This is a genomic window from Pilosibacter fragilis, assembly GCF_032490495.1.
Lineage (GTDB): Bacteria > Bacillota > Clostridia > Lachnospirales > Lachnospiraceae > Pilosibacter > Pilosibacter fragilis.
In genome coordinates this window covers 1-57,671 of sequence record NZ_JAVYJB010000015.1, presented here as the reverse complement: position 1 = coordinate 57,671, position 57,671 = coordinate 1, and the positions used below count along the sequence as shown (strand labels likewise).

The 57,671-nt window shown below is 48.5% G+C and carries 57 protein-coding genes, 2 tRNA genes, 1 rRNA gene and 1 riboswitch (1 of these 61 running past the window's edge); of the genes, 41 read left to right on the top strand and 19 right to left on the bottom strand.

The window, feature by feature from the left end; translation table 11 throughout:
• The 22 genes from ABCW45_RS13290 to ABCW45_RS13190 form a co-directional block, all read left to right on the top strand.
• Positions 1–113, top strand: the final stretch of a protein-coding gene (locus ABCW45_RS13290; protein ID WP_117484456.1) for a DUF4241 domain-containing protein. 619 nt of this gene lie to the left of the window's left edge; only the last 113 of its 732 coding nucleotides appear in the window; the start codon falls outside the window, past its left edge; its stop codon occupies positions 111–113.
• Positions 114–140: 27 nt separating this feature from the next.
• Positions 141–584, top strand: a complete 444-nt coding sequence (locus tag ABCW45_RS13285) for an Imm51 family immunity protein (protein WP_117484457.1) — start codon at positions 141–143, stop codon at positions 582–584.
• Positions 574–903: a hypothetical protein gene (locus ABCW45_RS13280; RefSeq protein ID WP_117484458.1), complete on the top strand. Its 330-nt coding sequence runs from the start codon at positions 574–576 to the stop codon at positions 901–903. The genes ABCW45_RS13285 and ABCW45_RS13280 overlap by 11 nt, the downstream gene beginning before the upstream one ends.
• 18 nt (positions 904–921) lie before the next feature.
• Positions 922–1,221, top strand: a complete 300-nt coding sequence (locus ABCW45_RS13275; RefSeq protein WP_117484459.1) for a DUF6881 domain-containing protein — start codon at positions 922–924, stop codon at positions 1,219–1,221.
• A 15-nt stretch (positions 1,222–1,236) separates the two neighbouring features.
• Positions 1,237–2,187 (top strand): hypothetical protein, encoded by a 951-nt coding sequence (locus ABCW45_RS13270; protein WP_020225635.1) that lies wholly within the window; start codon positions 1,237–1,239, stop codon positions 2,185–2,187.
• Positions 2,184–2,594 (top strand): DUF6966 domain-containing protein, encoded by a 411-nt coding sequence (locus ABCW45_RS13265; protein WP_002588992.1) that lies wholly within the window; start codon positions 2,184–2,186, stop codon positions 2,592–2,594. Before ABCW45_RS13270 ends, ABCW45_RS13265 begins: the two co-directional genes overlap by 4 nt.
• An 11-nt stretch (positions 2,595–2,605) precedes the next feature.
• Positions 2,606–3,583, top strand: coding sequence for a hypothetical protein (locus ABCW45_RS13260; RefSeq protein WP_343221008.1), 978 nt, complete (start codon positions 2,606–2,608; stop codon positions 3,581–3,583).
• A gap of 42 nt (positions 3,584–3,625) precedes the next feature.
• Entirely contained in the window at positions 3,626–8,047 is a 4,422-nt protein-coding gene (locus ABCW45_RS13255) for an immunity protein Imm33 domain-containing protein (protein ID WP_425518608.1), read from the top strand.
• Positions 8,048–8,119: 72 nt separating this feature from the next.
• Positions 8,120–10,318 (top strand): suppressor of fused domain protein, encoded by a 2,199-nt coding sequence (locus ABCW45_RS17950; protein ID WP_425518607.1) that lies wholly within the window; start codon positions 8,120–8,122, stop codon positions 10,316–10,318.
• 15 nt (positions 10,319–10,333) lie between these two features.
• Complete coding sequence (locus tag ABCW45_RS13250; protein ID WP_343221007.1) at positions 10,334–11,197, top strand: CbrC family protein; 864 nt, start codon at positions 10,334–10,336, stop codon at positions 11,195–11,197.
• Between the two features lie 15 nt (positions 11,198–11,212).
• Positions 11,213–11,992, top strand: a complete 780-nt coding sequence (locus tag ABCW45_RS13245) for a hypothetical protein (RefSeq protein ID WP_002576912.1) — start codon at positions 11,213–11,215, stop codon at positions 11,990–11,992.
• 12 nt (positions 11,993–12,004) lie between these two features.
• The gene (locus ABCW45_RS13240; protein ID WP_343221006.1) at positions 12,005–12,883 is read left to right on the top strand and encodes a DUF4261 domain-containing protein; all 879 of its coding nucleotides are present in this window, start codon (positions 12,005–12,007) and stop codon (positions 12,881–12,883) included.
• Positions 12,884–13,024, top strand: coding sequence for a hypothetical protein (locus ABCW45_RS13235; RefSeq protein WP_343221005.1), 141 nt, complete (start codon positions 12,884–12,886; stop codon positions 13,022–13,024).
• A 28-nt stretch (positions 13,025–13,052) separates the two neighbouring features.
• Positions 13,053–14,015 (top strand): helix-turn-helix transcriptional regulator, encoded by a 963-nt coding sequence (locus ABCW45_RS13230; protein WP_343221004.1) that lies wholly within the window; start codon positions 13,053–13,055, stop codon positions 14,013–14,015.
• Between the two features lie 131 nt (positions 14,016–14,146).
• Complete coding sequence (locus ABCW45_RS13225) at positions 14,147–14,515, top strand: helix-turn-helix domain-containing protein (protein ID WP_002569119.1); 369 nt, start codon at positions 14,147–14,149, stop codon at positions 14,513–14,515.
• 68 nt (positions 14,516–14,583) lie between these two features.
• On the top strand, positions 14,584–15,141 hold the full coding sequence (locus tag ABCW45_RS13220) for an ImmA/IrrE family metallo-endopeptidase (RefSeq protein WP_425518609.1): 558 nt from the start codon (positions 14,584–14,586) through the stop codon (positions 15,139–15,141).
• A 104-nt stretch (positions 15,142–15,245) separates the two neighbouring features.
• Positions 15,246–15,782 (top strand): hypothetical protein, encoded by a 537-nt coding sequence (locus ABCW45_RS13215; RefSeq protein WP_002569117.1) that lies wholly within the window; start codon positions 15,246–15,248, stop codon positions 15,780–15,782.
• Between the two features lie 300 nt (positions 15,783–16,082).
• Complete coding sequence (locus tag ABCW45_RS13210) at positions 16,083–16,631, top strand: sigma-70 family RNA polymerase sigma factor (protein WP_003524839.1); 549 nt, start codon at positions 16,083–16,085, stop codon at positions 16,629–16,631.
• 488 nt (positions 16,632–17,119) lie between these two features.
• Positions 17,120–17,500 (top strand): type II toxin-antitoxin system PemK/MazF family toxin, encoded by a 381-nt coding sequence (locus ABCW45_RS13205; protein WP_002569115.1) that lies wholly within the window; start codon positions 17,120–17,122, stop codon positions 17,498–17,500.
• Between the two features lie 30 nt (positions 17,501–17,530).
• The gene (locus tag ABCW45_RS13200) at positions 17,531–17,758 is read left to right on the top strand and encodes a helix-turn-helix domain-containing protein (protein WP_002589006.1); all 228 of its coding nucleotides are present in this window, start codon (positions 17,531–17,533) and stop codon (positions 17,756–17,758) included.
• A gap of 104 nt (positions 17,759–17,862) precedes the next feature.
• On the top strand, positions 17,863–18,300 hold the full coding sequence (locus ABCW45_RS13195) for a helix-turn-helix domain-containing protein (RefSeq protein WP_002569113.1): 438 nt from the start codon (positions 17,863–17,865) through the stop codon (positions 18,298–18,300).
• Positions 18,278–19,669: a tyrosine-type recombinase/integrase gene (locus tag ABCW45_RS13190; RefSeq protein ID WP_343221003.1), complete on the top strand. Its 1,392-nt coding sequence runs from the start codon at positions 18,278–18,280 to the stop codon at positions 19,667–19,669. Before ABCW45_RS13195 ends, ABCW45_RS13190 begins: the two co-directional genes overlap by 23 nt.
• A gap of 348 nt (positions 19,670–20,017) precedes the next feature.
• Here ABCW45_RS13190 and ABCW45_RS13185 read toward each other — a convergent pair.
• The 4 genes from ABCW45_RS13185 to ABCW45_RS13170 form a co-directional block, all read right to left on the bottom strand.
• A tRNA-Arg gene (locus ABCW45_RS13185) sits at positions 20,018–20,094 on the bottom strand.
• 618 nt (positions 20,095–20,712) lie between these two features.
• On the bottom strand, positions 20,713–21,198 hold the full coding sequence (locus tag ABCW45_RS13180; protein ID WP_343221002.1) for a CAP domain-containing protein: 486 nt from the start codon (positions 21,196–21,198) through the stop codon (positions 20,713–20,715).
• Positions 21,195–21,572: a CAP domain-containing protein gene (locus ABCW45_RS13175; protein ID WP_343221001.1), complete on the bottom strand. Its 378-nt coding sequence runs from the start codon at positions 21,570–21,572 to the stop codon at positions 21,195–21,197. Before ABCW45_RS13175 ends, ABCW45_RS13180 begins: the two co-directional genes overlap by 4 nt.
• Before the next feature lie 87 nt (positions 21,573–21,659).
• A riboswitch (cyclic di-GMP riboswitch) is annotated at positions 21,660–21,735 on the bottom strand.
• 278 nt (positions 21,736–22,013) lie between these two features.
• Entirely contained in the window at positions 22,014–22,838 is an 825-nt protein-coding gene (locus tag ABCW45_RS13170) for a Spy0128 family protein (RefSeq protein ID WP_343221000.1), read from the bottom strand.
• 58 nt (positions 22,839–22,896) lie between these two features.
• Between ABCW45_RS13170 and ABCW45_RS13165 the strand changes: the two genes are divergently transcribed.
• From ABCW45_RS13165 to ABCW45_RS13130, 8 genes are all read left to right on the top strand, one after another.
• The gene (locus ABCW45_RS13165) at positions 22,897–23,493 is read left to right on the top strand and encodes a sensor histidine kinase (protein WP_165859924.1); all 597 of its coding nucleotides are present in this window, start codon (positions 22,897–22,899) and stop codon (positions 23,491–23,493) included.
• 280 nt (positions 23,494–23,773) lie between these two features.
• Positions 23,774–24,325, top strand: coding sequence for a hypothetical protein (locus ABCW45_RS13160; RefSeq protein ID WP_343220999.1), 552 nt, complete (start codon positions 23,774–23,776; stop codon positions 24,323–24,325).
• A complete protein-coding gene (locus tag ABCW45_RS13155; RefSeq protein WP_343220998.1) occupies positions 24,270–25,061 on the top strand; it encodes an ISAs1 family transposase in 792 nt (263 codons plus the stop codon). Before ABCW45_RS13160 ends, ABCW45_RS13155 begins: the two co-directional genes overlap by 56 nt.
• A gap of 566 nt (positions 25,062–25,627) precedes the next feature.
• Positions 25,628–25,987 (top strand): Hpt domain-containing protein, encoded by a 360-nt coding sequence (locus tag ABCW45_RS13150; RefSeq protein ID WP_117484465.1) that lies wholly within the window; start codon positions 25,628–25,630, stop codon positions 25,985–25,987.
• A gap of 54 nt (positions 25,988–26,041) precedes the next feature.
• Positions 26,042–26,185 carry a hypothetical protein gene (locus ABCW45_RS13145; RefSeq protein WP_181968543.1) on the top strand — a complete coding sequence of 48 codons (144 nt, stop codon included), beginning with the start codon at positions 26,042–26,044 and terminating at the stop codon, positions 26,183–26,185.
• Positions 26,186–26,277: 92 nt separating this feature from the next.
• Complete coding sequence (locus ABCW45_RS13140) at positions 26,278–26,970, top strand: sensor histidine kinase (RefSeq protein WP_343220997.1); 693 nt, start codon at positions 26,278–26,280, stop codon at positions 26,968–26,970.
• A gap of 201 nt (positions 26,971–27,171) precedes the next feature.
• Positions 27,172–27,678 (top strand): transglutaminase-like domain-containing protein, encoded by a 507-nt coding sequence (locus ABCW45_RS13135; RefSeq protein WP_343221011.1) that lies wholly within the window; start codon positions 27,172–27,174, stop codon positions 27,676–27,678.
• Positions 27,671–27,820 carry a hypothetical protein gene (locus ABCW45_RS13130; RefSeq protein ID WP_343220996.1) on the top strand — a complete coding sequence of 50 codons (150 nt, stop codon included), beginning with the start codon at positions 27,671–27,673 and terminating at the stop codon, positions 27,818–27,820. The genes ABCW45_RS13135 and ABCW45_RS13130 overlap by 8 nt, the downstream gene beginning before the upstream one ends.
• Positions 27,821–27,873: 53 nt before the next feature.
• Here ABCW45_RS13130 and ABCW45_RS13125 read toward each other — a convergent pair whose 3' ends face one another.
• From ABCW45_RS13125 to ABCW45_RS13100, 6 genes are all read right to left on the bottom strand, one after another.
• Positions 27,874–29,175: a GGDEF domain-containing protein gene (locus tag ABCW45_RS13125; RefSeq protein ID WP_117471091.1), complete on the bottom strand. Its 1,302-nt coding sequence runs from the start codon at positions 29,173–29,175 to the stop codon at positions 27,874–27,876.
• Between the two features lie 106 nt (positions 29,176–29,281).
• Positions 29,282–31,339: a diguanylate cyclase domain-containing protein gene (locus ABCW45_RS13120; protein ID WP_343220995.1), complete on the bottom strand. Its 2,058-nt coding sequence runs from the start codon at positions 31,337–31,339 to the stop codon at positions 29,282–29,284.
• Positions 31,340–31,528: 189 nt separating this feature from the next.
• Positions 31,529–32,440 carry a DUF3881 family protein gene (locus ABCW45_RS13115; protein WP_343220994.1) on the bottom strand — a complete coding sequence of 304 codons (912 nt, stop codon included), beginning with the start codon at positions 32,438–32,440 and terminating at the stop codon, positions 31,529–31,531.
• A gap of 5 nt (positions 32,441–32,445) precedes the next feature.
• Positions 32,446–33,249: a DUF4446 family protein gene (locus ABCW45_RS13110; protein WP_117472393.1), complete on the bottom strand. Its 804-nt coding sequence runs from the start codon at positions 33,247–33,249 to the stop codon at positions 32,446–32,448.
• A gap of 264 nt (positions 33,250–33,513) precedes the next feature.
• Complete coding sequence (locus ABCW45_RS13105) at positions 33,514–34,707, bottom strand: ParB/RepB/Spo0J family partition protein (RefSeq protein ID WP_343220993.1); 1,194 nt, start codon at positions 34,705–34,707, stop codon at positions 33,514–33,516.
• Entirely contained in the window at positions 34,707–35,477 is a 771-nt protein-coding gene (locus tag ABCW45_RS13100; protein ID WP_117471086.1) for a ParA family protein, read from the bottom strand. Before ABCW45_RS13100 ends, ABCW45_RS13105 begins: the two co-directional genes overlap by 1 nt.
• A gap of 736 nt (positions 35,478–36,213) precedes the next feature.
• Between ABCW45_RS13100 and ABCW45_RS13095 the strand changes: the two genes are divergently transcribed.
• Positions 36,214–37,164 carry an alpha/beta fold hydrolase gene (locus tag ABCW45_RS13095; RefSeq protein ID WP_343220992.1) on the top strand — a complete coding sequence of 317 codons (951 nt, stop codon included), beginning with the start codon at positions 36,214–36,216 and terminating at the stop codon, positions 37,162–37,164.
• Positions 37,165–37,441: 277 nt separating this feature from the next.
• Here ABCW45_RS13095 and rsmG read toward each other — a convergent pair whose 3' ends face one another.
• The 9 genes from rsmG to ABCW45_RS13050 form a co-directional block, all read right to left on the bottom strand.
• Positions 37,442–38,188 (bottom strand): 16S rRNA (guanine(527)-N(7))-methyltransferase RsmG, encoded by a 747-nt coding sequence (gene rsmG, locus ABCW45_RS13090; protein WP_343220991.1) that lies wholly within the window; start codon positions 38,186–38,188, stop codon positions 37,442–37,444.
• A gap of 4 nt (positions 38,189–38,192) precedes the next feature.
• Positions 38,193–40,142: a tRNA uridine-5-carboxymethylaminomethyl(34) synthesis enzyme MnmG gene (mnmG, locus tag ABCW45_RS13085; RefSeq protein WP_120041597.1), complete on the bottom strand. Its 1,950-nt coding sequence runs from the start codon at positions 40,140–40,142 to the stop codon at positions 38,193–38,195.
• A 104-nt stretch (positions 40,143–40,246) separates the two neighbouring features.
• Positions 40,247–41,623 (bottom strand): tRNA uridine-5-carboxymethylaminomethyl(34) synthesis GTPase MnmE, encoded by a 1,377-nt coding sequence (mnmE, locus tag ABCW45_RS13080; RefSeq protein ID WP_117505292.1) that lies wholly within the window; start codon positions 41,621–41,623, stop codon positions 40,247–40,249.
• 259 nt (positions 41,624–41,882) lie between these two features.
• Positions 41,883–42,599, bottom strand: a complete 717-nt coding sequence (jag, locus tag ABCW45_RS13075) for an RNA-binding cell elongation regulator Jag/EloR (protein WP_117484476.1) — start codon at positions 42,597–42,599, stop codon at positions 41,883–41,885.
• A gap of 15 nt (positions 42,600–42,614) precedes the next feature.
• Positions 42,615–43,865, bottom strand: a complete 1,251-nt coding sequence (locus ABCW45_RS13070) for a YidC/Oxa1 family membrane protein insertase (protein ID WP_117484477.1) — start codon at positions 43,863–43,865, stop codon at positions 42,615–42,617.
• 19 nt (positions 43,866–43,884) lie between these two features.
• The gene (gene yidD / locus ABCW45_RS13065; RefSeq protein ID WP_117471080.1) at positions 43,885–44,094 is read right to left on the bottom strand and encodes a membrane protein insertion efficiency factor YidD; all 210 of its coding nucleotides are present in this window, start codon (positions 44,092–44,094) and stop codon (positions 43,885–43,887) included.
• 7 nt (positions 44,095–44,101) lie between these two features.
• Positions 44,102–44,446, bottom strand: coding sequence for a ribonuclease P protein component (rnpA, locus tag ABCW45_RS13060; RefSeq protein WP_021904730.1), 345 nt, complete (start codon positions 44,444–44,446; stop codon positions 44,102–44,104).
• Positions 44,447–44,549: 103 nt separating this feature from the next.
• Entirely contained in the window at positions 44,550–44,684 is a 135-nt protein-coding gene (gene rpmH / locus ABCW45_RS13055) for a 50S ribosomal protein L34 (RefSeq protein ID WP_015552758.1), read from the bottom strand.
• 643 nt (positions 44,685–45,327) lie between these two features.
• Positions 45,328–45,966, bottom strand: coding sequence for an ECF transporter S component (locus ABCW45_RS13050; protein WP_015552757.1), 639 nt, complete (start codon positions 45,964–45,966; stop codon positions 45,328–45,330).
• A 589-nt stretch (positions 45,967–46,555) separates the two neighbouring features.
• On the opposite strand from ABCW45_RS13050, the gene dnaA reads away from it, so the two are divergent.
• The 10 genes from dnaA to ABCW45_RS13000 form a co-directional block, all read left to right on the top strand.
• The gene (gene dnaA / locus ABCW45_RS13045) at positions 46,556–47,920 is read left to right on the top strand and encodes a chromosomal replication initiator protein DnaA (RefSeq protein ID WP_117471078.1); all 1,365 of its coding nucleotides are present in this window, start codon (positions 46,556–46,558) and stop codon (positions 47,918–47,920) included.
• Between the two features lie 270 nt (positions 47,921–48,190).
• Entirely contained in the window at positions 48,191–49,309 is a 1,119-nt protein-coding gene (dnaN, locus tag ABCW45_RS13040; RefSeq protein WP_117471077.1) for a DNA polymerase III subunit beta, read from the top strand.
• Between the two features lie 86 nt (positions 49,310–49,395).
• Positions 49,396–49,605, top strand: a complete 210-nt coding sequence (locus tag ABCW45_RS13035) for an RNA-binding S4 domain-containing protein (protein ID WP_015552753.1) — start codon at positions 49,396–49,398, stop codon at positions 49,603–49,605.
• Positions 49,606–49,616: 11 nt separating this feature from the next.
• Positions 49,617–50,702, top strand: coding sequence for a DNA replication/repair protein RecF (recF, locus tag ABCW45_RS13030; protein WP_015552752.1), 1,086 nt, complete (start codon positions 49,617–49,619; stop codon positions 50,700–50,702).
• 12 nt (positions 50,703–50,714) lie between these two features.
• On the top strand, positions 50,715–52,625 hold the full coding sequence (gene gyrB / locus ABCW45_RS13025; RefSeq protein WP_021903924.1) for a DNA topoisomerase (ATP-hydrolyzing) subunit B: 1,911 nt from the start codon (positions 50,715–50,717) through the stop codon (positions 52,623–52,625).
• Between the two features lie 102 nt (positions 52,626–52,727).
• A complete protein-coding gene (gene gyrA, locus ABCW45_RS13020; RefSeq protein ID WP_117484480.1) occupies positions 52,728–55,250 on the top strand; it encodes a DNA gyrase subunit A in 2,523 nt (840 codons plus the stop codon).
• 198 nt (positions 55,251–55,448) lie between these two features.
• Positions 55,449–56,291 (top strand): fumarate hydratase, encoded by an 843-nt coding sequence (locus ABCW45_RS13015; RefSeq protein ID WP_015552749.1) that lies wholly within the window; start codon positions 55,449–55,451, stop codon positions 56,289–56,291.
• Positions 56,292–56,312: 21 nt separating this feature from the next.
• The gene (locus tag ABCW45_RS13010) at positions 56,313–56,861 is read left to right on the top strand and encodes a Fe-S-containing hydro-lyase (RefSeq protein WP_117515744.1); all 549 of its coding nucleotides are present in this window, start codon (positions 56,313–56,315) and stop codon (positions 56,859–56,861) included.
• 214 nt (positions 56,862–57,075) lie between these two features.
• A tRNA-Ser gene (locus ABCW45_RS13005) sits at positions 57,076–57,163 on the top strand.
• Between the two features lie 284 nt (positions 57,164–57,447).
• Positions 57,448–57,671: ribosomal RNA gene (locus ABCW45_RS13000) — 16S ribosomal RNA — on the top strand; the annotation flags it as partial.

Genomic DNA, 57,671 nt, shown 5'->3' with positions numbered 1-57,671 from the left:
GCTGGGGGGATGGTTACTATCCTGTCTACTTCGGGTATGACGCCAAGGGCAAAATCTGCGCCGTGTATGTGCGGTTCATTGACATTGAAGCCAGTTATCGAGAGCAGGATTAAAAATGTGACAGAACAAAGGAGAACACTATGAAAGACCTTTGCCAATACGGAAACCGGCCGAAGGACGAATGGGAAATCTTGCCCTGGATACCTGACCCGCGTCCGCCCTTCAAAATCTGGGTGAAGCCGGAGCAGATTGCGCCATTCTTTCTCATTCCCCACCACCCCTATGCGCTCTCCCTTCTGCTGAAAATCAACAATGGATTCCGGACGGAAGTATTCCGTCGGCTGGGACTGATTGGCAACAGCGAGGACTGGGAGCGGCTTGCCCGGGGCGTGATCCAGGAGTTCGAGGAAAATAACAGCGGCGTGGATCTGTTTCACTTCGACTCCGACGAAGATGTGTTCTGCGTATACTCCCAATACATCGATGACCTGATGCTGTTGTCCAAAATGATCCGAGCGGCCTGTGACAATGAAAAAACGATGCGGACTTATCTGGGCAAAGGAGAGGTGGAACATGAGAAATAAGGAGCAGGAGTTCGTATGGCAAAAAGTAATAGAAGCCTGCATGGAGAATGTGAAACACCACTTCGATGACATCCAGCAGGCCATTGAGTTTGGCTGCTACATCCAGCCGGACAACTACTTTGTGTCCTACATCTTTGCCACCGATGCGCAATTAGAGACGGCGCGGCGGAGCGGACTGACGGAACAGATCAATTCCTATCACAGAGGGCAGCTGATAAAGCATCATTACCCCATTGAGGGAATCAAGGACTGCACCTTTGCCTCCCAGGAGGAATGTGACCGGGAATTTGGCGGGAATTGGTATTATTATTTCAAATGATACGATGAGGGAATCGAGATGATCGAGTACATCAAACTTTTTTGGGAGGGCGCACCGGAGGGAGAACCATTGGTGATCCTCTATGAAGTGGATACCGGAAATGAGCGGCTGGCCCTCCGCTCCATTGACATCTTTAGGGACGGCCGCACCCGCAACATACCCGACCTTTACGATGGAGCTATTGAAATCACGCCCGTCCCCACTGTGGAGGAACTGAACGCCCATGTCTGGGGCGAGGAATTCCACGCCTGCGTCATAGAGAAAGCGGAATTTGAGGCCATCTGGGAAAGCCACACCTATGATGGAGCGTTAAAGTAGCCAGGAGGAGACACTATGAACAAACCTATAAAAGCCAAAAATCTGCCGTTGTTCTCCATCATTGACCTGAACCAGCTGCGCCGGGAAAACCATCTGGAGGGCACAGAAGTGACAGACTTTTTCACGGCAAGGGATGGAAAAGTCTATCTTCTCATGGAACAGCCGTCCGAAACACAGGGTAAGGACTGGCTCAGCACTCCTTCCACCTATACCGCAGTGGAAATCCAGCTGGATTGGGCGGAACAGCGGGTGCTGGAAACGACGCTGTTTCCTCTTGGCCTCTTGAAGTTCCAGTTTCATTATTTGCGGCCCGCAGGTGATCACTTCCTCCTGCTGGGGGCAAGATGCGCCTATCGGGAAAACGGCCCCGACCAGAACGCCTGGATCGTCAGCCGGGACGGAGCTGTGCTGTCCCGTTTCTGCCTGGGGGATGGCATTCAAGACTGTGTGGTAAAAAAAGATGGCACCATCATTACCAGCTACTTTGACGAAGGTGTATTTGGTAATTACGGTTGGGATGAACCTCTGGGTGCTTGCGGCCTGATTGCATGGACATCGGAGGGAACTCCTCTCTGGAAGAATGAGAACTATTCCATCTATGACTGCTACGCCATCAGCCTGGACGAAGAAGAAAACCTGTGGTTTTATTATTACGATGAATTCCGGCTGGTGCGGACGAACTTCAAAGAGGACTTTGTATTTGAACTGCCAATCGAAGGAAGCGGAGCTTTTTCTGTTGCCCCGTCCGGCAATACCTTCCTGTTTCAAGGCGGATACCAGCAACGGGATAAATTCTACTTCCTTACCGCTCATGGTGATCACCTTGGGAAAAAACAGGAGGCTATTCCCACCTGTGACGGAAACAAGGTCGCTGTGGAGCAGTGCAGCCTGCTTCGCAGCCGGATGTTGTTCCTTGGAAAAGATGGTGTGCTCTATGGAGGTATTTGGGGGAGCGATGGCCAATGAAACAGTCTGATATTTATACCGAGGCTCTGACCTGTCTGCGCTCCATCCTTCTGGCAGACCATCCAGAGTTCCAAAACTGGATCGACTGGTTGGAGCGGGACATTCAGGACTGGAACCAGCGGCGGGAGGTTGCCCACCATCTTCGGGCATACGGAGGTATGGGCTCGTTCAACGACCTGCCCAGTATGCGTGGAAATCACGACTATATTTTCGACTTTCTCAAGTCCGTGTGCTATGCCTTCGGCCATCTTTATGGCAAACGGGAAGGCATTTCTCCGGAGGCATTGATGGAGGAGTGCCTGCACGATGTAGAGCAGGCAGCCTATCACCCCCATAAGGCACTGAACCAAGCCATTGCCCAGCACTTGATGCAGGGCGATTTACAGGAAAACCTGGATAGGCTGTAGGAGGACTTGTTATGAACAAAAGACTATTCCGCACCCAATTCAATCAAATGGAAAACATCGAGAAGCAGGTGCTGATGGAGAGCCTGGCTGCTCGTTATGATATGACCTTTCTCGGTCTACATACCTTTGACCGCTGGGGCCAGAACTGCACCACCGGCATCTTCAAGAAAGATGGTCGGGAGTTCGTCTTTGTCCCCGGCGATACCGTCACCCTGGGCTGGGAGCAGTTTGCCGAGGGACTGAATCAGGAGAGCCGGGAGGAATTGGAGTATCTGTTCCGGGAATGGGAAATAGAACCGCAGAACCCGGAGGAGATGATTCGGGAAAGCATGGCTCCTGTCCGGCAAGTGGCCATTGGCCCCATGCTGGTGGGCCGGGAGCTGGAGGAACTCTGCTGGGAGCCAGTCAAGATGGACGATCCCAGGCTGACCGCCCACCCTGACTGGCTGAAGGAGTTCCGTGATTTTGCCTGGAGTGACAGCAGCAGTCTTACCTTGCATCAGTCGGCCCGCATTGAGCGGACGGAAAAGGACTTTCAGATCTGTATCTATAACCGCACAGACTACGATGCGCTTCTTGCCATGCTGGAAAACAGGGGCTTCTCCCTGCCCACGGCGGACGAGTGGGCCTACCTGTGTGGCGGCGGGTGTCGGACCCTGTTTCCATGGGGAGATGGGTTAGACTACTCCATGCGTCTGCACTGGTTTGAGGACATGGATGAGGATGAGAACCGGCCCTATGACATGGAGGAACCCAACTTCTTCGGCCTGTCCATCGCCTACGATCCCTATATGCGGGAAGTGGTGCAGGCTGATAGGCTTACCACCTGCGGCGGCGATGGCGGATGTAATATCTGCGGTGGGCTGGGCCCATTTCTCGGTTTCCTGCCCTGTTCGCCCCACTGTAAGCCGGAAGTGCAGGAGGACAATGAACTAAACGGAGATTATGACTTTTATCGGCCTATCATTCGGCTGGAGAACTATGATTGACAATAGAAGCTTGATACAAAATAAAGAAAGAGAGGTGCCGACATGGGAGCATGGGGCATAAAAGCATTAGAGCGTGACGAAGGGCTGGATGTACTGGACATCCTTAAAAATGAATATGTACCGGAGCATCCGGTAATGGATCTGGGCGAGATGATCGAACTGATGAAAGAGGAGGTCATGCTGGGATCTGACTTCTCACAAATCGACTTCCTCTTTGACAATACTGCGATGGCTCTGGCGGAGCTGTATTTCCAATGGAAGGATAACGGCAAGCTGGACTACGATCATGAAGAAGCTATATGGGATAAAGTTACCGGTTTCACAGCATCCAAAGAAGCCCTTGCCTTCCTGCTGTGTCAGCTCACCGACATCAAAAACGAAGTGCCGGACGAGGACGGCATCCGTGAGATTGTGGATCTTTGGAAGAACGAGGACAGCGGTGAGATCGCTCCTGCATGGTTGGAACACTTGAATCAGCTCATTGAGCGACTGGCTTCAGAACAGGAGGCACGACAAATGTATATCAAAAAATACTGGGGCAACTTTATTGGCGGTTCCGATGACAGTCTGAACCTTGTGGCATTTTTAGAGGATCAGAAAAAGGAGGAGATCCCCCTCAGCGAGATTTTCGCCAAGATCGGTCTGGACAAGCAGAACTGGGACTTCCGCCAGACTGTGGAGTATCTGGAGTTCACCCACTCCAATGGCGTGGAGATGGACTTCCACTTCGCCATTGATGTGGTCACCGACCTGGCCGCCATCCTGCTGGAGTGCAGCGTCAGCGGCAGTGTGAACCTCCACGATCTGGACGAGTGCAACACCCCCGCCCGCCGTATCCGCATCACCGCCACGTTGGAGGAACACGAGGCCATGGACAAGGTCCTGGCGGACTTTGTCCAAGATCCTCTGTCCTATGACATCAGTGAGATGATGGGCGAGGATGAGATCACGGATATGGCTTATCAGGTGGAGATGCTGCGGAAAGAGCTGTACGAAGCCTCCGGCCGTAATCGGAACTACCATGTAAAGGCGGAAGATGTGAAACATCTGCTTCCCGACTGGGAGGGCGCCGATGGCTGTATCGCCACCAACCGCATCACAGTAGAGGGTCGCAAGGTGGGCTACTGCTACCGGGAGAAACCGGACGGCGGCTGGGACAGCGGCTGGCGCTTCACTGCTGGTGATGAGAGCGAGGCGTACATGGACGATCCCAACAATGCCGGGATCTACAAGCTGAACACGATCTGCAACGACGATCCCGACATCATCCCTCTGCTGAACACCCCCGCTCCCTGCGCCTTTGAGCGGGATGAAAATGGCGTGTTCCAGCAGATCAAAGACTGGAAACCAGATGAGGACGAGGAGGACCCGGATATGGATATTTTGAAGCAGTGCCAGAAGTGGCATGAGGAGGACAAACACCAGAAAATCGTTGACGCACTGGAGACAATCTCTGCCGAGGAGCGTACCCCGGAAATGGATATGGAGCTGGCCCGCGCCTACAACAATCTGGCGGACTCCAGCGAGCCGGAGGGAAGGAAGCTACTTCACCAGGCACTGGAACTGATGCAGTCCCATGAGGAGGAACTGGGAGATACTTATTCCTGGAATTTCCGTATGGGCTATTCATATTTCTATCTGGATCAGGAGGGCCGCGCTCTGCGGTATTTTGAAAAAGCTCTGGAACTGCATCCCGGTGATGATCCAAAACTCAACACCCAACAAGACATTGAGGATTTGATCGACTGGTGCAAGAAAGGCATTTCTCTGCCGCAGTTCTGGGAGTGCTTCCGGGAGCGGACAGAGAACTGGTGGGAAACCTTTGCCGAGATGGAAGCAGAGCTGCGCCAGATGATGGACGAGGACAAAGATCACACCCGCGGTGCGGAGATCGTGGCCCAAATGGAGGAAACCCTGAATTTGGTTTTTGACGAGATTTCCTTCGAGATTGGCTTCAACGGCGAAAAGCATGAGCTGATCCTCACCCCGGAGGGGGATAAGGTCAAACTGTTTGAGCTGGTCTACTTCCAGAAGCACGCCCCCAAGGAGGTGCTGGAGCACTGGAATATCCTTGTGGGCCGTCAGCCTCTCCAGAACATCGGCCTGCGTACTGAGGATGTCTGGGACATCTCCGGGGAGGATGTGCAGATCTGGCTGGAGGAGCAGGGTGAAAACAGCTTCGCCATCTCCGCCTACTGCGAAAAGCTGCTGCCTATGCTCCGGGAGGAAGAAGGCCGGGCCTGGTGGATGCTCACTACCTTCACCGACCAAGTGCTGGGCGAGATCTCCCACATGAGATACATAGACAGCTTTGATGTGCTGGAGGAACCCAAGGCAGAGCCGTCCTTCCTCCTGTCCCAGCTGCCCGACAAACTGCGGGAGCAGGGCCTGGAGCTCTCCACCGACCCGGAAGCCTATCTGGAGAGCTACCTTGGTTACAAAATGGAACCCAAACAGGACCCGGACGCCGATTGGCGGCTGGATGTAATGGCCGGTTCCACCTGCTGTGTGCCGCTCATCAACGGCTATCTGAATGCCGACAATGATTTTATGGACGATCTCCATGCCGACGGCGCGGTGGCGGGCTTCTTCTGCTATCCCCTGGATACCCTGCGGGAGGAGGAAGGCAGTCAGAAAATTTTCGACTTCCGGGACAAACTGGAGGAAGTGCTCACCGGCGGGGATGGTTCGGAAGTGCTCACTCTCACCGGCGGGGCTACCGGCCTCTACTGTGGCTATGTGGACTTCATCGCCTGGGACATCCAAGAGGCGCTGAACATGGCGAAAGAGTTCTTTGAAGGCACGGACATCCCATGGGCCATCTTCCACACCTTCCGCCGTGAAGCCGGTTCTGTATCCCTAAAGCAACAAAATGATGGGACAGAAACTGAGAATCAGGATGACGAGTTGGACGAAACGCTGACGGGCATGGACTATATTCCTTACACCCAACAGAACGCCGAAGCATTCTTCGCTCAGCTGGAGCAGTGGAACGACGAAGACGAGTACACCCGCTGTATCCAGGCACTGAATGCCATCCCGGAGAACTGGAGGAACTACCGCACCGCCTACGCCCTGGCCCGTGCACTGGAGAACTACGCCATCATCGGGGACCATGACGAAGGTACTTTGAAATCCAAGGGAGACAAAGCCCTTCTGAGGGCCATTGAGGTGCTGGAGTCCGTCCGGGAGGAAGGCCAGGACAAGGCGGAGTGGAATATGCGGATGGCCTATGGCTATCAGTATCTCTACGGCCAGGAGGAAAAGGCCATTCCCTACGCTCAGCGGTGGGCGGAGCTGGACCCGGAGGATGAAAATGCCCCGGCAGTAATTCGGGAGTGTAAGGCGGAGATTCGGAAACGCCAGCGCAGCCGGAAGAAGAAGGCCAAATTCGTGCCCGGTGATACTCCATTTGAGGGCTTCGACCTCACCAACTTCTGGGATGATAATTGGTATGCACTGAAAGAATATGTCAGTGATCCGCCTTCCGATGAGCTGATTGCCAGCGTGGAGGAGGAACTGGGCTACAATCTGCCCGCTGCCTACATCTGGCTGATGAAGCAGCACAACGGCGGTATTCCGGTGAACACCTGCTATCCCTGCGATGAGCCTACCTGTTGGTCAGATGATCATGTGGCCATCACCGGCATTTTCGGCATCGGACGAGAAAAGAGCTGCTCCCTCTGTGGAGAGCTGGGCAGCCAGTTTATGATCGATGAGTGGGAGTATCCTGCCATCGGCGTGGCCATCTGCGACTGTCCAAGCGCCGGACACGATATGATTTTCCTGGACTACCGGGCTTGCGGTCCCCAGGGAGAGCCTGCGGTAGTCCATGTGGATCAGGAAAATGACTATAAAATTACCCATCTGGCAGATAGCTTTGAGGAATTTATCCGCGGACTGGAGCATGAATCCCTCTATGATCCGGATGAAGATGTAGAGGGTCTTGAGGATGATGCCGACGAGGAGGAAACCGACCATAAGGGTTCCTTTGCCGGATCTGTGCTCCTCTCCAAAGCAGAGTGGGACAAGGAGCAGTTGATTCGAGATCTGCGGGAAGAATGGGGCATCGTGGACGATGAGCCGGCTGAGGGCGACGAAGATGATGAGAACAGCGATGACGCTGTGGTAATGCGGGTCGGCGGCATGATGCTGATCGTGACACTCTTCCACGGTCACATCCCGGACAATGAAGCGGAGATCAACGCCGAAAACAACTATATGTGGCCAGAGGCCGTAGAGGTGGCCAAAGCGCACAAGGCCCATATCATGGTGGCTGTATTGGGCGAGGAGGAAAAACTGCTGGAACGGGGCAAGCTGTTCACCAAGGCGATGGCAGTGTGCTGCAAGCAGAAATACGCCACCGGTGTCTACACCAGCGGCGTGGTATTTGAGCCTCGTTTCTATGAGGGCCTTGCCGATATGCTCAAAGAGGACGAACTGCCCATCTTCAACTGGGTTTGATTCGGCCTGTACCGGAGCGAGGGGGGCCTAAACGGCTACACCTACGGCATGGATGTGTTTGGCAAGGAGGAAATGGAGGTGTTGAACACCGACGCTGAGCCGGAGGAACTGCGGGACTTTTTGGCCAGCCTTGCCTCCTATGTGCTGGCGTGTGATGTGACACTGCAAGACGGCGAGACCATCGGTTTTTCTGCGGACGATAAGCACACCATCACCCGCAGCCCCGGCGTCTCCCTGCCGGAGGAACAGATGACCCTGAAGATCGGTTACGAGCCTATAAAGGGAGATCCGGAGGATGACAGCTGCGACCACTCAGACAATGATGACACGCAGGATGAGGAAGAATTCAGTAATCCCGAAGTCTACACCGAGGAGGAGATGGAAGCCGTCGAGGGGCACATTGAGCAGTATTTCGGCAAGTTCGAGAATGTGTTCCATGAGCTGGTTTCTCCCGACATCCATGTGGACATCTGCGTGGTGCCGCCCTCTGAGGAGTGGGACTACTGCACCCTGGTCACCATGGGCATGGGCGCTCACCGGATGAATGTGCCGGAGGAACTGGCGGAATATAGGCTGGAGCGGGCGGAGCTGGCCATTGCCCTGCCTGCGGACTGGAAGCTGGATCAGGAGTCCATGAAAGACGAAAAGTGGTACTGGCCCATCCGCCTGCTGAAATCCTTGGCCCGCCTTCCCATTGCCAGCGATACCTGGCTGGGCTTTGGACATACCATGGATAACAAGGAGAACTTTGCGGAAAATACGAAGCTGTGTGCCGCCATTCTCACCGGCCCCCAAAGTACAGAGGAGGGCGGCGAGGTCTGCACCCTGCCGGGCGGCGAGGAGGTCAACTTCTATCAGGTCATTCCGCTTTATGAAGACGAGTTGGACTATAAACTGGAACATGATGTAGACGCCCTGCTGAACAAGATGAGGGGGATCAGTTTTGTCGTAAACCCCACTCGCCAGAATGCTATCACCCGTGGCACCCTTTCCAATGATAATTTTGACGGTGAGATGGACGACGCTTCCTATCACCTTGAGAGCATTGAGGAAAAGGAACTGCCTATTGATCCTATCAATGCCTACAACCACATGGCCATCTACCTGCGCTGGTGCATGGAGCACGAACTGATGGGCGAGGACTTCCTGAAAGAACACGGCGAAGTGGTCAAACAGGTCAAAGCTGATCCTGCCAGTGTGGATCTGCGGGAGTTTATCCGGGATGAGCTGGACGGCTGTCTGTTCTCTGTGCTATTCAATCAGCAAGGCCGTGCCTTTGCAGGCTATTACTACGGAGAGGGCGACAGCCCCTACTATCCTGCCGATGTTGACGACAACGCCCTCCACTTCTTCGGCCCGGAGCGGTATCACTCTGATGAGTTCCAGGATGAAGCCTACCTGTTCATCCCCTTTGACGAGGACTACTATCAGGCTATGGCAGAGGTGATCGAAGAACGCTTTGAAAACTGGCAGGGACAGGACTTCGACGAGGACACGCTGGAGCCTTCCGAGGTTGCTCAGGCCATCATGGAGTATCTGGACTGCGAGTGTACCTATTTCCCATCCATGGCAGATGATGACCCCATCATGTCGGCATACAGCTACGCCCAGCGGCTGGGGGTACGGGAGGGCTTTGTTCCCGTGCTCATCAAGGCGGATGATGAAACGCTGTTGGAGTGTCTGGTGATGAACGCCGATCCGGAGCATGATGCGGACTTCTACGAATTTGACCTCAAAACAGTAGAGGAGTATCGAAAGAAGATGCTCTCCGCTCCCATCAAGGACGGAAAGGCGGTTCTGGAGGAATTGACCGGCCAGCGCAAGGAAGAAGCCGAGGACGATGACATGGACTGGGAGGCGGAAGTCCTGGGCGAGATGGAGGGCGGCTATGACAATGACCGATTCTCCTGCTATTGGGATTCGGATAGCCACATGACCTATCCGCTCATTCTGGCCAAAATTCCGGTCAAGAACCCCTGGGAGATCTTCGCCTATCTGCCCTTTGGAAATTGGAATGAGTGCCCCGACACGCCGGACCTGATGGCAGTGGCGAAATACTGGTTCGAGCAGCATGGTGCCATCCCTGCCGCCATGAGCCACGATGAATTGGAGTTTGAACTTCCGACTCCGATCTCCAAGGAAAGAGCTATGGAAGTGGCTGTGGAGCAATATGGCTTCTGCCCAGATCTGAATCAGAATGAGGATGGAAGCATTGGCTCCTTGGCAGATGTCCTGTGGCAGTCCACTGTCTGGTATTTCTGGTGGGATTGATGGGAGGTGCGACCAATGACAGAATATCAGAAAACCTATATCGAACTAAAAAAACAGTTTGTTGCGACCAATGAAGGTCCGGACAGTGTCCGCGCTCTATATACCTTCAAGGAAGAACTTGAGCAGAGTGAGGATCAGCAGGCCAAGGAAGTGCTGGTGGATGTATATGACCTGCTGGACTTTAAGAAGGACGCCTACGAACTGCTCTGCCAAATCGGAAATCGTTCCGATAAAAAGACCCTCAAGCGGCTGGGCACGCTGAAGGACTATGCGGAAAACTGGGGCAATCATTATGCTCTCCCCAAGCCCAAAACGCCGGAGGAAAAGCAGAAAGAAAAGGAACGGCAGGCCCAGCTGGGCCTGCCCGCCTTCCGGTATCACCCAAACCCTCTGGAAACTGGGGCTTTTGAGGAATCCGCAGACGGCGTTGTCTGCGACTGCTGCGGCAAGACGACCCATATTTTCTATACAGGCCCCTTTTACGCTGTGGAGGATATTGAGTATCTGTGCCCGGAGTGTATCTCCAGTGGCGAAGCAGCCCGGAAATATGACGGCTGCTTCCAGGACGATTGCTCTCTGGATAATAGTGTAGACGATCCGAAGAAGCTGGACGAGCTCATCCACCGAACTCCCGGCTACTCCGGTTGGCAGCAGGAATACTGGCGCGCCCACTGTGGCGACTACTGCGCCTACCTGGGCCATGTGGGTGCCAGAGAACTGCGGGCCCTGGGTGTGCTGGAGGAGGTACTGGACGATCCGATGTGGGACGATGAGCAAAAAGAAATGATCCGGGAATCTGTCAATGGCGGGCATCTGCAATGCTATCTGTTCCAGTGCCTCCACTGCGGAAAACACCTGGTCTGGATGGATTTTGATTGAAAAGGAGACATTACTATGGGACTTGACATCTACGCCGGGACGCTGACCCGGTACTATTCTCACAACTGGAAAACTGTTGTGCAGCAGTGGGCGGAGGAAAACGGATACTCTTTCAACCGCATCACCCCGGACGGGGAACCTGCTGATAACGAGGAAGAAATGTCCCCGGCTGAGGTCCAGGCGGCGGTGGAGAACTGGCGGGATCAGATCTTGAGCGCCATTTCTCAGCCGGGCCAGCCCCCCTACGCTCCCTGGCTTGAAGATAATGAGAAACCTTATTACACCGACAAGCCGGATTGGGATGCCTTCGGCGCTATGCTGCTGGTGGCCGCCTGTCGTACATACGAGGAACCGGTGCCTTCCACCGTGGAGAAGGACTGGATCTTCGGGGAGCATCCTCTGGTCGCCCGCCTTGCATCAGATGAGGAGCGGGTGTGGTCCTTGTTTCGTGGGGCTACCTGGTGGCTCCCTCTTTCTGACAGCTTTCTGTTCCAAGGGTCCTTGCCTACCGATGACACCGCCGCTATCGCCACCTTGGGCGGACTGCGGAAGGAGCTGGAAAAGCTGAACCAGCTGGCATGGCAGGCCGATGAGGACACCATCCTTGGCTGGGCAGACACGGAGGGATACCCGGTAGATGGAACCGTAGACTCAGATGGACAGTACAGCAAGGCAGACATCCCGGAACACACCCAGTATGACACCCAATCCCTGGCCAAGTTCGCCTTCTCCATGTTCTGGCGGGCCATGCGGTTTGCCGAGGAACAGCAGGTGCCTATCCTGCTTGATTATTAAGGAGGAAACCAAATGAGCAATAAAGCTTTCCAGCAAAATCTGGACGACAAAAAAGGCCCCCAGCCCGGAGGCCCCTATCTCATTCAGATGCTGTTCAAAGAACCGGTAGAAATGCCGGATAAAGAAAAAATGACTGCCATAATGGAGAAGCACATCGGATCAACAGAGTGCTTCTGTTATGATAAGAAAATGGCCGGCTTTGCCGCACAGGAGCATATTGCAGAGTTCAAGGACGGAAAATGCCCGGTGCAGCTGATGGTGATGAAATGCGACAAGTTCAAGGGCAAAGGCTTCGATGCCTTTTTGATGAGCCAGATGTGGGACTGCCAGGAGGACCGGGAGCGGATCTTCCGGGAGTGCAAATATCAGGTGGTAGCTACCGATATGCTGACGGCGGCGCTTCCGGCACTGGAGCGTGCCAATCTGGATGCCGACTTTCTGGATGCCCTGGCGGAGCTGTACCCCACCTGTGAGGCGTTCTATTTCCAGAACTGCGGCAAGCTGTTTCTGGCGGAGGATGTGCGCTCCCATCAGATCGAGGGGTCGGATCGGTTCATCCGCTTTGGCGTCAATGTCCGTTTCTTCAACATTGAGGGCACCGAAGATATGCTCATCGACACGGTGGGCATGAGCACCCTGTTTTTGCCGGATCTCCAGTACCACTTCCGCGGTATGGACCCCAACTGGGTGGTAAACCACGCCTACAATGCGGCGTCCTATATTCTGGAGCATGATAACCCCATTCAGGATGGGGAAACCATAGACGGCGTGGCGGATGGCCAGATGTGCCGAGAGATTCAGTGGAAGTGTCAGTATGAGGACGCTCTGATCCAGCCGCCCAGAGGGGTGCTGGACATCAACATGGGAAACTATGCTTCGGGAGGACGCTGAATGAATGGCGTTGTGCTCCTGGTGGGCGGACTGCTGCTTGTGGCGGTAATCAAGCTGATCGTAGACCGGAATTGGATGGGCCTGCTTCTCTGTGTGGTTGCCCTGTTCCTGGTCTTTGGGGCCGGACACCATACAAAATAGACCATTTTAAGAATCGAGGAGGTGAAGTATGCAGAATTCAACAAATATGCGGATACTGGAATTACTCCGGTTTCTCTATGACCGGACCGATGAAAACCATCCCGCCACAGTATCTGACATCATTGCCCATCTGAATGGAAAAGGAATTCAGGCAGTGCGGCAGACTGTTTACGCGGATACCAATGCGCTGATCGATGCAGGGATTGATATTGTGGTGGTCAAGAGCACCCAAAACCAATATTTTATGGGAAGTCGCCTGTTTGAGTATCCAGAACTGAAAATGCTGACAGATGCAGTAGCATCCTCGAAGATCATTTCTGCCAAGAAGTCTGAGGAGCTGGTGCAGAAATTATGCCGTCTGACCAGTCTACATCAGGCAAAGCAGCTTCAAAAATTTGCTGCTTTATCCAGCCGTGTCAAACCGCATAATGAAAAGGTTTACTACATCATTGACAATATCCAAACAGCGATTGGAAACCATCAGCAAATTCGGTTCCAATACTATGAATATACTCAGGAAAAAAAGAAAATCTTGAAGCATGATGGATATTATTATGTCGTAAATCCTTATGCGCTTGAATGGAAAAATGACCACTATTATCTGATTGGATTTTCTCTGAAGCATCAGAAAATTGCTCACTTCCGTGTAGATCGGCTAACAAGCGTAGAAACCCTTGAAACTTGCTTTATGCCAGTAGAGGGATTTGATGTAGCCTCCTATACAAACAAAATGGTTGATATGTTTACATCAGAGTCATCGAAGGAAGTAACCCTGCTATGTGAAAACGAACTGATGCGTGTAATCATAGACCATTACGGAGAAGATGTCCCTGTTGAGAGATATAATGACGCGCACTTCACAGCAAAAATTGAAGTGAACCCCAGTGGAACTTTTTATGGCTGGATATTCAAATTCAAGGGGAAAATAAAGATTCTATCCCCAAAAGAGTGCATTACAGAAATGCAGCAAATCGCTCAGGAATTTATATAGCGCAAAAGAGGTGTTATTGATTTTTAACACCTCTTTTCAAATGAAATTTTTATCCTTGAAGTGAACAGATGTTCGATATACAATATAAGCAAGATGTTCGCAGTTCGTCGAACAAATGAGAGGTGAATGCTGTGGGCAATATAACTTTTGGATCATTTATAGCCGAGAAACGCAAGGCGCACAAATTCAATTTACGCGATACAGCCAAGCATTTGAATATTGCTTACGGCTATCTGTGTGATATTGAACAAAGCCGCCGTCCTGCACCCAATGGAGATTTTGTGGAACGCATCTCCGCCTTTCTGAATTTGGATAAATCAGAACATGAGTTGCTTTTGGATCTGGCTGCAAAATCACGCAATACAGTATCTGCTGATTTGCCAGACTATATCATGGAAAAAGATATTGTTCGGGCAGCCTTGCGTGTGGCAAAAGAAGTAGACGCTACCGATGAAGAATGGCAGACATTTATGAAAATGCTAAAGGAGCGTAAACGATAGGGGGGAGAGCTTTGTCAATTCCACAAATCCGTACAGAAGCAATCGAGGCGGTAGGGCGAAAAATCCTGATGGAATATGATCCCTCTCTGCTATCCGGGCAACCATGTTCTGTGCCAATCGAAACCATTATCGAGACAAAGTTTGATCTAATCCTGGAGTTTCATACACTAAGAAAAAACCCCAAGATATTAGGGGAAACAATTTTCGATGACGGTGCCGTTGTTTTATATGACCAGATACAGAGACAGTATCGAATGATTGCAGTAAGAGCCGGTACAATCTTAATTGATGAACGGCTTTGTGATCCATCAAAATTAGGGCGGCTCCGTTTTACCTGTGCCCATGAGCTGGCTCATTGGGTACTACATAAGAAGTTATACTCCGGTACTGGAGATGTTGCTGCTTATAACGGAAATGTTTCTTCCGACGAAAGTCATGGCATAATTGAGCGTCAGGCGGATACCCTGGCCTCTGCTCTGCTGATGCCTTTACCGCAGATCAAAAAATGTTTTTACCGGCTTAGAATAGGCCGGACAGATGAACAGCTCATTGCTGAAATGGCAAATATTTTTGAGGTTTCCAAGCAAGCAATGCAGATTCGTCTAAAATCCAGAAACCTGATATAACCAAATGGGGGAATAGAGGGAGGCACTGCCCTCTCTCACTCTCCTCTGCTATGCTATTTTGTACCTAATATGTTCGCAATATTGCGAACAAGGAGGGATGTTCTATGAGAAAAGAAAGTACAACAATCCAAAAATGTAACAGCAGGCTAACAGCTTTGGGGCTTAACAGCGACGCTGCGTTTCATAGAAGTAAGCTGATTCTAAAGATTTACCGTGATGTAGTCTGGGTTCTGAGTGAACGGGCAGAAGAATTACAAGAAACTGCTTGGATTATGGGAGAACAAGATATAGAGTCTGGCCTCTGCTATCTTGAAAATTTTGCACCAGATATTGAACTGCAAGCCTTTGAAGAAAAAGTTTGCTGCCTTGTTCAAAATCAAATGCTGGTCAATATTATTGACCGTGCACTCCTTCGTCTGAAACGGTATCCGGATCGAGGAGAACTTTACTATGAAATTTTGACTAAGCAATTCATCTATCGGTTCAACAGCACAGAGAAAGAATTGCTGGAAGAACTAAATATAGAGCGCAGTGTCTTTTATGACCGAAAACGAGAAGCCATCTATTTATTTTCTGTTTGCTTGTTTGGATATTCTATTCCAGAAGTCCTGGAGGAGCTGCCCCGACTAAATTCCGACTAAATCCCGACAAATCCCCGACCTAATCCCTACTCCCTTCCGACTTCCGACCTGCTATACTTGGTATAGTGGCAGGAATGCGCTAAATTGAATACTTTTCTACATAAGGCCCGGCATTAACCGGGCTTTTTTCATTCCTGCTGCAATATGGCGGCAGGAACATGGCTGGAGGTGAAAACACTTCCGGCCTTTTTCTTTGCCCGGTATTAGGAGGCCGGTATGCGCTGGGAGGCGTACATAGCAAAATATCCATGACACCGTTCAAATTCGCTGACTACCAAAAATTTGAACGGAGGAAAGGATATGACGAGAGTATTCATTTGGAAAAATAACAGCCCACAAGAATGGGAGGAAATCAGTTTTTCAGCGTTCAGTAAGGCACGCCGCAATGGTTGCTTTACTGGGCGCTTTTTTGTTGAAACGGTCAAAATGTTCCGTGATGAAGATGACCGCATTATCATGGAATGTTCTCGCAAAGATTTTGAAAAATACCAACAGGAGGACCGCCACAGCCGCTATCTCCAGGAACATGAGAAAAGTCGTTCTATATTCCCGGCTTCTCATGTGGGAGATCGTGACGGCACAGAGGAAGGTTATCAGGATACAGATTTGTTTGTGGATGAATCTGTTGATACTGCGGAACAAGCAATTTGTAATCTTCTTATGGCCGATCTGCACCGTGCCTTGCAGCAGCTGAGTCAGAAAGAACGCTCTTTTATCTTGGATTATTACGGCATGGAAAAGCCAAGTACACTGCAATTAGCCAAAAGATATGGCATTAGTCAGCCCGCAGCTCATAAGCGTCTGAAAAAAATTGAAGAAAAAATAAAAAAGTTGGTTATAGATTTCTAAAAAAAGTGGCAGTAGCAAGTGAGAGGGAAATCCTTTCACTTGCACCTTGACAACCTCATATACGAATCATTAAGTTTGATCCTCTTTGGGCGTAATAGCCGCTACATCAGCGGTATATTTTCTGAGAGCTGCCACTCACATAACAGGCCAACCCATTTTTGCTGTATAGATGAGTTTGCGGTTTATCAGAAATATATCAGGCTGGAATACATCGGATGGCATCCGGTCATGGCATAACAAGGAGGAAAGCTCTCTTACAGCCATAGTCCGAGCGTGATAACAACCGTCGCAGGCCATGGGTAAGACCAAACGAAGTGGAGGTGAAATTCCTGAGAAGCAGGCCAGCCACCTGCGGCTTAATGATTACCCAAATCCCTGGGGTGTCGTGGACAAGTAAGGGATAAAACAGGCGCTAAATTGAAGGAGACTCTGTAATTTGCAGAGCCTCCTTTTTACATAATCAAATCTCAAAACATAGGAGGATGAACATGAAAGAAGATTGGATTTATAAGCGTGGGGATTTATATTATGCCAATTTGAACCCTTATTTTGGATCAGAGCAAGGCGGCACCCGTCCTGTCCTGGTTCTTCAAAACAATGTGGGGAATTTTTTCTGCCCCACTTTGATCGTGGCTCCGCTCACCAGTAAATGGATTAAGAAAAAGGAGCTGCCCACACACTATGCACTGGAGAGCGTTCCAGAGCTTGGACTGAAATCTGTTGTTCTGCTGGAGCAAATCAAAACGATTGATAAAAGGCGTGTTTTATCGTACATTGGGCGCGTATCTCGCGAAGAAATGAGAGCGATTGATGATGCTCTGCAAGTTAGTTTAGATATTCATATTCCGGAGGAAATGGAGGCTCCGTAAGGCCACTTACCGGATAAAGGAGGCGTTTTTATGTTTGAAGCAAGAATTGCGGAATTGAACCGCTTTAATGAACAAAATCCTGTCAGCTATGACAAAAGAACCTATACGGTCGATGAGATTCAGGACATTCTGGGTATCAGTCGTCCCACAGCATATAATCTGGTAAAACAAGGTGTATTCCACAGCGTCAGAGTCGGCGGTCATATCCGCATTTCCAAAAAGAGCTTTGATGACTGGCTGGATCACACAGATGAATGATTTGTCAAGGATGCCGATCTCCAAATCGACATCCTTAACTTTTTTTCTGCTTTCTCTTACAATGAGGCCATAGCAAGAAAAACTTTATAGAGGAGGCAAAAGCCATGCAGAAACAAAGAGTAAAGACCAGTATGTCTGTACCAGAGATGGGCAAAATGCTTGGGCTTGGTAAAGTAGAATCCTACTGGTTGGTTAAAAAGAACTATTTCAAAACAATTCAAGTGGCCGGACGAATGAGAGTTATGCTGGATAGCTTTGAAGATTGGTATGCCGGCCAGTTCCACTATAAAAAAGTGGATGGTACACCGCCCGGAGAGAAATGGCGGCATACTACGATGTCAGTACCGGAAATGGCGGATCTTTTGGGGCTGAAATCTGGCACAGCTTATGACCTTGTTAAAAGGGGCTATTTTGAGACGACCTTGATTGATCGAAGAATTCGTATCATTACCAGCAGTTTTGAAGCCTGGTATCAAAAGCAAACTCATTATGTGAAAATCTCAGAAAGGAGCAATGAAAATGGCATCTATCGTGAAGCGTAAAAGCAAATATTCTGTGGTGTATGATTACACAGATGAAAACGGAAAACGCAGACAGCGTTGGGAAACCTTCAGCACAAATGCAGAAGCAAAAAAACGAAAAAAGCAAATTGAGTATGAGCAGGACTCTGGAACCTTCTTTATTCCTACGGCAAAGACCCTGAACGATCTGCTCGATGAATATATGTCCATCTATGGTGTAAATACCTGGGCAATGTCAACATATGAAAGCCGCCGTGGTTTGGCGAGAAACTACATAACTCCTATTATCGGAGATATGTTACTATCCGACATCACTCCAAGGATGATGGATAAGTATTACCGCGATCTGCTCTCTGTGAAAACGGTAAGCGTCAACAACCGCAAACCCACAAGCGAATATCTGACCCCGCATACAGTAAGAGAAATTCACAAGCTACTTCGCAGTGCCTTTAATCAGGCGGTGCGTTGGGAACTAATCAGCCGTAACCCTGTTCTGAATGCGACACTTCCCAAAGAAGAACATAAAGAACGGGATATATGGACTGCCGAAACGCTGAGCAAGGCGATGGAAGTCTGTGATGATCCTATCCTCTCCCTTGCCTTAAATCTGGCGTTCTCCTGCTCTTTACGCATTGGCGAAATGCTTGGCCTTACCTGGGACTGCATTGATATTGCACCACAGAGCATAGAAAATGGTTCAGCTTATATATTCGTCAACAAAGAGCTGCAACGGGTTACACGAGGTGCATTGGACGATTTGAGCGACAAAGGTGTTATTAAGAAGTTTCCACCTTGCATAGCCAGTACCCATACTGCTCTGGTCCTGAAAGAGCCTAAAACCAAAACCAGTATTCGCCGCGTGTACCTGCCGAAAACAGTTGCCTATATGCTGGTAGAAAGAAAAAAAGAAATTGATGAGCTGATGGATCTGTTTGGAGATGAATACATCGACAATAACCTGGTCTTTTGCTCCAGCAATGGCCGTCCGATGGAAAGTCAGGTGATTAACCGTGCTTTCAATAAACTTATCAAAGAAAACGGACTGCCTCATGTTGTGTTCCATTCTCTCCGCCACTCCAGCATCACCTACAAGCTGAAACTCAATGGCGGCGATATGAAATCAGTCCAGGGCGACTCCGGTCATGCTCAGGTTAAAATGGTTGCGGATGTCTATTCTCACATCATCGACGAGGATCGGTGCATAAACGCTCAGCGATTGGAGGAAGCTTTTTATTCCTCTAAGACTCCTGATCCCATTGAAGATACAGAGCCTAAAACTGCGGATACTGCCGTCACTGAAAGTGATGAAAGTGATGCAGCAAAGATACTGGAACTGCTTAAAAATCCCGAAACTGCCGCACTGCTCAAGCAGCTGGCAAAAGCTTTATAAAGTCCCTCCCTCAGAAGAACGCCTCTCACTTTGTGAGAGGTTTTCTTCGTTTGAACCACTTTGCACAGTGACCAAACACTTTTTTTGTTAGCAAGGTTCTGAAAGCATTTTTGAGCGATGTTAGCAAATTCGCGATTTTGTTTGCAACTTCCTCTAATTTCTGCTAACAAATGTTTGCAAGTTCCTTTGGTAAAAATCGAACCTCTGACTTACCGCCTTTCTTAGCAAAAGGCCAAATCTCGTTAGCAAATGTTAGCAAACCAAGGTTTTTTGCAAAAAATCCACAAAAGCCGCAGAAATAAGAAAAGCCGAAAACCCTGATAAATCAAAGGTTTTCGGCGTGTTTGCTGGCGTCCCTGGCGGGATTCGAACCCACGGCCTTTCGCTTAGGAGGCGAACGCTCTATCCTGCTGAGCTACAGAGACTTATATTAAATTGAGACTGGCAACGATCACTTTTCCCCGTAAAGCGGCAGGTAGAGCATAACCTTAGGAGGCGTGTGCTCTATCCAGCTGAGCTATATGGACGTGTCTGATATATGATTATAGCCCGATCAAAATCGAACTGCAATCCCTTATTTAGTTTTTTTGAGGTGACCGTTGTAACGCAACCTTAGGAGACGCTTGTTATATCCATTTAACTATGGGAACAAATGCCGTATTTTCGGGCTTTTTCAGCCTTTTCGGTCACGGCAACCAACTTTATGAACTCAATCACTTTCGTGATGAATCATCTGATTTCTTATTTCGACATTTCTATATGCCATTGTTCAAATCGGACTCTTTGTTACCACCTTTTTAAGTTCCACGGCTTTAACTATGGTTACTTCTTAGACGGCATGTGCTCTATCCAACTGAGCTACTGGGACATGTAGTCTTTGAAAAACTACGATATATATCTTACCAAACAGACGTTGGAAAGTCAAGGAGGGGTAAAAAATTACCGCACGATTTGCTGGGATCGTGCGGTAAGAGTTTTTTCTGGTGATGGCAGAAAATTTAAATATAAATGTATGAAGAAGAAATTTTTTTATCTAAAACAGATTACTCTGTGAAGATCTGAATCCACTGGCGGCCCCACTCGGAGCTGTTGTCGCTGTAGTATCCAAAGCCCATCTTGTGAGCGTCTGGATTTAAAATGTTTGCGCGGTGTCCTTCGGAATTCATCCAGTCGTTAACGACCTCTTCCGGAGTTACCTGTCCCCATGCTGCGTTCTCGCCTGTAGCTTCATCCGTTACATTGAAGTCATCGAGGACTGTAAAGCAGCTTGTTCCATCTGGACGTGTATGGGAAGTAACGGTTGCGATCTCAACGGCACGCTGCTGAGCAGCTGCGTTTAATTTCTCATCACCAAGAACGACTGGGCTAAGGCCGTTGTTGGCACGCTGTACGTTTACGAGATCAAGTACTTCCTGTGCGAATTCTGCTCTATCTGTTGCTGCCGGGGCTGTAAAAAGAACGTCCCAGTAATCGCCATACTCACCACCGTTGTAGTGACCAACGCCAACTGTCTTAGCGTCTTCGCTCATGACTTCTTCTCGAAGAAGTCATACTGCATCATGTTATCAAGAGCTTCCTTCGGTGTTGCCTGACCTGCGCTGTAGCACTCACCAACAAAATTATCTGCGATATTGTTGTCATCGAGAACTGTGAATTCGCGGCGGCCATCCGGACGCTTGTAGGAAAACTTCTCTGTGAGCACTTCTGCTCTTGTCTCTGCTGCATTGTCAAGAGTGCTATTTAAAGAAACCGGCTGAAGACCATTTGCTGCACGCTTCTGGTTGATCAGAGCTACGAACTCATCATCATAGGAAGCTGCTGCTGCGGTCATAGACGGAGCAAATGTGCTGATTGCAAAAGCTGCAACAAACATTGCAAGCTTTAAAACGATACCTTTTTTCATAAAAAAAATCCTCATTGATTCATGAAAAAAATCCAAACAAGAAGAGTATTGTAAAGGCACCTAAAGCGCATTTTACAATACTCTTCAAAGTGCAACTGGCTGCCATTTTACAGGCCCTATAGCTTTGCGTCACAGCCTTTCGACTGCTTTGCCGGTTTATGAATTTTTTACAATCCTCTTCAAGGATTCTTTTTAATTTTCGGTTTGTAATTTTAAGAGGCAGTTCAAGAGGTTTCCTGAGGCCTCGGGTAAAAATAAAAGAGTGTTGTTTTTGTATAGCAAAACAACACTCTTGATGAATCATCGTAAGTCGCAACTGGCTATCATTTTACCATATGTCGCCATTTTGTCAATATCTGACATGAAAAAACATCCACAAAAAAGCTCCCACCCTGCAGGATCTCTCCCGCACGGTGGAAGCCATCTGTTCTGATCTGAAATTTACTTCTCTTCCGCCCCGTCCGATCTGCGTTTCCACAGGATCAATGCGAGGAGAAGAACACCGGAACCAACGCTCAACATGATCCAGAGGACTCTGTGCGTGGTGTCACCGGTTGCCGGGTTTCCGGCAGAGAGTTTTCTTGTGTTCTGTGCGTCAGCTACAGAACTTGCCTCCGGGAATTCCGGGTTTGGCGGAGTAATCTTTGTGTTCTCAGCCGGTGAAACAGCGCTCGGCGCGTTGACCGGTGTCGGAGAGCCGTTAGAGTTACCGTCTGGTTTACGCGGTGGTCTAGGACTCGGATCATAATTGTCATCACTGCCGCTTCCGCCGGAGCTCGGTCTGCTATATTTGTTCGCAAATACGATCTCGCTGGCCTTGCTGCCGTCTGCGCTTCCTGTGCTGGCAACGATCTCCGCATGAAGCGTATTGTCCTCGCTTCTTAAAATCTGAACCGTCACAGCATAGGTACGGCTGTCATAAGTGAGATTCAACCGATTATCCGTAATCTGCGTAATGCGGTAGATGTAGTTGCCCGGGCGCTTGTAAGTGATCGGGCCGAATTCCACTGTTCCGGTTTCTGCAGCATTCACGGTGACCTCAGTCACCTCCGGAAGCGGCGCATTGTTTTCCGCCTCGATCTTGAACTTATAGTCCAGTGACGGCGGGTTCTTTCCATCTATCTGTACCTTCACCGGAAGGTTTACAGTACAGCTGAACTCTTCCGCAAATGCCGCAAACGGAATCATGATCGTCATCAGCAATGCAAGAAGAAATATCATTCCAGGTAATCGTCTGCTTTTCTTCATACTCATCTGTTTTTCCATATCGCCACACCCCCTTTCCATAAAGGAGCGGGCCGCCCACCAGGAGACGCTTCTTGCAATGCAGAAGGCACAGTACCAGCAGTTAAGCCGTCACATCGAGAGCGTCCGACAGGCGAGACATGATCTCCGCCAGCACCTGAATGTGATCGACCACTATTTAAACAGCGGGAAGACGGAGGAGCTGAAGGCGTACATTGCACAGTACCGTCAGATGCTCCCGCCGGATACGTTCTGTACCTGGTGCGAGAATTACGCGGTAAATACGATGGTCAACTATTATGTCGATGAGGCGAGGAAATCCGGTGTCGATATTTCCGTCAGCATGGCAGTCCCGCAGAAGCTTTCCATGAATGAGGCAGAGTTCTGCTCGGTCCTCGGGAATCTTCTCGAAAATGCCCTAGATGCCTGCCGGGAATATACCGGCAGCAACCCGTTTATCCGGCTCCGCGCGAAGGAGGAGAACAGCCACCTTGCCCTGACGGTCGATAATTCCTGCTCCTCCGCCCCGGTGGAGGAAAACGGACGTTTTCTCTCGACGAAGCATGACGGGTTTGGAACCGGAACCGCCTCGGTCCGCTCGATCGCGGAACATTATCACGGGGTCGTCACGTTCCGGTATGCGGACCAATGTTTTTTCGCCTCCGTGTTCCTCTGATCTGTGATTTGTGAGTTTTGGCTGATGTTTCAATTCAGGAACCGTGTATAGTAATCTTTTGCCGGATATTCTTGGAAATCCCCCCACAGGGTTGTTTCATGAAGATATTTTAAAAGTCTAAAAAGGTCAGATTTCATCGAGGGTTATACATGCTATACATAAGCGTGTATAACCCTCGACTTTTTGTTCAAGTAGAGGTATAACGTCTATACAGTATAGGTATGCTATATCTATACGGAAGGGAGGGCATTATGCCAGTAACTGAGAAAAAATATCCGGAATGGGTTCAAAAACATCGCGTAAAAGGGACTACCGTGAAAAAAAGGGGGATTCTTATTATCTTTATAAAAGAACATCCCGGCGTGTAAAAGGAAAAAAATATCCGCAGCCAGTCGATACTTATATCGGCATTATTACTCCGGAGGGGGTAATACAAAGCAACAAAAGGAAGGTATCTTTAACAGATGCAGAAGTATGGGAATACGGGTTTTCAAAAGCTGTCTGGGAATTGTGCCCGGATGACTGGAAAAAACCCTTAGGGGATGATTGGGAAGATGTGCTCTCCATTATTCTTTTAAGGCAATCTCCAACTTCTTATATCCAGAAAAAACGAACGATGAAAAACGAATCAGATTTTCGTTATCAGTTTGCAGCTCAAATATCGTCCCTGTCCCGCAGAATATATAAAAAATGGGGCGTGGGTCTGGAAGAACTGCGCAAGTTAGAGACCATCTATTTAGTATGTCTGGATAAAACGGAAATCATTTCAAAAGTGAATGAGGAACAGCAGGAACTTCTGGAGAAAATACAGGTGGCTCTGGAAATGTGCTGAAAAACCATTTCTGACAGAAAAACTGATTCATTATTTCAGGCAGATCCCGGATTATCGATGCGACAGAGAGAAAAGACACGATCTGGCAGAAATGCTGGTATGTGTCACAATCGGATTTCTTTGTGGCAGGACAACGATCCGCAGGAGTCTTAACTGGTGCAAGAACAACCTGGAATGGCTGCGGAAACATATGGAATTGAAATACGGGATCGCCTCGCCTTCCACGATTAGTCGGATGCTGAGCGGAATTGATGAGGAATTAGCCTTGTGTGCTTTTATGGAATGGATTGGAGAGATCGTGGACTCGAAGAATACCCATCTTGCGATTGACGGGAAAGCACTCTGCGGCGCAACGGAAAAGACAAAATGTGCGGCAACTCCAATGATTTTGAATGTAGTGGAAACTGTCCGGGGATTGCTGCCTGCACAGCTTCCTGTAGATTCAAAGACGAATGAGATTGCGATGATTCCTGAATTATTGAATCTTCTGGATATCAGTGGAAGTATCATAACGATTGATGCGATTGGAACGCAGACCGCAATCATGGAACAGATCCATGAACAGGAAGGACATTTTGTGCTTACCGTAAAGAAAAACCAACCAGAGGCTTATGAGGAGATCCATACGTTCATGGACAAACTGGAAGCGGAAGCTGCTAAAAAGAAAAAAGGCGAAATTCCAGAACCTGTAATGCGGAAGAAGGGGCCGGAAAGGATATTCCGTGTACCGCACTGATATCAGACCTTATTCTTACCGCAGAGGAACTGGGCAGCATAAAAAGAATGCACTGGTCAATAGAGAACCGGCTCCATCATGTGTTGGACAACACATTCAGGGAAGATCGCTCACCTGCCAAAAAATCCCGAAATAATCTGGCGCTCATCAGAAAATATGCATATAACATCCTGCGCCTGGCAATGCACGAGACAGGTATCACAAATATAATGACAGAGATGATGGACTGTTTTTGTGACAATGCAGATTTGCGGGAACAGTATGTGTTTAAAGGCATAGCCGGTCTGTATTGACTATGTATAAAGAATACCTCTGAAAAAAGGTACTGTAAAGGAGATAGGGATAATTTGCACTTTTTTTCAGAGTAAGCAAGTATACCAATGCACTTCAGCGGTGTATGTAGCATGATCGAGACTGCTGAAAGCAGGAATCGTTGGCACATGGTCTTCATGAAACAACCCTGATCCCCCCATTATCCGGTTGAAGTTTTATCCTTTGAAAGTTATAATAAAACCATCTATATATAAATATATGAAACAACACACTTGCAAAAGGGGACCATACATATGACATTAAGAGAATGCTACGAAATGATGTGCGGCGATTATGAGGGAGTTACCGGGAGACTCGTTTCGGAGAGTCTTGTCAGGAAGTTCGCGTTGAAATTTTTAAATGATCCGAGTTTTGGGCAGCTGCAGGCCGCGATTGAGAGCGGTGACGGCGCGGAGGCGTTCCGCGCATCCCACACTTTGAAGGGGATCTGCCTGAACCTCGGATTTACTGCTTTATTTGATGCCAGCTCCGATCTGACCGAAAAGCTCCGCGGAAACAATACTCTGGACGATGAGAGCAAATCACTTTTCGCACGCGTCCATGAGGAATATGACCGCACGATCCAGGCGATTGAAAAGCTCGATCCGCAGTAGGCAATGACGGCGGATCGGAAGTAACCGGCTACAAATTTACATTGGGGATAGAATATGGAAAAGATTGCGTTTCAGCTCGCGTGGCTGGGGGAACACAAGGTATTGATATTTCTGTTTTTTTGCAGAATTGCTGGTCGCGGCGTGCCTGCTGATCGTTTTTCTTCATCTGCGTCTGTCCTGGCGCAGGTTAAATTTTAACAAGTCTTGACGACAAGGGGAGTCTTAACGGGTTTGACCTCGTGGATGACCCCTGTTTTCTTCTCCGCCCTTCGGACCTTTTTCCACTCTATGTGACAAAGGATTTTGAACGGCAGTTCGGTCTTACGAAGGAACATTTTAAGAACGACGTTCTCTGCCTTGCCCCGAAGCTTCCTGAGGAACAGGCAAAGCGGCTTCGGAAAGAATATAACGCGTGGGACGGAAAACATCCGATCCTGATGGATATCGAACCGCTCGGGATGGATGCCTGCTACCGCCTTTCTGTGACAAGGAAAGACGGGATAGACCTGTTCCACTTCCGGGATATCACGGAGGAAAAGAGACAGCTTGATGAGATGCGGGCAGATCTCGAGGCCGCCGAGAACGTAAGCCAGTCGAAATCCGCTTACCTCTCAGAGATGTCCCATGAGATCCGTACTCCGTTAAACGGAATTATCGGTATGCTGAACCTGGCGCACCGCCAGCTTCACGGGCACAGCACCGAGGACTATATCGTGAAGGCAGAGCAGCTTTCCGAGTTCCTTCTGACCGTTATCAACGAAGTTCTCGATATGTCCCGGATTGAGGTCGGTAAGATCGAGCTTGAAAATAAGCCATTCGACCTCTACCACCTGGCAGACCAGATCTGGAACCTGTTTAAGAAGACAATTGAGGAAAAGGCCGGGGATGGCATCTGCTTTTTTAATCAGATGCAGCAGTATTATCTTGATCACAAGGATGAATGGGGCAGCCCCGATACCCTGAATTCCATCTTCCCTGGCTGAAGGCGGCGAACCGCTTGGGAACTGGTTTACTCCGGCAGGACCGGGGCGTTATGTCTTTTATCCGTTGGACCGTGTTCCTGTCCCGGACGGGCTTACCGTCTCTGCCTCCGCAGGCTGGGATCCGACCCATGATAATAACTGCTATGCCGCTTTTCTGCAGCGGCTGTCTTCCGCGCCGGAGGGACTTGATGTCCTTGCGATATCCCGGCGCGTTACGCGGAAGGTTACTTTTTAAGCAGCCGCGCTATCGAGGCCGCGGGCGGCAGGGATGTACAGCTCACCTTCTCCGATGCCCACGCGTGGGTAGAGGTCTACATGGACGGCATGGGCTGGATCCCGGTGGATGTGACACCCGGATTCTATTATGATACCTACGCGCTCTTACAGATGGCACAGGTTCCCGGTGATATCCAGAGGACAGCGGCTCTGGAGGACAGCGGCGAGGAAGTGGATGCCCCGGATTCCCTGCACGCCGGAAAACGTCCGGACTCCGAGGTCATCGACCAGTTAAAGACCGCCGTAAACATCCTGTGGGGCATCCTGCTGGTCGTTCTCCTTTTCAAGGGAATCGGCATCGTCCTCCTGGAATTCCGCCATCTGATCACGGAGCGGCGGCTTTTAGGCATTCTGGAACTGCGGCGAGACGGAAGCGCGGCTCTCCAGGATCCTTCTGGATTACGAGCCGGGACTTTACACCCGTGTGAATGAGCTGATGGAGAAATACTATTACGGTGGTGAGGAGCTGAAGGAATATGAGCTGCGGCTCCTATACCGGTTCCTGACGATGATCCGGTCCAGCCGTAAGAATCTGACGCTTCTGGAACGCTTCCGGATGCGGTATGATCTGTAACGCACCGCAAAAACGCCCCAGAGCAGCTTTCCCGGCTGCCCTGGGGCGTTTCTTTATATATTCTCCTGTCCTTCCTTCTCGCCGTACCAGCGATCTTTTCCTTCTGATTTTGCCTGGTAGAGACAGGCATCCGCCCGTTTTAAGAGGGCGTAATAGTCTCTGCCGTCCCGCGGCGCAATGGCGATCCCGACACTGCCGGAGATCCTTGTACTGTTTCTTCCTTCTACGGTAATGTTCTGGATCCCCGCGAGGATCTTTTCCGCGGTCTCCCTGGCGCGGTCCTGCTCCGTCTTTACAAATACGACAAACTCGTCCCCGCCGACACGGCCCACGAGATTCTCCGGGCCCGCCACGTCCTTTAAAACGTCCGCCACCTGGCGAAGGACCTCATCCCCGGCCAGATGACCCATGGTATCGTTGATCTGTTTGAAATTGTCGAGATCCACGAAGCAGAACGCGTAATTGTCATCCGTATCCGTCAGCTTCTCGCTGATGGCGTCAAAGGTCGCCTGGAAGTTGCAGATCTTCGTGAGTGGGTCTGTCTGGGCTTTTAAGAGCAGCTCCTCCATCCTCTGGCTCTTCTTCTGCTCCTCGAGATAGACGTTCGTCACGTCTGTCCTGGAGAACAGGATCATCTGGCATTCTTTATCGTAATAGCGGTAGTCCAGGCGCTTTCTCTTGTAGCCTCCGTGCTCCATAATCCCGCAGGTGAAGCTGTGGACCTCGTTGTGTTCCAGGACCTCCTGGATCCGGGATATCTGCATCTCACGCATCACCATCTCCTGATCTTCCTCCACCACATATTTCCTCACGTATTCGATCTTGGATCCTTCGTAATCATTGCATATCACCGGAGGAAGCGGGGTTCCCGCCCGGCTGCTGAACATCTGGTAGCTGTTATGCTTCGCGTCCAGATAAATAAAATAATCGCAGGTCGATGATACATACTGATTCGCGATGGACCACATAAAGTATTCCTGTCCGGCCTTGCGCAGCAGGATATAAACCTTTTCCTGACTGTCGTTTCCCGGCGCGAACGCCAGCACCGTAACATGGTTATCCGGCAGTTTCCCGTTCATCGTCGAAAAGTTGTTGGAGAACAGACCTTTGCCCTTTTCGCATTCATTTCTCAGATGCCGCAGGCAAAAGTTGTCTCTCATCCTCTCGTGATCCGACGGTTGGATCTTATTTTTCATGTATTTCTCTAACTGGCTGTCCCAGATACATTCTTTTCCGCGGTCTGAAGGATCCGTGATGCTGTGGAGGATTGTCGCTTTTCCCGTCTTCAGGTCAACTTTGATGATCTCCTGATATAATTCCTGGATAGATTCATAAATTTCCTGGGCTATATTCATTGGAATACCCCCCCCCGATAATTTTTTAACAAAGTTGTTTTTTTCACACTTGCCACCTGCCCTGCTCCGGCTGGATCTGCTTCTCAGTATCCGGCCAGTTACTTTTTTACTCCATCATCAGCGGATTTAACTGCATGTTGGCAATATCCATGTTTTCCTGCGCATCCGCGTCCCTTACGAAGTCCTCCGTGCTCGTAACGCTGATCTTCCGGCGGATCTCATCCTGGATATCCAGCATACACTCTAAAATCAATGGGTTGAAGTTCCCGCATTCTCCGTTTAAGATCATCTGGATCGCTACCTCATGCGGATATGCTTTTTTGTAGACACGCTCGCTGACCAGGGCATCGTAGACGTCCGCCACGGATACGACTTGGGCGGAGATCGGGATCTCGTCTCCCTTCAAGCCATCCGGATAACCCTTTCCGTCCCAGCGCTCATGGTGCCATCTGCAGATCTCGTAAGCAAGCTGTACAAGGCGCTCACTGTGGTACAGATCAACGTTTCCGATCATGGCCGCACCAATGGTCGTGTGGGTCTTCATGATCTCAAATTCCTCTTTTGTTAATTTACCAGGTTTGTTTAATATCTTCTCATCGATATTGATCTTTCCGATGTCATGGAGCGCCGACGCCGTAGCGATCAGACCGATCTCCTGCCAGGAAAGATGGTATTTGTTTTTCTTTTTGATCAGCTGCTCTAAAAGCAGTCTCGATACGATATTCAGGTGAATGACATGTGGTCCGCTCTCGCTGTTTCGGAATTCAACAATCTGGCTTAAAATACCGATCATAATACGGTTGCTGCGCTCTTTTTCCCGGATCTGGGATGTTACAAGGCGGAGCTGGCGGCGCTGTTTGGAGTACAGCTTGATCGTATTTAACACGCGCTGGTATACGACTCTCGCGTCAAATGGTCTCCTGATATAGTCGCTGACACCGAATCCGTAAGCTTCACTGATATATTTCCCGGAGTCCTCGCTGGAGATCATGATGACCGGAATATCCTCCAGCAGGCGTCTCTCATTCATCACCGTCAGGACCTGGAATCCATCCATCTTCGGCATCACAAGGTCCAGCATCACAAGGGCGCTACCTGTTCCATACTGCTCCAGCATCTTTAAGGCAGCTTCGCCGTTTTCTGCCTCCAGGATCTCATAATCCTGTTTCAGGATCTCTGTCAGGAGCTCGCGGTTCATATCGGAATCGTCGACGATGAGGATCTTCGGCTTGATGGTCTGTGTCCTTAAATATTCCTGCATCGTCTCGTCCAGATACTCGGTCTTTTCCTCCGTGATAACCATGTTTTTCTGGTCTTTCGCGAAATACATCAGGCGGTCGGCCCTGAGAACTGCCTCCTCGATACTCTCGCCGTCGCGGGTGATCACACCTCCGATGCTGACAGAAAGGCGGAGATTTCCGTAATCCGCAATAGCGGTATCGTGGATCTTTTCCTGGATCATTTTTAATTTTTCGTTGAAGCTGTCCTTGCTGATTTCTGGCAGGATCAGGAGGAATTCGTCTCCGCCGTACCGGATCAGGCTGTCCGTCTTCCGGATATTCTGTCGGATCACGTTGACCATCATCTCAATGGCATGGTCACCCGCCCGGTGTCCATATGTATCGTTAATGACCTTCAGATAGTCCATATCGATCACAGCGACTCCCGCTGTGTTGGTCTTATTTTTTATCTCATCCTCAAAATAACGGCGGTTGTAGACTCCTGTGAGGGCATCCATGTAGACCATATGGTTATATTTCATCAGGCTTCCTATGAGCTTTTTGCATCCGTCCTCATCGATAAAGTTCTGGCTGTCCTGCTTCTGCAGCATCTCCATCACATACGGCTCGCCGTCGATCTCCACGTATCTCGCCGTCACCTGGTACATCTCTCTGCCGAGAAATTCCAGCTTTGATGTTTGGCCATGCTCTTCCATCATTCTCTGGCTGATGCAGTTTCTGCATGGTTCATTCTTCTGCCAGAAAGCAAAACATTCGCAGGGAGGGGCTGTCTCCATCTTGTCCAGGCCTTCCATCGCTCCCGTTTTTCCATTCAGATCCATCACCGTATACCCACGCACAAGGCGGACGATCGGGAAGATCTGCCGGAGCACTTCCATCTTCTTTTCGGCCTCTTCTCTGGTCATAATATCGTAATCTTCCATATAAACTACAGTTCCTCCCCTGTTCTATGGATTCCGGTTTAATAAAAAAGCATTTTCCTCTGTCTCTATATCTTCGAGATCGCAGGAAACTGCATGTCAGTCTTTGTTTTTTTGGTAAATTCAAGCTGATTCGAATGAGATAATCTGTTTTTATTATACCCCCATGATTCTGTTTGTTGTCTATACTTTTTATCGCTTTTGATCCATCGGTCCCGCCTTGTAAGGTACCAGATTTAAGGTACCCTGCATCCAGATCTGTCCTTTAAAACGGCGGCCCGGCTGCGGTTCTCCTAAGAGGTCCCTGCTGTTGATGCAGACCATGAATTCCAGGTCATGGCTCTCGATCTTCATGCGATAAATCTCTTCTTTTGTATAAATATTTCGGATTTTCTCAACTTCTTTGATTTCTCCGATAATGGAATACTGGTCGCACTCCACTCCGCAGGGCATGAAGCAGGAGTCGATAATGGAGTAGAGATCTTCCTTCATGGCTCTTCTGGAGATCTGGGAATAGAGGTCAATATCCTCGATGGTCAGGGTCTCCATGGCGTCCTCGTCCCCGTTTTTTGCGGCCTCGATCAGGCTGCTGCGTTCTTTTGCGGAAACTTTTGCCTTCTGGATCTGTTTCTGACTCTTCTTGATCGGAAGAAGGACCTTTCCGTCAATGGACAGGCCGGAAAAGCAGACAGCTCCGATTCTGGAGTGGTGCTCTTTATCCAGCATTTTCTCCCGGAAATCCAGGAAATTCTGGATGTAGAAGATCAGCGTGATGCCAACTCTATTCTCATCCACCATGCCGGCGTATGTCTCTTTCTCCGTGTGTCTCTGGACGGAGCACTCCTCCGTGGAGCCGACGACATTGCTCTCCAGGTACGGGAAGTAGTATTCCCGCTCGAAATTCCCCTCTTCGTTCAGCTCTCCGACGATCGAGATTCCAAGTCCCGGGGCGACTTCCGCGCGCATTTCGCACACGTTGCTCTCCTCATCGACCTGGACGCACTTCGTTATCGACGGCTGCCGTTCCAGCAGATCCAGAAGCTTTTCGATATCCTTTTTCTTTGTATACATGCTGAAACCAGCTGCACGTAAAAATTTATGCATATGGATCAATAATCTCCTTTATCCTCGCCGTTGAAATCATCCGGCATCGCATCAAAATCCTCGATGTTGTCTGTCTCGATCTCAATCTCTTCCACATCGTATGCATCCGCATACTGCTTTACACGTTCTTCTTCATCCTCGCGGCGCTCTGCCTGACGTTTTCTCAGTTCTTTCATGCGCTCGCTCTTCTTACGCTCGCTGCTCGGAACCTCGATATCCTGCTCTCCGGAGCCGCCTTTTAACTCTTTTTTCCTGCCGTTTTCGGCCTTTTCCTTTATTGCAAGGCGCTCATCCATAGTCGGGCGCTTTACATAGCCCAGGGCCTGCTCCAGCGCTTCCTGCTCTTCTCCGCCGAGGAGAACTTCTGTCGCACCTTCCTCTACCTCTTTTAAGTAAATGTAGCAGCCCTCACGGCTGTGAACAACATCCAGTACGAAACCACTGTTGTTGTTGTCCAACATTGCAATAACAAAGCTTAAGTTGCCGCCCATGCCCTTGAACGCGTTATACTTGACGTATCCGAATTTCTGGAATGAGGACTTGATCTGCTTGGACAGCTGTTTCATTGCATCCTTGCTGGCCCGGTCTTTCGCCTGCAGCTCCTCCATCTCATCCATCATGTCCATGATCGTATCTTCCAGTGTCTCCGCGTCTTTTCCGCGCATGAAGATATCGTATCTGCGGTATAGTTTATTGAGCTTCACAATACAAATGATCACCACGATCAATAATACCAATGACAGGATTGAAAATCCGATGATCAGTGCCATTGGATCGATGGGAAGATTGTATAACATACTGTTTTCCATATTTTATTTTCTGTCCTTCCGTATGTGTCTGTGCGTTTCGTGATTTTAGTTCAATTTTTTCCTGTTCGTCAGCTTCCTTTTCATTTAGCTTTCATCTTGGGCAAATGCCTGCTTTCTGCTTTTTGCTAAATTTCAGAAAACCCTAAATACAGTCGGCTTTTTCAGCATTTTCTTTCCAAAAATCCCATCAGCGAAGCTGATCTGGAATGGATTTTTGCGTGTAACTATGAAGATACTGAATAGTTACGCTGGATTATTGATTGGTTATGCCCTCAAGGATTCCATGAGCTCGATCAAGCGCTCTAACTCTTCCTGGGAGTAATACTCGATCTCGATTCTTCCTTTATTTTTGTCTTTCTGGTTGATGACAACCTTCGTGCCCATGATGGACTTTAATTTGTCCTCCACCTGACGGTAGATCAGATCGATATCCGGTCCTTTTTCCGGCTTCTTCTCCTTCGGCGGGCGGTTCATCATCTTCACGAGCTTTTCCACGTCGCGGACGCTTAATTTTTCCTCGGTGATCTTCACCGCAACCTGGTACTGGCGTTCGCCTTCCTCAAGACCAAGAAGCGCTCTCGCATGTCCGCTGGAGATCTTTCCGTCTGCCAGCATATCCTGTACACGGACATCAAGCTTCAGAAGACGCATGCTGTTTGTGATCGTTGCGCGGTTCTTGGATACGCGGTTCGCAATCTCTTCCTGTGTGAGATGGAACTCCTGGATCAGCTGCTGGAACGCCTGTGCTTCCTCGATCGGATTCAGATCCGCACGCTGGACGTTCTCGATCAGCGCGATCTCCATCGTCTGCTGCTTATCATACTCGCGGATCAGCACCGGGACATCCGTGATCCCCGCAAGCTTTGCGGCGCGCCAACGGCGCTCACCGGCGATGATCTCGTAGTGATTGCCCTTTTTCTGGACGATCAACGGCTGTAAAATTCCATACTGCTTGATAGAATCCGCCAGCTCCTGAAGACTTTCTTCGTCGAAATTCTTTCGCGGCTGCTCACTGTTCGGCTCGATCAGGTTAAGCTTTAGTGTCTGCTCTACCGGTTTTTCTACGATCTTTTCAACGGGTTTTTCTACCACTTTTTCAACGATCTTCTCGACCGGTTTCTCAACGATTTTCTCAACGATCTTCTCAACCGGTTTCTCAACGATCTTCTCAACCACTTTTTCTACGACAACCGGCTCAGAATTACCGGCATTCCGGGAATTATTCTTTTTAGCTGCGTCAGTGCTTACAGCCGTATTTCCTGCTTTCTTTGCTACTTTTCCGCTGTCACTCTCTGCCCCGGTTCCATTTTTTTCTGTATTTTTAGCAGTTCCCTGATTTGCCATCAGGTGCTCTTTTCTCTCACTTCTGCTTACTTTTTCCGCAGCGTTCTCTTTCGTAGCTGTAACTTCTTCCCCGAAGAACGCGCCTAAACCTTTACCTAAACCACGCTTCGCCATTATAATTCCTCTCCTCTGCTGATGACTTCCGCTGCTAAAAGTCTGTAGCTCTCTGCCCCTGATGACCGGCTGTCATAGAGATTAATCGGCATCCCGTAGCTCGGTGCTTCTGCCAGTCTGACGTTTCTCGGAATAATTGTCTTGTAAATATTTTCATTCAGATGCTCTTTTACGTTCTCTACAACTTCCAGGGACAGATTAGTTCTGGAATCATACATCGTAAACACAACGCCCTCTACTTCCAGTGCCGGATTCAGCTTTTTCTGAACAAGATTTACTGTTTTTAACACCTGGCTTAATCCTTCCAGTGCGTAATATTCACATTGGATCGGGACAAGTACCGTATTTGCCGCGGTCAGCGCATTGATCGTAAGAAGGTTCAGGGACGGTGGGCAGTCGATGATGATAAAATCATATTTTCCATCCAGCAGTTCCAGATTTTTCTTGAGGATGCTCTCCTTTTCTTCCATATCAAGAAGCTCGATCTCTGCTCCCGCCAGATCAACATCCGACGGCATCACATCCAGTCGCTCCTGGATGCTGGGATTAACGCACTCTTCCACGGTGCACTCCCCCATCAGCAGTTCATATACAGTATTGTCAATATTTCCTTTTTCCAATCCAAGCCCGCTTGTCGTGTTTCCCTGCGGATCAAAGTCAACCGTCAACACTCTCTGCCCTGCTTCAGCCAGGCAGGCCGACAAATTGATAGCTGTCGTCGTCTTTCCGACACCGCCTTTTTGATTTGTAATTGCAATAATACGTCCCATACCTCTATCCTTTCCGCAGGTCAGCTCTACTCTTTTTATCGTGTATCTCTCTCGATTCAGCCCAGATTTACCATAAAATCCGGTTTTTTCACGGGCTTTTCTCTATTTTTCTTCTACTATTTACTATCAAAACATTAGCGAAACTTAGTATAACACAATTTTTCCTATTTTCCTATTGATTTACCCTATAAAATTAAAAATGTTTCACGTGAAACATTTTTGTAAATCCTATAAGCCATATTTTCCGAGTTCCATGTGGCAAGTGTTTCACGTGAAACACTATACTCTCTTCTCGATTTTTCTTCTTGTGGTTCATTGATGTTTCACGTGAAACATTATGATTTTTATCGTTATCTTTTCACTATACCCTTTTCCCTTTATTTGGTCTTTTCTTTTGGCGTTTCTTTTTGGTCCTTCTTTTGGTTCTTCTTTTGGTCTTCCTTTAGCGTTTCTTTTGGTCTTTCTTCTGGCCTTTCTTTTTCCTTTCTATGTGTTCTGTTTTGCTCCCCGCAAATGTTTCACGTGAAACATTTATATTTATCGCTATTCGCCTTTCGCAAACGGTAACGCATATTCTTCAGAAACATTTCACACTTTCGCCTGTTGTATCTCTCTATCAATTATATTATAATATAATCAGGGTTTACCTTAGAGAAAAGTGATAAAACTACTTCTCTTCTCTCACAGTATTCCCACTATATTTCTATACCCTATCATCTAATTTCGAGGTGAATTTATGAAAGCAAAAAACAAAATCATCACTGCCGTTCTCCTGTCTGCCGGCGCGGCTGTCGGAACTGCGCTGATCAATAAATACATCAAAATGTCTGCCGTTGCAAGAAATCTTCTCACCCAGCCGGAACCACGTTGCTATCGTTGGAGACTCGGCAATATCTACTATACAAAAACAGGAACCGGAAAGCCGCTTCTTCTCGTTCACGACCTGACACATGCGTCCAGCAGCTGCGAGTGGGATTCCCTGATTCCGCTTTTAAAAGAATACTACACGGTTTACACCATCGACCTTTTAGGCTGTGGCCGTTCCGAAAAGCCAAACCTTACTTACACGAATTTTCTCTATGTGCAGCTGTTAAATGATTTCGTAAAATCCGAGATCGGCCGCCGCACAAATATTGTCGCCACCGGTGCGTCCGCTCCGATCGTGACAATGGCCTGTGGATACAATCCGGATCTCTTTGAGCAGATGATGTTCATCAACCCGGATTCTCTCCTCTCCTGCAGTCATATTCCTGGAAAATCCGCAAAATGTTATAAGTTTATCCTTGATCTCCCGATCATCGGAACACTTCTCTACAATTTTGCATCCGCAAGAAGTATAATCTCCAAGACCTTCTCCGAGAGTTACTTCTATAACCCGTACGATGTGAATCCGCACAACATCGACAAATACCACGAGTCTGCCCACCTTGGCGACTCCCCGAAATCTGTCTACGCCAGCGTCCAGTGTAACTACACAAAATGTAATATTACAAAGACTCTGGAAAAGATTGACAACAGCATCTACATTCTCGGCGGTGAAGCCGAACCGGACATCGACCTGACGATCAAAGAATACACTAAATGCAACCCGGCAATCGAGTCCAGCATCATTGTCAACACCCGGCATCTACCTCAGCTCGAAAACCCAGAGGAAGTCAGCGCAACCGTGCAGATGTTCTTCAATTAGTTTCACACAACCATATTTCAATGTTTCACGTGAAACATTCCTATTAACTACAAAAAGGCGCCGTTGCTTCTCTTCTGGCAGCGACGCCTGATTTATTTCAATTGCTTTCCAACAGCTTATCTATTTCTGCTCTGTTATCAATCTACCGATGTTCCATCGCAAGTGTTTCACGTGAAACATCGTGATATTTTTATCTCCTTCATGGCAAAAAAGAACCCCATTATCCTAATTTATAAAGATAATGAAGTTCTCAATTTTTCTTTAAATTTTACTTTTTTTACTTTAACGGTTCCTTCCCCGGAAGTCCCGCTTTTCTCGGATATTTCTTCGCTGTGATCGCCATCTTCTTTACCGGAACAAAGGTGCGTTCCACGTCCGTCTCCGGAAGAACCTTTACGATAATATCCTTCATCTCTCCGCCAAGCTTCTTCACAGCAGATCTCGCCTGGGCAATCTCCTCGTCAGCTTTTCCGGATTTATACGGGATAAAATATCCGCCCTTTTTCACAAACGGGATACAGTACTCGGAAAGGGTAGACATATTTGCCACCGCCCTAGATACGCAGATGTCGTACTGTTCCCGGTATTTCGCATCGCGTCCGTAGTCCTCGGCACGTCCATGGACAGCCGTAATATCCGTAAGTCCCAGTGCCTCTATCACCTCATTTAAGAATCCCACTCTCTTATTTAAAGAATCAAGCAGTGTGACCTTCAGTCCCGGAAACGCAATCTTTAACGGAATTCCCGGAAATCCTGCACCCGTGCCCACATCGATACAGCTGTATTCTGCGGATCCGTCAAGCTTTAACCCAAGCTCTGGCGCAGCCAGAACAAGCAGAAGGCTGTCCACAAAATGCTTCGTGATCACATCAGAAAGCTCTGTGATCGCCGTGAGGTTCATCACCTTATTCTTCTCGATCAGCATCTCATAATATTTAAAAAACTGTTCTTTCTGCTGATCCGAATGCTCGATTCCAAGATCCGCGCAGCCCTGATCCAATAATTTTACAAATTCATCTGTCATCAAATTATTTCCTTCCCATCTGCTCTAAATGCACCATCAGGACAGAGATATCTGCCGGTGAAACGCCGGAAATTCTCGATGCCTGTCCGATATTCTCCGGCTTATAGAGATTCAGCTTCTGGACAGCCTCTCTTCTTAAACTGTTTACCGTTGTATAGTCGAGATCCGCCGGGATTTTTCTTCCCTCAAGCTTCTTAAACTGTGCCACCTGCTGCTTCTGTCTGCGGATATATCCGTCATATTTCAGATTTATGTCAACCTGTTCCCGCACATCCGCCGGAAGCTCCGGCCTTTTTTCATCTAACTCCGCCAGCATCCCATAATTTAATTCTGGTCTCTTAATGAGCTCCGCCAGTGTACTTCCGGACTTTAACGCCGTACTTCCATGAGCCTCCAGGAACGTCTGAACCTTCTCGTTCGCACCGATATTCGTCTTCTCGAGACGTGCGATCTCCGCCTCAATGGCCTTTTCTTTCCAAAGTACATACTCGTACTGTTCATCGGATACAAGACCGATCTCATGTCCGATCCCGCGAAGTCTGAGATCCGCATTGTCCTGACGCAGGAGCAGACGGTACTCCGCTCTCGATGTCATCATGCGGTACGGCTCATGATTTTCCTTTGTCACAAGATCATCGATAAGGACCCCGATATACGCCTGGGAACGATCAAGAACCACCGCGCTCTTCTCCTGCAGCTTTCTCGCCGCGTTCACACCGGCCATAAAGCCCTGAACGGCTGCCTCCTCATATCCGGAGCTTCCGTTAAACTGGCCGCCGGAGAACAGTCCGTCAATATTTTTAAACTCCAGGGACGCCTTTAACTGTCTCGGATTGATGCAATCATACTCAATTGCATATGCATTTCGAACAATTTTGATATTTTCCAGTCCCGGAACCGTCCGGTACATGGCATACTGAACATCCTCCGGCAGGGAGCTGGACATTCCGCCGAGGTACATCTCATTCGTGTAGAGTCCCTCCGGCTCCACAAACACCTGATGACGCTCCTTATCCGGGAATTTTACGACCTTATCCTCTATGGACGGGCAGTATCTCGGACCGGTTCCCTCGATGGCACCGGAGAATAATGGGGAACGTTCCAGGTTGTTCCGGATGATCTCATGGGTCTTCTCATTCGTATACGTCAGCCAGCAGGAGATCTGTTCCTTCTGTATTGACTTCGGATCCGTAGAAAATGAGAACGGAACAACCCGCTTATCTCCAAACTGCTCTTCCATTTTGGAGAAATCGATACTTCTCTTATCCGCTCTCGCCGGTGTTCCCGTCTTAAAACGGTACATTTCGATTCCGTTCGCCTTTAAGGAATCTGTCAGATGGTTCGCCGCCTGCAGACCATTCGGTCCCGTCGGGTTGCTCACATCGCCGTAAATACATCTTGCACGGAGATAAACACCTGTAGCAAGAACCACCGCACGGCACCTATAGACCGCGCCGGAGTAGGTTTTTACACCCACGATCCGCTTTTTCACCGGATAACTGCTCTCCTGCTGCCCCTCATGCTCCTTCTTAAAGGTTCCGCACTCGCCCGGGATTTCCTCCGTGAGGATCTCAGCAACCTCCGCCTGTCGGATCGTCAGATGATCCGTGTTCTCCAGGACGCGGCGCATGGATCTCGTGTACTCCTGCTTGTCCGCCTGAGCACGCAGGGAGTGGACCGCCGGTCCCTTGGATTCATTCAACATCTTCGACTGGATAAACGTTTTATCAATATTTTTGCCCATCTCACCGCCGAGGGCATCCAGCTCACGGACAAGATGTCCCTTGGAACTTCCTCCGACGTTCGGGTTGCATGGCATCAGGGCAATGCTGTCCACGCTGACCGTAAACATGATCGTCTCAAACCCAAGTCTCGCTGCCGCAAGCGCCGCCTCGCATCCCGCATGGCCCGCGCCGACAACTACAATATCATATGTCTCCTCTACTACCGGCATTTTATTTCCTCTTTTCTTGTCAATTCCCTACTGTCTCTTCTATACTCCCAGCGGAATCTCCCATAAAAAACGTTCCGATCCGCCAATTTCTTTCCACCATAATCTTACTTACCCATACAGAACTTGCTGAAGATCTCATTCACCAGGTCATCCTCCACAGACTCCCCGACAATAAGACCTAACTTCTCATAGGCATCCATCAGATCGATCGAATAAAAATCCTCCGGCATGCCGTTCTCTATACTGTTCTCCACCATGGACATGCTCTCGAAAGCGTCCTTTAAAGCCTTCACATGACGCACATTCGTGATCATAACCTGGTCGTTGAAGTCGATCTCACCTTCATAGAATAAGGACTTTATCTCCTCTTCCAGGAGGTCGATTCCCGTCTCCTCCTTCGCGGAGATTCCGATCACCTTATGCCCGGACCGCTTCTCCACCTCATCCGCGGATACTACCGGCTCCAGGTCGCTCTTATTTAAGAGTACCACTGACTTCCGTTCCTTAATAAAGTCCATGATCTGATAGTCGTTCTCATCCAGCTTCCTCGATCCATCTACAACGTAGATGATGAGATCCGCCTTCTTCGCCTCTTCCATGGCCCGGGAGACGCCGATCTTCTCCACCACGTCCTCTGTATCCCGGATTCCCGCAGTGTCCACAACATTCAGGCTGATTCCCTGAAGATAGATATGTTCCTCAAGGATATCTCTCGTCGTTCCCGCCACATCCGTAACAATGGCGCGATCCTCGCCAACTAAAACATTCATCAGGGACGATTTTCCGGCATTCGGCTTTCCTAAAATAACAGTCTTTACGCCCTCAGAAACCACCCGTCCATTGGAGGAAGAACAGATCAGCTTCTCAAGCTTCTTCTTCACAGAAAGAACAACTTTAAGCAATTTTTCCCCGTATCCGTCAAGGGAAATATGTTCCGGATCGTCAAGCGCCGACTCGATAAAGGCAATCTCATAGATAATCTGTTCCCGGATCTCATGGATCTCCTTCGATACACTTCCCCGAAGCTGGCTCACAGAGGACTGCAGCGCATATTCATTTTTCGCGTTGATCACGTCGATGACCGCCTCCGCCTGGGAGAGGTCGATCCTGCCGTTTAAGAACGCCCGTTTCGTAAATTCACCCGGCTCTGCCAGTCTCGCCCCGGCCTTTAAGACTGTCTCCAGGATCCGTCTCGTGACCAGCATTCCGCCGTGACAATCGATCTCCACGGTATCTTCCGCTGTGTAGCTCCGTGGTCCTCGCATAAGCATCAAAAGGACCTCATCCACAGCCTCATCCCCGTCATAAACGTATCCGTAATGGATCGTATGGCTCTCCGCCTCAGAAAGCTTTTTCTTTCCAGGTTCCCGAAAGACCTTTTCCGCGACTTCAACCGCGTTCTCACCGCTGATCCTCACGATTCCGATTCCTGAATTTCCCATCGCCGTGGCGATCGCTGCAATCGTATCTGTATATTCCATAATCTCCATCCTGTCACTCACGCCTGCTGACTTAAAACATCAAGCTGAATGATCTTCTATTTTCTGGCTCCGCAAGTCCTGTAAACTCACGGAAATTCACACAATTAATCACCCTATCATAGCACAAAGGGGCTGCCATAGGCAACCCCCTCTATCACGATATCTGCAACTATTCAGCACCTTCCTGGTTACCTTTGTTTCCAGACAAAATCAGCCATGCGTTCCCGCACAGTGCGGCGCATGGCTGATCTGTGAATTATTATTCCTGACTGCTGCTGCGATAGCTATTCTCAGAACCAGCGGTTCTTTCGCGTCTCTCGTATCTCGGTCTTCTCTCTCTGCGCTCTTCCTTCTTTAACGCGATCACAACATGGCGGAACGGCTCCTCACCTTCGCTCTTTGTGAATACGTATTTATCGTTCTGGAGTGCGGAGTGGATGATCCGTCTCTCATACGGATTCATCGGCTCTAAGGAAACCGGACGTCTTGTCCGCTTTACCTTGTAAGCGATATTCTTTGCGAGAGTCTCCAGTGTTTCTTTTCTTCTCTCTCTGTAATTTTCGGTATCCAGCTTGACTCTTAAGTAGTCCTCAGATTCCTTATTTACAACAAGGCTTACAAGATACTGAAGGGAATCGAGTGTCTGTCCTCTCTTGCCGATGAGAAGTCCCATCTCCTCGCCGGTCAGGTTGACATCCATCTCCTTTTCCTCTTCATTCATTTTCACTTCCACGTCAACAGCAAGGCCCATTGCATCGAAAACGGAATTCAGGAAATATACGGCCTTATCGTCAACGGTCTCGATCTTCTTCGCGCGGATCACTGCCGGCTTGGAACCAAAAAGTCCGCCGAGAACTCCGGCACTTCCCTTTTCAACGACCTCATACTGAATCCGATCACTGCTCACACCGAGCTGCAGGGATGCCTGTGTGATTGCATCTTCCACAGTTTTCGCAGTCACTGTAATCATTTCCATAACAGAACCCCCTTATTATTTTCTCTTGTCATGTGCCTCATTGTACTTCTGGACCATCGCTGCCTTGGAAGCGAGACTTCCCGGTTTTGCGTTGGTGTTGTAGTACTTGCTGGACTCCTCGATCTGCTTTGCGATCTTTTCCTTCTTAACTTCCTCAGCTGCTTTCTCTTTCTCCTCCTCAGCCTTGATCGCTTTTAAGGAAGCAGTAGCATTCTGAGTTACCTTAGCCGGCGGAAGTCCCTGTTTCGCACGTTTCTTATTGACCTTTTCCAGGTTCTTTGCGATCATATCGTCGATATTGACCTTATCCATGTACGCGTTAACGATGAGCTGCTGGATAATTGTAACAACGCTGGTCGCGATCCAGTAGATACCAAGACCTGCCGGCATCGTGATACAGATGAACGCGGAAAATAACGGCATGGTCGTTGTCATAGTCTTCATGGACTGCGCCATCGGATTCTCTGCATCTGCGGATGTGGACGGCTGATTTCCGCTCATGAGCTTTGTGCTGAACCATTGGGACACTGCCGCAAGAACCGGGATGATCCATGCGAAGGACGGTACCCAGCCCGGCGCCTCTGCCATATTTAAACCGAGGAACGTGTTCATTCTCTCGACAACAGCAGCATTCTGTCCGATCACATCAGAGATTGCCGGGAACAGTGACTGAAGCTCTCCCCACTGGGCCGTGGAGAATTTATAGAGCATGTCTACAAGACGATTTGCATTTGTGAAATCAAACTTATCTAATTTTCCGCCGCAGGCGGTTGCGATATTTGTGATTTCCTGTAACTTCTGAGCATAGTCAGCCTGTCCCATCAACGGAGTTACAACGTTGTCGAAATAAACGCGGACAGACGGAACGTATGCCGGAATATTGTAGATGACACGGTACAGAGCAAGAAGGATCGGCATCTGGATCAGCAGCGGAAGGCATCCGCCTGTCATGCTTGTGCCGTACTTCTCGTAAACAGCCTGGATCTCCACATTCTGACGCTGCATGGATTCCTGATCCGACTTTCCTTTATACTTCTTCTGGATCGCCTGGATCTCCGGATTCATGACAGACATGAGTTTTGTGGTTTTCTGCTGTTTGATCGTGAGCGGTATCATCAGTGTTTTCATTACGATCGTAAACAGAATGATGCACAGACCTACGTTGAACACGCCGAAGCTGCTCGTAAATCTGAAGAGGATGTCCATGACATAGCCAAGGACAGTCGCGATCGGTCCCAGAATGGAACCAGCCTTCGTCAAAACCATATCTTACCTCCTGGGTTTTTTACGGGACTGGATCATAACCGCCTTTTGCAAACGGGTGACATCTCAAAATCCGCCTGCAAGCAAGATAAGCACCTTTTATAGCGCCGTATTTTCTGATTGCTTCCATGGCGTACTGGGAGCAGGTAGGCGTATAAATACAGTGAGGGCCGATACAGGGAGAGATAAACTTCCTGTAAATCTTAATCAGACCAATCAGAACCCATTTCATAAACCACTCACTTCGATTCTTTTAAAATGTTATGAAGCCCGCATAAGTGCAGAAAAGCACTCTCAATCTTGTCGAAATTTTTGTCTTTTGCCGCAGCACGTGCGACAACAATGATGTCTTTTCCTTCTTCTAATATGTCCTTATTTAACCGGAAGCTTTCGCGGACAAGTCTCGCGAACCGATGCCTTACAACGCTGTTTCCGACCTTTTTGCTGGCGGAAATTCCGATTCTCGTGTCCTCCCGTCCCGAATCCATCACGTACATGACCAGATATTTGTTTGCGTAGGACTTCCCTCCCCGGTAAACCGTCTGGAAATCCTGATTTTTCTTTAACGAATTGAACCTTTTCATTCAATACCTCTGCAAAACTAAGTCGATAAAGCCGTAAAAATCCCGCATAACAAAAAAGAGCATCCAAAAGTTTTCCTAAACTTCCGGATACTCTCTTGGTTCATTAAGCAGATAATCTAGCTCTACCTTTTGCTCTTCTGGCAGCTAAAACTTTTCTACCGCCTGCTGTTGCCATTCTCGCTCTGAAACCATGAACTCTTTTTCTCTGAGTGTTCTTCGGCTGAAATGTCATCTTCATAAACCCGGCACCTCCTCTTACTCTAAATTCAAGTACCTTCTCATGTACATATAAACTAAGACATATTGAAGCATCGTATCGATTATATAAAAATTGCCGCCCTTCGTCAAGACTAAATTTCAAAAAAATCCTTAAAACATGGGGATTTCTCCCATATGATTTTTCCTTTTTTTCGCTGTATATCCACATTCTGCTTTTTGCATGGAACGTTACTTTTCGGTCTTTCAGTAATAAAAAAGGGGAACAGCGTTTCGCTATCCCCCATAAAATGTATGTATTGATTTTATGTCACTATATTTAGTATCTCTTCATTATATTATGATGTTGGGGTCAAAAGCTTTTGACCCCTCTGATACCGAATTGCTCTGCACTGCGTGCTCCCGCAATTCTCAAAAACATTCGTAATTCGCTCATTTTTCTATGAAAAATGGCTACTTACTCATGTTTTTGGCGGGTCCCAAGGTCAAAAATTCTCCTGCAAGCAAGCTTGCGTCGAACTTCTGACCTTTTGACCCTGGTATCATATTATAGAAGCTGCAGCGTTATTATTTTCCGCTGCTCTCATTTTTTATACCTGATCTTCTTCCGGAAGCTGCCACACCACGCTTCTGAAAGGTATTCATATATAACCGGCTCTTTCCGATCAGCCGTTATCTTTCATGATTTTAAACAGAACCTTCGTGATGGCCGTCGTAAGGATACCTGCGACGATCGCCTCCGGGATACCAAATCCCAGGATGATTCCCAGGATCACATCGTAGATGTGCTCCACTGCCTTGTTGGACGCAGCCGCGTAGCTCTGTCCGAAGAAGATATAAATTCCGTTCATGACAAGCAGTGTGTTTGTCATAGCTCCTGCGATACCAGCCACCCAGAGGGCAACGGTCTGGCTGCCTTTGATTCCGTGAGCTGCTTTCATGATCAGCTTATAAACAAAATAAGCAACGATGCCGATGCATACACGCGGCACGATGGCGATCACGGCGCTCCACATGTTTCCGCTGTATCCGCCGATCGTAACGAACGGGCTGAATACGAAGGAGGTCACTCCCGGGGCAATGGTCGCTTTTACAAGGCTGGTCACACCAAATACCAGTCCTAAGTAAGCGCCGTACTTCGGTCCAAGGATGATCGCTCCGATGATGACCGGGACGTGGATGATCGTTGCGTTCATAAAGCCTAACGGAATGTAACCGAGAAACGGTACGACCGACATGGCGATGATGATCGCAGTGAAGATCCCGGCGAGGGACATGTCCAGAACTTTCTTTTCAATTTTCATTTTTCTTTTTCCTCCTGCTACTGTTCTCTTGCGAGATACAATGCAATATAGTCACGTCTTGCATTATAGCGTGTCAGCGTGATGCCGTCAAATTCTTTCTCTAAAATTTTCCATTTATTTTTACTTTTCAATTTTACTTCCTACAATATAATTCCTGTTGTCGCCTTCTTTCTCCCGATCTCACCCTTTTTTCTCCCCTGCTGCCTTAATTTTTTTCGGTTTTTCATTTTTCCCTCATATACGCCCTCTCCAACGTCCAGTCCTCTAAAATCGTTCTTTCTTTCCCTTCTGATTTCGGTGTCTTTCTCCCACGGACACAATTTATTGTATTTTTTCTGTCCGTTCCTGGCGCACATCTTGTTATGTGGCTATTCACATGTTTTCCACTCATAATTATCAACTTATCCCCAAATCGTGGATAAGTTGTGGATAAGTCACTGGAAAAGTTGTGGATTTTCACATTTGACATTGAAAATTATTCCGTTTTACGCTAGAATAAATTCAGAGTGGGTTTATATGCTTTTGTGGACAGGTTTCCGCCTTTTCCACAACTATGCACATCGTTATACACATGTTTAGGAGTATGAATATGCTGGAAGAAATCAAAGAGAAATGGGATGATATCCTCTTAAATATAAAGGAAGAACACGATATTTCAGAGGTGTCCTACCGCACATGGCTGCTGCCGCTGATCCCGGATTCTGTGGATAAAGATATCCTCACGATCCTGGTGCCTGATTCCGCGTTTATCAGCTATGTGAAAAAGAAATATGAGTTCCTGTTGAAAATTACGATCGAAGAAATTACAGGATTTCAGTGCGAACTCGATTTCAAGTTAAAATCTGACGTGAAGGAACCGGAAAAAGAGAACCGTCTGATCAATGTAACCAACAATACGGTCAGTCAGCTTGCTCTCCAAAACGCGAACTTAAATCCGCGTTACACCTTCGATACCTTTGTCGTCGGAAAAAACAACAACCTTGCCCATGCCGCATCCCTTGCAGTTGCGGAATCCCCGGGCGAAATTTATAATCCGTTATTTATTTATGGAGGCGTGGGACTCGGGAAGACGCACTTAATGCATTCCGTCGCCCACTTCATCCTGAAAAATAACCCGAGCGCAAAGATTCTGTACGTGACATCCGAGAAATTTACAAACGAACTGATCGACGCGATCCGAAACAAAAACAACGTTTCCACCACGGAATTCCGTGAAAAATACAGAAACAATGACGTGCTTCTGATCGACGATATCCAGTTTATTATCGGAAAAGAAAGTACCCAGGAGGAATTTTTCCATACATTCAATGCCCTCTACGAGGCAAAAAAGCAGATCATTATTTCCTCCGACCGTCCTCCAAGAGAAATTGAAACTCTGGAAGACCGTCTCCGTTCCCGTTTCGAATGGGGACTCACCGTAGATATCCAGCCGCCGGATTATGAAACCCGGATGGCGATTCTCCGGAAAAAGGAAGAACTTGAAGGATACAACATCGATAACGAGATCATCAAATATATCGCTACCAATGTAAAATCCAACATCCGTGAACTGGAAGGCGCCCTCACAAAAATCGTTGCTTCCAGCAAACTAAATAATAAGGAAATCAATCTTGAACTTGCAGAGGAAGCATTAAAAGATCTGATCTCCCCGAACGCTGCCCGCGAAGTGACTCCGCAGCTTATTATTAATGTAGTTTCTGAGCATTTCGGCATCACACCCCTTGATCTCATCGGCCAGAAACGAAGTAAAGAACTCGTATTCCCGCGCCAGATCGTCATGTATCTCTGCGGCGATATGACGAGCGAGTCTCTCCAGAACATCGGAAAAGCTCTCGGCGGCCGCGATCATACAACGATCATTCACGGAACAAAAAAGATTGCCAGCGAATTAAAGACCGACGAGAATTTAAAGAACACGATCGATATTTTAAAGAAAAAAATCAACCCACAGTAAGCTTGTGGATTTTTTCGTGGAAATCCCGTTGAAAATTTGTGGATAAAATGAGGATGATTTTTCCCGATTTTTGCCTGTGGAAAACTCCTGGGTTGTCCTTTTGGATTTGCAGAGTTACCCACAATAGTTTTCACAGAGGTTTTTTCATGGTTTCATTAGGGTTTTCCCCCTTATAAACAAATTCACACTCCCTACTACTGTTAAGACTAATATCTTTTATATATTTCTTTATTTGTGAACGTTTCTTAAGAAAGGAAGTTATCAACAACTATGAAACTGACATTCCAGAAAACCGCTCTCTTAAACGGTATCAATATTGTTCTCAAGGCAGTTCCGTCAAAAACAACGATGCCTATTTTAGAGTGCATTCTGATCGACGCTTCTACTGATGAGATCAAGCTGACTGCCAACGATATGGAGCTCGGCATTGAGACAAAAGTTGAAGGTGATATCCTTGAAAAAGGTAAAATTGCACTGGATGCAAAGCTTTTTTCTGAAATCGCAAGAAAATTATCCGATTCAGATTCCCTTGTAACCATCGAATCTGATGAAAAATTCAATACTGTGATCACCTGTGAGAACTCTGTATTCAAAATTCAGGGCAAAGATGGAGAGGAATTCTCCTATCTTCCGTATATTGAGAGAAATAAAAACATCACACTCTCCCAGTTTTCCTTAAAAGAGGTGATCCGCCAGACGATCTTCTCCATCTCTGTCAACGACAGCAACAAGATGATGACAGGCGAACTTTTTGAGGTAAACGGTGATACACTCCGAGTCGTTTCTCTCGACGGACATCGTATGGCAATTCGTAAAATTGTATTAAAAGATGAATATGAAAGCACAAAAGTCATCGTTCCGGGAAAAACTCTGAACGAAATCAGTAAAATTCTCACCGGTGACAACGAAAAAGAGGTCCAGATCTTCTTCGGAGCGAACCATATTCTCTTCGAATTTGATGATACGATCGTAGTTTCCCGCCTGATCGAGGGCGAATATTTCAAAGTAGACCAGATGCTTTCCAGCGATTATGCCACAAAAGTGTCTCTGAATAAGAAAGATTTCCTGGACAGCATCGAGAGAGCTATCATTTTAATCCGCGAAAATGACAAAAAACCGATCATTCTGAACATTGAAGACTCAAAAATGAGCCTGAAATTAAATTCCAGCTTCGGTACCATGAACGCGGAGATCCTGATCCATAAAACAGGACAGGATCTGATGATCGGATTCAACCCGAAATTCTTAAGTGATGCGCTGCGGATCATTGATGATGAGGAAGTTACCCTCTATATGATGAATGCGAAATCTCCGTGTTTCATCAAAGATGAGGATGAGAGCTACATTTATCTGATCCTGCCGGTAAACTTTAACGCCGCTGCGATTTAAAATCAGATGAAATTTCCCCGAAGTTCCGGTAAAGTCCGGGGTTTCGGGTCGATTTTTTCATATATCTGGAATAAAAAAGGAGAAAAATGGAAAGTATTCACTTAAAAGATGAGTTTATCAAGCTTGGACAGGCATTGAAACTTGCAGGTCTGGTCGGCTCCGGAGTGGACGCAAAGTTTGTAATTCAGGACGGGCTTGTAAAAGTAAATGGGGAAGTTGAGACCCAGCGAGGCAAAAAACTTTACCCGGGAGACACGGTTTCCTATGACGGAAAGACATTTAAGGTAGAAAATTAAAGGATTTTTTCATGTTTATAGAATCCATCGAGCTGTCAGATTACAGAAATTACAGTCATTTACATATTGATTTTCATAAAGGGACGAACGTTCTTTATGGAGATAATGCCCAGGGAAAGACAAATATTCTGGAGGCAGTCTATGTGTGCAGCACAACAAAATCGCATCGGGGCAGCAAAGATAAAGAAATTATCCGGTTCGGCGCGGACGAATCCCACATCAAAATGATGGTCCGGCGGGATGGAATTCCCTACCGGATCGATATGCATCTGAAGAAAAATAAGGCAAAAGGGGTCGCGGTGAACGGAGTTCCGATCAAAAAAGCCAGTGAACTTTTCGGAATCGTCAATGTGATCTTCTTTTCACCGGAAGATCTGAACATTATCAAGAACGGACCCGCCGAGCGGAGACGTTTCGTCGACCTGGAACTCTGCCAGCTAAACAGGCTGTATGTCTACAATCTGGCACAGTATAACAAAACGGTTATACAACGAAACAAACTATTAAAGGACATAGACTACAACACGTCCTTAAAAGAGACACTCCCCATGTGGAATGAGCAGCTCTTAAAGTACGGCACAGAACTTATAATTATGCGTTCTGAGTTTATAAAAGAGCTGAACCCCCTGATTGCGGAGATCCACGCGGGGCTCTCGGGCGGAAAGGAAACACTCTCTATCGCCTACGAGCCGAATGTGTCGCCGGAAAATTTCAGGGAGCAGCTTGCGAAGAACCAGTTTCAGGAGATCAGGCAGAGGCAGACCCTGACCGGTCCCCACCGCGATGACCTGAACTTCATCGTAAATGGAACGGATATCAGGCGGTTCGGGTCCCAGGGACAGCAGAGAACGGCAGCTCTTTCTTTAAAACTTGCGGAGATCGAGCTGGTGAAAAAGATCGTAAAGGATTATCCGGTGCTTCTTCTGGATGACGTCCTTTCTGAACTTGACAGCAAGAGACAGGAACATTTACTTTCAGAAATTACCCACATTCAGACCTTGATCACATGTACGGGACTGGATGAGTTTGTAAACAGCAAATTCCGGATGGACAAGATTTTTAAGATTGTTGAAGGAACGGTAGAGAGCGAAGACTAAAGGAGGAACTTCATGAGCGCAGAATATAATGCAGATCAAATCCAGATTCTGGAGGGACTTGAGGCTGTAAGAAAAAGACCGGGAATGTACATTGGAAGTACGTCTTCGAGGGGACTTCACCATCTGGTATATGAGATCGTAGACAACGCGGTGGATGAGGCCCTTGCGGGATACTGCGATACCATCGATGTACAGATCAATTCCGACAATTCCATCACCGTTGTCGATGACGGACGGGGAATTCCGGTCGATATCCAGAAAAAAGCGGGACTTCCTGCAGTCGAAGTCGTCTTTACGATCCTTCATGCCGGCGGTAAGTTCGGCGGTGGGGGATACAAGGTATCCGGCGGCCTGCACGGTGTAGGAGCTTCTGTTGTAAATGCCTTATCCGAGTGGCTGGAGGTCGAGGTTTACCACGGAGGAAAGGTCTACAAGCAGCGCTATGAGCGAGGAAAGACCATGTACCCGTTAAAGATCGTGGGTGACTGCCCGACAGACAAACATGGCACAAAAGTAACATTCCTTCCGGACAAGACTATCTTTGAGGAGACCGTCTATGACTATGATACCTTAAAGATCCGTCTCCGCGAGACCGCGTTCCTCACAAAGAACTTAAAGATCATTCTGAGGGATGACCGCGAGGACAAGAAGGAAAAGGTATTCCACTACGAAGGTGGAATCAAGGAGTTCGTCACTTACTTAAACCGCAGCAATGTGCCGCTCTATGACACGGTCATCTACTGCGAGGGCAAGAAGGACAACGTGCTGGTGGAGGTTGCCATGCAGCACAACGATTCCTACACCGAAAATATTTACAGCTTTGTAAACAACATTAACACACCGGAAGGCGGAACCCACCTCACCGGTTTCAGAAATGCCCTGACAAAGACCTTCAATGACTACGGAAGAAAGAACAAGCTCCTTAAGGACAGCGAGCCGGCCCTCACCGGTGAAGACATCCGTGAGGGACTGACTGCTATCATCAGCGTCAAGATCGAGGAGCCACAGTTTGAGGGTCAGACAAAGCAGAAGCTTGGAAACAGCGAGGCGAGAGGTGCTGTTGACAGCGTGGTATCTGAGCAGCTCACCTATTTCCTCGAGCAGAATCCGTCCGTAGCAAAGACGATCATCGAGAAATCCGTTCTTGCCCAGCGTGCCCGCGCTGCTGCGAGAAAGGCAAGAGACTTAACAAGAAGAAAGACGGTCCTTGACGGCTTATCCTTACCTGGAAAGCTTGCGGACTGCTCCAGCAAGCACCCGGAGGAATGCGAGATCTACATCGTAGAGGGAGATTCCGCCGGCGGTTCCGCGAAGGACGCGAGAAATAAGAGCACCCAGGCAATCTTGCCGCTTAGAGGAAAGATTTTAAACGTGGAGAAGGCGAGACTCGACCGTATTTACGGAAACGCGGAGATCAAATCCATGATCACGGCCTTCGGAACGGGAATCCACGAGGATTTCGATATCTCGAAGCTCCGCTACCACAAGATCATCATTATGACCGATGCCGATGTGGACGGTGCCCATATCAGTACACTGCTTCTGACATTCATCTACCGGTTTATGCCGGAGCTTATCAAACAGGGCTATGTTTACCTGGCTCAGCCGCCGCTCTATAAGATCGAGAAGAACAAGCGGGTATGGTATGCGTACAGTGATGAGGAGCTAAACAATATCTTAAAAGAGATCGGACGTGACCAGAACAACAAGATCCAGCGTTACAAAGGTCTTGGTGAGATGGATGCGGAACAGCTCTGGGAGACAACAATGGATCCGGAGCACAGAGTCCTTTTACGTGTGACCATGAATGAGGAGATGACGTCGGAGATCGACCTCACCTTTACGACACTCATGGGAGATCAGGTAGAGCCGCGCCGTGAATTCATCGAACAGAACGCGAAGTACGGAACTCTTGACATTTAATGCGGCAGCAGGGCTATCCGGGAATCGGTAAGTTTACTGGATGGTCATGCGGCGCAGTTTACGCAGGTTTAAGGCGCAGCGCAGGCTGCATTGGAGGAAAGAATGGAACCGAATATTTTTGACAAAATTCATGAGATAGACTTAAAGAAGACCATGGAGAAGTCGTACATCGACTACGCCATGAGCGTTATCGCATCCCGAGCGCTCCCGGATGTCCGTGACGGATTAAAGCCGGTACAGAGACGTGTCCTCTACTCCATGGCGGAACTGAACAACGGTCCGGATAAGCCCCACAGAAAGAGTGCCCGTATCGTCGGCGATACCATGGGTAAATATCATCCGCACGGAGACAGCTCCATCTACGGTGCTTTAGTAAATATGGCACAGAGATGGTCCATGCGTTACATGCTCGTGGACGGCCACGGAAACTTTGGATCCATCGACGGCGACGGTGCCGCTGCCATGCGATACACCGAGGCGAGACTCAGCAAGATCTCTGTGGAGATGTTAGCGGACATCTATAAAGATACCGTTGACTTTATCCCGAACTTCGATGAGACGGAGAAGGAACCAACGGTACTTCCGTCCAGATTTCCGAACCTTCTCGTAAATGGCGGTACCGGTATCGCGGTCGGCATGGCCACAAATATCCCGCCCCACAACCTCCGCGAGGTCATCGCGGCTGTCGTAAAGATCATCGACAACCAGGTGGAAGAAGGAAGACAGACCTCCATGGAGGAGATCTTACAGATCATCAAAGGACCGGATTTCCCGACTGGAGCTGAGATCCTGGGAACGAGAGGAATCGAAGAAGCGTACCGCACAGGCCGCGGGAAGATCAGAGTCCGTGCGGTGACAAACATTGAGACAGCTCCGAACGGAAAGAGCCATATCATCGTCACAGAGCTTCCGTACCTTGTCAACAAGGCGAGACTCATTGAGAAGATCGCGGAGCTCGTAAAGACGAAAAAGATTGACGGAATCACCGGAATCACCGATGAGTCCAACCGTGAGGGAATCCGCATCAACATCGAACTCAGGAGAGATGTGAACGCGAACGTCCTCTTAAACCAGCTCTTAAAGCATACACAGCTGCAGGATTCCTTCGGTGTGATCATGCTTGCACTGGTAAACAATGAGCCAAAGGTCCTCAATATTCTCCAGATGTTAGAGTACTATCTGGACCACCAGAAGGACGTTGTGACGAGAAGAACGAAGTACGACTTAAATAAGGCCGAGGAACGCGCCCACATCTTAGAGGGCTTATTAAAGGCCTTAGATCATATCGATGAGGTGATAAGGATCATTCGCGGCTCCGCAAATGTCGCGGAGGCGAAACGCGTCCTCATGGAGCGCTTTGAACTCACAGACCCGCAGGCACAGGCGATCGTGGACATGCGTCTGCGCGCTCTCACAGGTCTGGAACGCGAGAAGCTCGAGAACGAGTACAAAGAACTGGAGACAAAAATCGCGGAATTGCGTGCAATCCTTGCAGATGAAAATAAATTATTAAGTGTGATCAAGAAAGAGATCCTTGTGATCTCCGAGAAATACGGTGACGACAGACGGACAAAGATCGGCTTTGAAGATGATATGTCCGTGGAAGACCTGATCTCCGACGATGACACTGTAATTGCGATGACCAATCTTGGATACATCAAGAGAATGTCCGTGGACAATTTCAAGAGCCAGAATCGCGGCGGAAAGGGAATCAAGGGAATGCAGACCATCGATGAGGACTTCATCGAGGATCTTCTCATGACAACGAACCACCACTATATCATGTTCTTCACGAACACAGGACGATGCTACCGGATCAAGGCCTACGAGATCCCGGAGGCAGGAAGAACAGCCCGCGGAACGGCTATCGTGAACCTTTTACAGCTCCAGCCGGGCGAAAAGGTCACAGCGGCGATCCCGATGCGTGAGATCGATGATGACAAGTACCTCTTTATGGCCACAAAGGGCGGAATGGTGAAGAAGACCAGAATGTGCGAGTACAGCAACATGAGAAAGACAGGTCTTCAGGCAATCCTGCTCCGCGAGGGAGATGAACTGATCGAGGTAAAGGTGACAGACAATACCGAGGATATCTTCCTCGCGACGAAATTCGGTATGTCCATCCGCTTCAAGGAGACGGATGCGAGAATTACCGGCCGTGTTTCCTATGGTGTTATCGGCATGAAGCTCGACGAGGGTGACGAGGTCATCGGCATGCAGATGGCAAGCCAGGGCGAGTACATGCTCGTGGCATCCGAAAAGGGATACGGAAAGAGAACGAGAATCTCTGAATTCAAGCTGCAGCTTCGCGGTGGTAAGGGACTTCTCTGCTACAATGTGACAGAAAAGACAGGAAATCTTGTCGGAATGAAGCTGCTTGACGACGGAAGAGATATCATGCTGATCACCAATGAGGGCATTCTGATCCGCATGGGTGTTGACGATATCTCCATCATCGGCAGAAATACATCCGGCGTAAAACTGATGAGCATTGATGCCGATTCTGATGTCCGCGTTGCTTCCATCGCGAAAGTCCGGGAAAGCAGCCGCCAGGACGAGGAGGACGAAAACGTGGCAGATCCAGAATCCATGGAGAATGAGGACGGGGAGACCACGGAGGAGTAATGTTCATGAATATGAAGAGCGGTTATGAGACCGCCATTCGTCCATAAAACAGGATTTCTGACTCTGGAGTGATTGGATACAGGAATCCGGGAATGCCGGATTCCTGTATTTTTCATAATAATAGGCCATCATGAATGTCCGGAAGAAATCCGTCCGATGGCAATCAATCCAAAAAAGTAATCGGGAGGAAAATCGTCTATGAGAACTGTTCAGACGAGTGAGATCACAAAAAACATCCGGGAAATGTGCATCGAGGCAAACCATTTCCTTTCGGATGACATGAAAAAAGTATTTAATGAGAGCGTGGAGAAGGAAGAATCACCTCTTGGAAAACAGATCTTAAATCAGCTTAAGGAGAATCTTGAGATTGCTGGAAGAGACATGATTCCGATCTGCCAGGACACGGGCATGGCCGTCGTTTTCATTAAAGTCGGGCAGGAAGTACATATCGAGGGAGGTAATCTGACGGATGCCATCAATGAAGGCGTCCGACAGGGATACGTGGACGGATACTTAAGAAAGTCTGTTGTCCGTGATCCTATCGACCGCGTGAATACAAAAGACAACACCCCGGCGATCATCCATTACGAGATCGTAGACGGGGACCAGGTGGACATCACTGTTGCGCCGAAGGGATTCGGAAGCGAGAACATGAGCCGCGTGTTCATGTTGAAGCCGGCTGATGGCATTGAGGGTGTGAAAGAGAAGATATTAGAGGCTGTCCGTGACGCTGGTCCGAATGCCTGTCCTCCTATGGTGGTCGGCGTCGGTATCGGCGGAACCTTTGAAAAGTGCGCCCTGATGGCAAAGCATGCCCTGACGAGAAATCTGGAAGAGGAATCTCCGGTTCCATATGTCAGAGACCTGGAGAAAGAGATGCTTGAAAAGATCAACAGACTCGGAATCGGACCGGGGGGACTCGGCGGTCGTGTGACTGCCATGGCCGTCAATATCGAGACATATCCGACGCATATCGCGGGACTTCCGATGGCAGTGAATATCTGCTGTCATGTAAACCGTCATGCGCATCGCGTTATTTAATAAGAGAAACAGGAGGAAACCATGGACAGACAGATCAGTGTACCAATTAAGAAAGAAGACGCAGTGTCTCTCCGGGCCGGGGACTACGTGACTCTTACGGGAACCATCTATACAGCGAGAGACGCAGCGCATAAGAGAATGCAGGAAACGCTGGACGCGGGGGAAGCTCTGCCCATCGAGATGCAGGGAAACGTCATCTACTATATGGGACCGTCCCCGGCAAGAGAGGGACGTCCTATCGGGTCTGCGGGACCAACAACGGCGAGCCGTATGGATAAGTACGCGCCGAAGCTTTTAGACCTTGGCCTGGGTGCCATGATCGGAAAAGGGAAGAGAAGTCAGGCGGTGGTCGATGCTATTGTGAGAAATGGTTCCGTCTACTTCGCTGCAATCGGCGGTGCGGGGGCACTATTGTCCCAGCGCATCAAAAAGTCGGAGGTCGTTGCCTACGATGATCTTGGAACTGAGGCAATCCGGAAACTGGAAGTAGAAGATTTTCCGGTGGTCGTCGTGATCGATTCCCAGGGAAATAACCTGTATGAGACGGCAATCAAGGAATATCAGAAATAATATCAGATGAGAAAGCGGAGAACCGACAGCCGGAAAAGGAGTTGATTCCCCGCTTTTCTGGTATAAAAGTATAGAGAAAAATCATACTGTAAAAAGATGGTAAAAAAAGATGAAAAAAGTTGTTGACAAAAAGAACTATAGCTTGTATAATTAATCCTGCGTCTGGCGAGTTCGCCCGACAAACTTAATAAATGATAATTAGCTACGGTAATAAGGAGAAATACTCAAGAGGCCGAAGAGGCGCCCCTGCTAAGGGTGTAGGTCGGGAAACCGGCGCGAGGGTTCAAATCCCTCTTTCTCCGTTCATCTGCTTGAAGGACTTCAAAAAAGAACTTCAAAAAAAGATGAAAAAAGTTGTTGACAAACAGCAAACACTGTGATAAGATATCAGAGTTGCCGCTGAGATACAGCAACAACAAAACAAAGTTCCTTGAAAACTGAACAGTATGTAAAACCCTGAAAATTCTTATAAAAATGGTCTTTTGGTTTAGACCATGAATGAGAACATTCAGAACAAAACCTAACAAAACAGTAGAACGGTTTAAAAATTAGCCAAGCTAAATTTTGAACTCGGATACAAACACTTTAACATGAGAGTTTGATCCTGGCTCAGGATGAACGCTGGCGGCGTGCCTAACACATGCAAGTCGAACGAGGTATTTTGATTGAAGTTTTCGGATGGATTTCAAGATACCGAGTGGCGGACGGGTGAGTAACGCGTGGGTAACCTGCCTCATACAGGGGGATAACGGTTAGAAATGACTGCTAATACCGCATAAGCGCACAGTACCGCATGGTACGGTGTGAAAA

What these genes read in the sequence shown, in the direction of transcription:
- ABCW45_RS13255 (WP_425518608.1), top strand. Translation starts at nt 3,626, where the DNA reads ATGGGAGCATGGGGCATAAAAGCATTAGAGCGTGACGAAGGGCTGGAT.
- rnpA (WP_021904730.1), bottom strand. Translation starts at nt 44,446, where the DNA reads ATGAAAAGGTTCAATTCGTTAAAGAAAAATCAGGATTTCCAGACGGTT.
- jag (WP_117484476.1), bottom strand. Translation starts at nt 42,599, where the DNA reads ATGGAAATGATTACAGTGACTGCGAAAACTGTGGAAGATGCAATCACA.
- dnaN (WP_117471077.1), top strand. Translation starts at nt 48,191, where the DNA reads ATGAAACTGACATTCCAGAAAACCGCTCTCTTAAACGGTATCAATATT.
- mnmG (WP_120041597.1), bottom strand. Translation starts at nt 40,142, where the DNA reads ATGCCGGTAGTAGAGGAGACATATGATATTGTAGTTGTCGGCGCGGGC.
- gyrA (WP_117484480.1), top strand. Translation starts at nt 52,728, where the DNA reads ATGGAACCGAATATTTTTGACAAAATTCATGAGATAGACTTAAAGAAG.
- ABCW45_RS13280 (WP_117484458.1), top strand. Translation starts at nt 574, where the DNA reads ATGAGAAATAAGGAGCAGGAGTTCGTATGGCAAAAAGTAATAGAAGCC.
- ABCW45_RS13050 (WP_015552757.1), bottom strand. Translation starts at nt 45,966, where the DNA reads ATGAAAATTGAAAAGAAAGTTCTGGACATGTCCCTCGCCGGGATCTTC.
- ABCW45_RS13250 (WP_343221007.1), top strand. Translation starts at nt 10,334, where the DNA reads ATGACAGAATATCAGAAAACCTATATCGAACTAAAAAAACAGTTTGTT.
- ABCW45_RS13275 (WP_117484459.1), top strand. Translation starts at nt 922, where the DNA reads ATGATCGAGTACATCAAACTTTTTTGGGAGGGCGCACCGGAGGGAGAA.
- ABCW45_RS13210 (WP_003524839.1), top strand. Translation starts at nt 16,083, where the DNA reads ATGACGAGAGTATTCATTTGGAAAAATAACAGCCCACAAGAATGGGAG.
- ABCW45_RS13190 (WP_343221003.1), top strand. Translation starts at nt 18,278, where the DNA reads ATGGCATCTATCGTGAAGCGTAAAAGCAAATATTCTGTGGTGTATGAT.
- ABCW45_RS13150 (WP_117484465.1), top strand. Translation starts at nt 25,628, where the DNA reads ATGACATTAAGAGAATGCTACGAAATGATGTGCGGCGATTATGAGGGA.
- ABCW45_RS13205 (WP_002569115.1), top strand. Translation starts at nt 17,120, where the DNA reads ATGAAAGAAGATTGGATTTATAAGCGTGGGGATTTATATTATGCCAAT.
- ABCW45_RS13270 (WP_020225635.1), top strand. Translation starts at nt 1,237, where the DNA reads ATGAACAAACCTATAAAAGCCAAAAATCTGCCGTTGTTCTCCATCATT.
- yidD (WP_117471080.1), bottom strand. Translation starts at nt 44,094, where the DNA reads ATGAAATGGGTTCTGATTGGTCTGATTAAGATTTACAGGAAGTTTATC.
- ABCW45_RS13245 (WP_002576912.1), top strand. Translation starts at nt 11,213, where the DNA reads ATGGGACTTGACATCTACGCCGGGACGCTGACCCGGTACTATTCTCAC.
- ABCW45_RS17950 (WP_425518607.1), top strand. Translation starts at nt 8,120, where the DNA reads ATGGAGGTGTTGAACACCGACGCTGAGCCGGAGGAACTGCGGGACTTT.
- ABCW45_RS13070 (WP_117484477.1), bottom strand. Translation starts at nt 43,865, where the DNA reads ATGGTTTTGACGAAGGCTGGTTCCATTCTGGGACCGATCGCGACTGTC.
- ABCW45_RS13110 (WP_117472393.1), bottom strand. Translation starts at nt 33,249, where the DNA reads ATGGAAAACAGTATGTTATACAATCTTCCCATCGATCCAATGGCACTG.
- ABCW45_RS13260 (WP_343221008.1), top strand. Translation starts at nt 2,606, where the DNA reads ATGAACAAAAGACTATTCCGCACCCAATTCAATCAAATGGAAAACATC.
- ABCW45_RS13125 (WP_117471091.1), bottom strand. Translation starts at nt 29,175, where the DNA reads ATGAATATAGCCCAGGAAATTTATGAATCTATCCAGGAATTATATCAG.
- rsmG (WP_343220991.1), bottom strand. Translation starts at nt 38,188, where the DNA reads ATGACAGATGAATTTGTAAAATTATTGGATCAGGGCTGCGCGGATCTT.
- ABCW45_RS13035 (WP_015552753.1), top strand. Translation starts at nt 49,396, where the DNA reads ATGGAAAGTATTCACTTAAAAGATGAGTTTATCAAGCTTGGACAGGCA.
- ABCW45_RS13180 (WP_343221002.1), bottom strand. Translation starts at nt 21,198, where the DNA reads ATGAGCGAAGACGCTAAGACAGTTGGCGTTGGTCACTACAACGGTGGT.
- ABCW45_RS13265 (WP_002588992.1), top strand. Translation starts at nt 2,184, where the DNA reads ATGAAACAGTCTGATATTTATACCGAGGCTCTGACCTGTCTGCGCTCC.
- ABCW45_RS13155 (WP_343220998.1), top strand. Translation starts at nt 24,270, where the DNA reads ATGAGGAACAGCAGGAACTTCTGGAGAAAATACAGGTGGCTCTGGAAA.
- mnmE (WP_117505292.1), bottom strand. Translation starts at nt 41,623, where the DNA reads ATGGAATATACAGATACGATTGCAGCGATCGCCACGGCGATGGGAAAT.
- ABCW45_RS13240 (WP_343221006.1), top strand. Translation starts at nt 12,005, where the DNA reads ATGAGCAATAAAGCTTTCCAGCAAAATCTGGACGACAAAAAAGGCCCC.
- recF (WP_015552752.1), top strand. Translation starts at nt 49,617, where the DNA reads ATGTTTATAGAATCCATCGAGCTGTCAGATTACAGAAATTACAGTCAT.
- ABCW45_RS13170 (WP_343221000.1), bottom strand. Translation starts at nt 22,838, where the DNA reads ATGGAAAAACAGATGAGTATGAAGAAAAGCAGACGATTACCTGGAATG.
- rpmH (WP_015552758.1), bottom strand. Translation starts at nt 44,684, where the DNA reads ATGAAGATGACATTTCAGCCGAAGAACACTCAGAGAAAAAGAGTTCAT.
- dnaA (WP_117471078.1), top strand. Translation starts at nt 46,556, where the DNA reads ATGCTGGAAGAAATCAAAGAGAAATGGGATGATATCCTCTTAAATATA.
- ABCW45_RS13145 (WP_181968543.1), top strand. Translation starts at nt 26,042, where the DNA reads ATGGAAAAGATTGCGTTTCAGCTCGCGTGGCTGGGGGAACACAAGGTA.
- ABCW45_RS13195 (WP_002569113.1), top strand. Translation starts at nt 17,863, where the DNA reads ATGCAGAAACAAAGAGTAAAGACCAGTATGTCTGTACCAGAGATGGGC.
- ABCW45_RS13160 (WP_343220999.1), top strand. Translation starts at nt 23,774, where the DNA reads ATGGGTTCAAAAACATCGCGTAAAAGGGACTACCGTGAAAAAAAGGGG.
- ABCW45_RS13105 (WP_343220993.1), bottom strand. Translation starts at nt 34,707, where the DNA reads ATGGCGAAGCGTGGTTTAGGTAAAGGTTTAGGCGCGTTCTTCGGGGAA.
- ABCW45_RS13215 (WP_002569117.1), top strand. Translation starts at nt 15,246, where the DNA reads ATGAGAAAAGAAAGTACAACAATCCAAAAATGTAACAGCAGGCTAACA.
- ABCW45_RS13115 (WP_343220994.1), bottom strand. Translation starts at nt 32,440, where the DNA reads ATGCATAAATTTTTACGTGCAGCTGGTTTCAGCATGTATACAAAGAAA.
- ABCW45_RS13285 (WP_117484457.1), top strand. Translation starts at nt 141, where the DNA reads ATGAAAGACCTTTGCCAATACGGAAACCGGCCGAAGGACGAATGGGAA.
- ABCW45_RS13200 (WP_002589006.1), top strand. Translation starts at nt 17,531, where the DNA reads ATGTTTGAAGCAAGAATTGCGGAATTGAACCGCTTTAATGAACAAAAT.
- ABCW45_RS13175 (WP_343221001.1), bottom strand. Translation starts at nt 21,572, where the DNA reads ATGAAAAAAGGTATCGTTTTAAAGCTTGCAATGTTTGTTGCAGCTTTT.
- ABCW45_RS13120 (WP_343220995.1), bottom strand. Translation starts at nt 31,339, where the DNA reads ATGGAAGATTACGATATTATGACCAGAGAAGAGGCCGAAAAGAAGATG.
- ABCW45_RS13235 (WP_343221005.1), top strand. Translation starts at nt 12,884, where the DNA reads ATGAATGGCGTTGTGCTCCTGGTGGGCGGACTGCTGCTTGTGGCGGTA.
- ABCW45_RS13015 (WP_015552749.1), top strand. Translation starts at nt 55,449, where the DNA reads ATGAGAACTGTTCAGACGAGTGAGATCACAAAAAACATCCGGGAAATG.
- ABCW45_RS13010 (WP_117515744.1), top strand. Translation starts at nt 56,313, where the DNA reads ATGGACAGACAGATCAGTGTACCAATTAAGAAAGAAGACGCAGTGTCT.
- gyrB (WP_021903924.1), top strand. Translation starts at nt 50,715, where the DNA reads ATGAGCGCAGAATATAATGCAGATCAAATCCAGATTCTGGAGGGACTT.
- ABCW45_RS13100 (WP_117471086.1), bottom strand. Translation starts at nt 35,477, where the DNA reads ATGGGACGTATTATTGCAATTACAAATCAAAAAGGCGGTGTCGGAAAG.
- ABCW45_RS13095 (WP_343220992.1), top strand. Translation starts at nt 36,214, where the DNA reads ATGAAAGCAAAAAACAAAATCATCACTGCCGTTCTCCTGTCTGCCGGC.
- ABCW45_RS13230 (WP_343221004.1), top strand. Translation starts at nt 13,053, where the DNA reads ATGCAGAATTCAACAAATATGCGGATACTGGAATTACTCCGGTTTCTC.
- ABCW45_RS13165 (WP_165859924.1), top strand. Translation starts at nt 22,897, where the DNA reads ATGCAGAAGGCACAGTACCAGCAGTTAAGCCGTCACATCGAGAGCGTC.
- ABCW45_RS13220 (WP_425518609.1), top strand. Translation starts at nt 14,584, where the DNA reads ATGGAATATGATCCCTCTCTGCTATCCGGGCAACCATGTTCTGTGCCA.